Source organism: Myroides indicus, assembly GCF_004364575.1.
Classification (GTDB): domain Bacteria; phylum Bacteroidota; class Bacteroidia; order Flavobacteriales; family Flavobacteriaceae; genus Flavobacterium; species Flavobacterium indicum_A.
The window spans coordinates 57,672-99,466 of sequence record NZ_SOAG01000009.1 but is presented as its reverse complement, the minus strand read 5'-3'; the positions used below and the strand labels follow the sequence as shown (position 1 = coordinate 99,466).

General features: G+C 35.8%; 54 protein-coding genes (1 of these 54 only partly in view). 8 read left to right on the top strand and 46 right to left on the bottom strand.

Annotated features, from left to right (window positions below; translation table 11 throughout):
- Nucleotides 1-338: 338 nt before the first annotated feature.
- From C8P70_RS05465 to rpsL, 44 genes are all read right to left on the bottom strand, one after another.
- Nucleotides 339-881, bottom strand: coding sequence for a hypothetical protein (locus C8P70_RS05465; protein WP_133712328.1), 543 nt, complete (start codon nt 879-881; stop codon nt 339-341).
- 34 nt (nt 882-915) lie between these two features.
- Entirely contained in the window at nt 916-1,923 is a 1,008-nt protein-coding gene (locus C8P70_RS05460; RefSeq protein ID WP_133712327.1) for an LLM class flavin-dependent oxidoreductase, read from the bottom strand.
- 33 nt (nt 1,924-1,956) lie between these two features.
- A complete protein-coding gene (locus C8P70_RS05455) occupies nt 1,957-2,616 on the bottom strand; it encodes a class I SAM-dependent methyltransferase (protein WP_133712326.1) in 660 nt (219 codons plus the stop codon).
- Nucleotides 2,617-2,840: 224 nt separating this feature from the next.
- On the bottom strand, nt 2,841-4,280 hold the full coding sequence (locus C8P70_RS05450) for an HmuY family protein (protein ID WP_243832665.1): 1,440 nt from the start codon (nt 4,278-4,280) through the stop codon (nt 2,841-2,843).
- Nucleotides 4,281-4,294: 14 nt separating this feature from the next.
- Entirely contained in the window at nt 4,295-6,415 is a 2,121-nt protein-coding gene (locus C8P70_RS05445) for a TonB-dependent receptor plug domain-containing protein (RefSeq protein ID WP_133712324.1), read from the bottom strand.
- Nucleotides 6,416-6,561: 146 nt separating this feature from the next.
- Nucleotides 6,562-7,500, bottom strand: coding sequence for a citrulline utilization hydrolase CtlX (ctlX, locus tag C8P70_RS05440; protein WP_133712323.1), 939 nt, complete (start codon nt 7,498-7,500; stop codon nt 6,562-6,564).
- An 18-nt stretch (nt 7,501-7,518) separates the two neighbouring features.
- Nucleotides 7,519-8,433 carry a dimethylarginine dimethylaminohydrolase family protein gene (locus C8P70_RS05435; protein WP_133712322.1) on the bottom strand — a complete coding sequence of 305 codons (915 nt, stop codon included), beginning with the start codon at nt 8,431-8,433 and terminating at the stop codon, nt 7,519-7,521.
- Between the two features lie 98 nt (nt 8,434-8,531).
- The gene (locus C8P70_RS05430; protein ID WP_133712321.1) at nt 8,532-9,821 is read right to left on the bottom strand and encodes a citrate synthase; all 1,290 of its coding nucleotides are present in this window, start codon (nt 9,819-9,821) and stop codon (nt 8,532-8,534) included.
- A gap of 284 nt (nt 9,822-10,105) precedes the next feature.
- Entirely contained in the window at nt 10,106-11,395 is a 1,290-nt protein-coding gene (gene eno, locus C8P70_RS05425) for a phosphopyruvate hydratase (protein WP_133712320.1), read from the bottom strand.
- 132 nt (nt 11,396-11,527) lie between these two features.
- The gene (locus C8P70_RS05420) at nt 11,528-12,292 is read right to left on the bottom strand and encodes a hypothetical protein (RefSeq protein ID WP_133712319.1); all 765 of its coding nucleotides are present in this window, start codon (nt 12,290-12,292) and stop codon (nt 11,528-11,530) included.
- Between the two features lie 40 nt (nt 12,293-12,332).
- On the bottom strand, nt 12,333-12,575 hold the full coding sequence (locus tag C8P70_RS05415; protein ID WP_133712318.1) for a hypothetical protein: 243 nt from the start codon (nt 12,573-12,575) through the stop codon (nt 12,333-12,335).
- A 365-nt stretch (nt 12,576-12,940) separates the two neighbouring features.
- Complete coding sequence (carA, locus tag C8P70_RS05410; protein WP_133712317.1) at nt 12,941-14,059, bottom strand: glutamine-hydrolyzing carbamoyl-phosphate synthase small subunit; 1,119 nt, start codon at nt 14,057-14,059, stop codon at nt 12,941-12,943.
- Between the two features lie 112 nt (nt 14,060-14,171).
- Complete coding sequence (gene rplQ / locus C8P70_RS05405) at nt 14,172-14,669, bottom strand: 50S ribosomal protein L17 (RefSeq protein ID WP_133712316.1); 498 nt, start codon at nt 14,667-14,669, stop codon at nt 14,172-14,174.
- Between the two features lie 59 nt (nt 14,670-14,728).
- A complete protein-coding gene (locus C8P70_RS05400; RefSeq protein ID WP_133712315.1) occupies nt 14,729-15,721 on the bottom strand; it encodes a DNA-directed RNA polymerase subunit alpha in 993 nt (330 codons plus the stop codon).
- A 25-nt stretch (nt 15,722-15,746) separates the two neighbouring features.
- Entirely contained in the window at nt 15,747-16,352 is a 606-nt protein-coding gene (gene rpsD, locus C8P70_RS05395; RefSeq protein ID WP_133712314.1) for a 30S ribosomal protein S4, read from the bottom strand.
- 86 nt (nt 16,353-16,438) lie between these two features.
- A complete protein-coding gene (gene rpsK / locus C8P70_RS05390) occupies nt 16,439-16,822 on the bottom strand; it encodes a 30S ribosomal protein S11 (protein WP_133712313.1) in 384 nt (127 codons plus the stop codon).
- A 12-nt stretch (nt 16,823-16,834) separates the two neighbouring features.
- The gene (gene rpsM, locus C8P70_RS05385; protein WP_133712312.1) at nt 16,835-17,209 is read right to left on the bottom strand and encodes a 30S ribosomal protein S13; all 375 of its coding nucleotides are present in this window, start codon (nt 17,207-17,209) and stop codon (nt 16,835-16,837) included.
- A gap of 2 nt (nt 17,210-17,211) precedes the next feature.
- Nucleotides 17,212-17,328 carry a type B 50S ribosomal protein L36 gene (ykgO, locus tag C8P70_RS05380; protein ID WP_002987490.1) on the bottom strand — a complete coding sequence of 39 codons (117 nt, stop codon included), beginning with the start codon at nt 17,326-17,328 and terminating at the stop codon, nt 17,212-17,214.
- A 13-nt stretch (nt 17,329-17,341) separates the two neighbouring features.
- Nucleotides 17,342-17,557 carry a translation initiation factor IF-1 gene (gene infA / locus C8P70_RS05375; protein ID WP_133712311.1) on the bottom strand — a complete coding sequence of 72 codons (216 nt, stop codon included), beginning with the start codon at nt 17,555-17,557 and terminating at the stop codon, nt 17,342-17,344.
- Nucleotides 17,558-17,562: 5 nt separating this feature from the next.
- Entirely contained in the window at nt 17,563-18,909 is a 1,347-nt protein-coding gene (gene secY / locus C8P70_RS05370; protein WP_133712310.1) for a preprotein translocase subunit SecY, read from the bottom strand.
- 16 nt (nt 18,910-18,925) lie between these two features.
- Nucleotides 18,926-19,378 carry a 50S ribosomal protein L15 gene (rplO, locus tag C8P70_RS05365; RefSeq protein WP_133712309.1) on the bottom strand — a complete coding sequence of 151 codons (453 nt, stop codon included), beginning with the start codon at nt 19,376-19,378 and terminating at the stop codon, nt 18,926-18,928.
- Between the two features lie 11 nt (nt 19,379-19,389).
- Nucleotides 19,390-19,572, bottom strand: coding sequence for a 50S ribosomal protein L30 (rpmD, locus tag C8P70_RS05360; RefSeq protein WP_133712308.1), 183 nt, complete (start codon nt 19,570-19,572; stop codon nt 19,390-19,392).
- Nucleotides 19,573-19,584: 12 nt separating this feature from the next.
- A complete protein-coding gene (rpsE, locus tag C8P70_RS05355) occupies nt 19,585-20,109 on the bottom strand; it encodes a 30S ribosomal protein S5 (RefSeq protein ID WP_133712307.1) in 525 nt (174 codons plus the stop codon).
- A gap of 6 nt (nt 20,110-20,115) precedes the next feature.
- On the bottom strand, nt 20,116-20,466 hold the full coding sequence (gene rplR, locus C8P70_RS05350) for a 50S ribosomal protein L18 (RefSeq protein ID WP_133712306.1): 351 nt from the start codon (nt 20,464-20,466) through the stop codon (nt 20,116-20,118).
- Between the two features lie 11 nt (nt 20,467-20,477).
- Nucleotides 20,478-21,020, bottom strand: a complete 543-nt coding sequence (rplF, locus tag C8P70_RS05345; protein ID WP_133712305.1) for a 50S ribosomal protein L6 — start codon at nt 21,018-21,020, stop codon at nt 20,478-20,480.
- Nucleotides 21,021-21,037: 17 nt separating this feature from the next.
- Nucleotides 21,038-21,436: a 30S ribosomal protein S8 gene (rpsH, locus tag C8P70_RS05340; protein ID WP_133712304.1), complete on the bottom strand. Its 399-nt coding sequence runs from the start codon at nt 21,434-21,436 to the stop codon at nt 21,038-21,040.
- Nucleotides 21,437-21,457: 21 nt separating this feature from the next.
- Nucleotides 21,458-21,727, bottom strand: a complete 270-nt coding sequence (gene rpsN, locus C8P70_RS05335; protein WP_133712303.1) for a 30S ribosomal protein S14 — start codon at nt 21,725-21,727, stop codon at nt 21,458-21,460.
- Between the two features lie 2 nt (nt 21,728-21,729).
- The gene (rplE, locus tag C8P70_RS05330) at nt 21,730-22,281 is read right to left on the bottom strand and encodes a 50S ribosomal protein L5 (protein ID WP_133712302.1); all 552 of its coding nucleotides are present in this window, start codon (nt 22,279-22,281) and stop codon (nt 21,730-21,732) included.
- A 2-nt stretch (nt 22,282-22,283) separates the two neighbouring features.
- Complete coding sequence (gene rplX, locus C8P70_RS05325) at nt 22,284-22,598, bottom strand: 50S ribosomal protein L24 (protein WP_133712301.1); 315 nt, start codon at nt 22,596-22,598, stop codon at nt 22,284-22,286.
- A gap of 12 nt (nt 22,599-22,610) precedes the next feature.
- On the bottom strand, nt 22,611-22,979 hold the full coding sequence (gene rplN, locus C8P70_RS05320) for a 50S ribosomal protein L14 (RefSeq protein WP_133712300.1): 369 nt from the start codon (nt 22,977-22,979) through the stop codon (nt 22,611-22,613).
- 2 nt (nt 22,980-22,981) lie between these two features.
- A complete protein-coding gene (gene rpsQ / locus C8P70_RS05315; protein WP_133712299.1) occupies nt 22,982-23,239 on the bottom strand; it encodes a 30S ribosomal protein S17 in 258 nt (85 codons plus the stop codon).
- A gap of 16 nt (nt 23,240-23,255) precedes the next feature.
- A complete protein-coding gene (gene rpmC, locus C8P70_RS05310; RefSeq protein WP_133712298.1) occupies nt 23,256-23,447 on the bottom strand; it encodes a 50S ribosomal protein L29 in 192 nt (63 codons plus the stop codon).
- Between the two features lie 13 nt (nt 23,448-23,460).
- Nucleotides 23,461-23,880: a 50S ribosomal protein L16 gene (gene rplP / locus C8P70_RS05305; RefSeq protein ID WP_133712297.1), complete on the bottom strand. Its 420-nt coding sequence runs from the start codon at nt 23,878-23,880 to the stop codon at nt 23,461-23,463.
- 20 nt (nt 23,881-23,900) lie between these two features.
- Nucleotides 23,901-24,623: a 30S ribosomal protein S3 gene (rpsC, locus tag C8P70_RS05300; RefSeq protein WP_133712296.1), complete on the bottom strand. Its 723-nt coding sequence runs from the start codon at nt 24,621-24,623 to the stop codon at nt 23,901-23,903.
- 8 nt (nt 24,624-24,631) lie between these two features.
- A complete protein-coding gene (gene rplV / locus C8P70_RS05295; protein WP_133712295.1) occupies nt 24,632-25,042 on the bottom strand; it encodes a 50S ribosomal protein L22 in 411 nt (136 codons plus the stop codon).
- A 9-nt stretch (nt 25,043-25,051) separates the two neighbouring features.
- Nucleotides 25,052-25,330 carry a 30S ribosomal protein S19 gene (gene rpsS, locus C8P70_RS05290; RefSeq protein ID WP_133712294.1) on the bottom strand — a complete coding sequence of 93 codons (279 nt, stop codon included), beginning with the start codon at nt 25,328-25,330 and terminating at the stop codon, nt 25,052-25,054.
- An 11-nt stretch (nt 25,331-25,341) separates the two neighbouring features.
- On the bottom strand, nt 25,342-26,166 hold the full coding sequence (gene rplB, locus C8P70_RS05285; RefSeq protein ID WP_133712293.1) for a 50S ribosomal protein L2: 825 nt from the start codon (nt 26,164-26,166) through the stop codon (nt 25,342-25,344).
- A gap of 6 nt (nt 26,167-26,172) precedes the next feature.
- Nucleotides 26,173-26,463, bottom strand: a complete 291-nt coding sequence (gene rplW, locus C8P70_RS05280; protein ID WP_133712292.1) for a 50S ribosomal protein L23 — start codon at nt 26,461-26,463, stop codon at nt 26,173-26,175.
- 7 nt (nt 26,464-26,470) lie between these two features.
- Nucleotides 26,471-27,100: a 50S ribosomal protein L4 gene (rplD, locus tag C8P70_RS05275; protein WP_133712291.1), complete on the bottom strand. Its 630-nt coding sequence runs from the start codon at nt 27,098-27,100 to the stop codon at nt 26,471-26,473.
- Complete coding sequence (gene rplC, locus C8P70_RS05270) at nt 27,100-27,717, bottom strand: 50S ribosomal protein L3 (protein ID WP_133712290.1); 618 nt, start codon at nt 27,715-27,717, stop codon at nt 27,100-27,102. Before rplC ends, rplD begins: the two co-directional genes overlap by 1 nt.
- A gap of 103 nt (nt 27,718-27,820) precedes the next feature.
- The gene (gene rpsJ / locus C8P70_RS05265; protein ID WP_006259497.1) at nt 27,821-28,126 is read right to left on the bottom strand and encodes a 30S ribosomal protein S10; all 306 of its coding nucleotides are present in this window, start codon (nt 28,124-28,126) and stop codon (nt 27,821-27,823) included.
- A gap of 12 nt (nt 28,127-28,138) precedes the next feature.
- Nucleotides 28,139-30,274, bottom strand: a complete 2,136-nt coding sequence (fusA, locus tag C8P70_RS05260) for an elongation factor G (RefSeq protein WP_133712289.1) — start codon at nt 30,272-30,274, stop codon at nt 28,139-28,141.
- A 21-nt stretch (nt 30,275-30,295) separates the two neighbouring features.
- Nucleotides 30,296-30,772, bottom strand: coding sequence for a 30S ribosomal protein S7 (gene rpsG, locus C8P70_RS05255; RefSeq protein WP_133712288.1), 477 nt, complete (start codon nt 30,770-30,772; stop codon nt 30,296-30,298).
- A 28-nt stretch (nt 30,773-30,800) separates the two neighbouring features.
- Nucleotides 30,801-31,184 carry a 30S ribosomal protein S12 gene (gene rpsL, locus C8P70_RS05250; protein ID WP_125018803.1) on the bottom strand — a complete coding sequence of 128 codons (384 nt, stop codon included), beginning with the start codon at nt 31,182-31,184 and terminating at the stop codon, nt 30,801-30,803.
- A gap of 258 nt (nt 31,185-31,442) precedes the next feature.
- On the opposite strand from rpsL, the gene C8P70_RS05245 reads away from it, so the two are divergent.
- Nucleotides 31,443-33,026, top strand: a complete 1,584-nt coding sequence (locus tag C8P70_RS05245) for a BamA/TamA family outer membrane protein (protein WP_166666174.1) — start codon at nt 31,443-31,445, stop codon at nt 33,024-33,026.
- Between the two features lie 24 nt (nt 33,027-33,050).
- The gene (gene rlmB / locus C8P70_RS05240; RefSeq protein WP_133712286.1) at nt 33,051-33,785 is read left to right on the top strand and encodes a 23S rRNA (guanosine(2251)-2'-O)-methyltransferase RlmB; all 735 of its coding nucleotides are present in this window, start codon (nt 33,051-33,053) and stop codon (nt 33,783-33,785) included.
- Nucleotides 33,786-33,827: 42 nt separating this feature from the next.
- Here rlmB and C8P70_RS05235 read toward each other — a convergent pair whose 3' ends face one another.
- Nucleotides 33,828-34,592: a LuxR C-terminal-related transcriptional regulator gene (locus C8P70_RS05235; protein ID WP_133712285.1), complete on the bottom strand. Its 765-nt coding sequence runs from the start codon at nt 34,590-34,592 to the stop codon at nt 33,828-33,830.
- A 151-nt stretch (nt 34,593-34,743) separates the two neighbouring features.
- Between C8P70_RS05235 and C8P70_RS05230 the strand changes: the two genes are divergently transcribed.
- From C8P70_RS05230 to C8P70_RS05220, 3 genes are all read left to right on the top strand, one after another.
- Nucleotides 34,744-36,624, top strand: a complete 1,881-nt coding sequence (locus C8P70_RS05230; protein ID WP_133712284.1) for an FISUMP domain-containing protein — start codon at nt 34,744-34,746, stop codon at nt 36,622-36,624.
- A 113-nt stretch (nt 36,625-36,737) separates the two neighbouring features.
- Nucleotides 36,738-38,297 carry a SprB repeat-containing protein gene (locus tag C8P70_RS05225; protein WP_133712283.1) on the top strand — a complete coding sequence of 520 codons (1,560 nt, stop codon included), beginning with the start codon at nt 36,738-36,740 and terminating at the stop codon, nt 38,295-38,297.
- A 161-nt stretch (nt 38,298-38,458) separates the two neighbouring features.
- Entirely contained in the window at nt 38,459-39,211 is a 753-nt protein-coding gene (locus C8P70_RS05220) for a hypothetical protein (RefSeq protein WP_133712282.1), read from the top strand.
- A 162-nt stretch (nt 39,212-39,373) separates the two neighbouring features.
- On the opposite strand, the gene C8P70_RS05215 is transcribed toward C8P70_RS05220, so the two are convergent.
- Nucleotides 39,374-40,147, bottom strand: coding sequence for a rhomboid family intramembrane serine protease (locus C8P70_RS05215; RefSeq protein ID WP_133712281.1), 774 nt, complete (start codon nt 40,145-40,147; stop codon nt 39,374-39,376).
- Nucleotides 40,148-40,453: 306 nt separating this feature from the next.
- On the opposite strand from C8P70_RS05215, the gene C8P70_RS05210 reads away from it, so the two are divergent.
- From C8P70_RS05210 to C8P70_RS14220, 3 genes are all read left to right on the top strand, one after another.
- Complete coding sequence (locus C8P70_RS05210) at nt 40,454-41,239, top strand: hypothetical protein (RefSeq protein ID WP_133712280.1); 786 nt, start codon at nt 40,454-40,456, stop codon at nt 41,237-41,239.
- Between the two features lie 2 nt (nt 41,240-41,241).
- Nucleotides 41,242-41,595 (top strand): hypothetical protein, encoded by a 354-nt coding sequence (locus tag C8P70_RS05205; RefSeq protein WP_133712279.1) that lies wholly within the window; start codon nt 41,242-41,244, stop codon nt 41,593-41,595.
- 134 nt (nt 41,596-41,729) lie between these two features.
- Nucleotides 41,730-41,795, top strand: the 5' end (the start) of a protein-coding gene (locus C8P70_RS14220; protein WP_133712278.1) for an SdpI family protein. 81 nt of this gene lie beyond the right edge of the window; 66 of the gene's 147 nt are visible here — the first part of the coding sequence; its start codon is at nt 41,730-41,732; the stop codon falls past the right edge of the window.

Below are 41,795 nucleotides of genomic sequence, written 5' to 3'. Positions count from 1 at the left end.
TTCAAACTCTAAAACTCTGTCTTTAAAAACAGCATCTTTGTATCTGAAAGCGGATGCAAAAGTAGTATTCTTTTTTTAAATTGCAAATCTTTTTTTAAAAAAATATTTGCAGCCTTTTTTATCCTGAAACCATCCCGCCAAAACGGGAAGCCAAAGTTAATTCCTTTTTCATTCTTCAAACAAGCTTTTCGGATTGTTTTTTTAAAGAAAAATCTTACAAAGAACGTTTTCTCATTTGCGTGGGCAAAACTAATCCCTTTTTTGCCTTTGTGAAAGCTTTTGCAAACCTTTTTTTATTTTATTTCGCAAAATACTGTGATCCAAAACATTAATTCCTGCTAATATTCACAAAAGGTGGAAATTATATGACGAATAGACGAATGGTGGTCGCGTTTGTGACGCAATAAAGTCCAAATGAAAAGCTGGTAATAATAATCTGTGCCTTCTAAAATAACGTAATTATAATACATATTTACACCTGATATTTTTACAACAAATTCTGCATCTTTCGCATTTAATCCATTTATGACACTATTTTTGACATCAAAATCCTTTAATTCTTCCGTATGATTTTCTAACCTTTCATAACATAGAGAGGAATATTTCTCTAAACTCATGACGTTATTTTCTTTGCTTAAGGAATCCTTATTAAGAGAGTTAAGCAATTTATCTTTTTTTTCTTCAAGGACTACCACATATAATTCTTGAACCGCATTGCTATACTGGAGAATAGCATCTTCATTCAATCCTTTTGTCTTTTTTAGATGATAGGGAAGTTCTACTGAGAACCTATTTTCAACAGAAACTTTTTCTGTTTCATACTTGTTTTTACAGCTCATCATAATACAAAAAACGAGTAAAAGAAAAAAGCAAAATCGCATGTTCTTTATTTTTATCAATACCATACATAAAAGTTTAATTATTTACTTTTTGCATTAATCTTGCAAATTTAGCCATACTCTTAACTCTTTCTTCATAATCGTAAACGGGGGTAGTAATCATCAGTTCATCTACTTCCAAAATATCTGAAAAACGCTGCACTTCGTGCAATAGTTCTTCTTCTGTTCCGATAAAAGAACATGCTGTTTTTTGATAAACCATTGCTTCTTCCTGAACAGACCATAATCCGTTTATGGAATGAATTGGTTTTTGCATGGGTTTTCTATCATTTCGGATAATTCCTAAAAACATTCTGTAAAATGACGTCGCCAAATATTCGGCATCATATTGTGTATCTGCCATAATTACATTGATACACGGCATAAAATAGGATTTCTCAAGCTGAACTGAGGGTTTGAAATTATTTTTGTAAATCCGTCCTGCCATTTGAAGTTGCTCTGGAGCAAAGTGACTTGCAAATGCGTAGGGCAACCCTAATTCGGCGGCTAAATAGGCGCTATCTGTGCTGGAGCCTAAAATCCACATTGGCACGTTCTGTCCTTCTCCGGGAAAAGCACGTACTTTAGCATTTTTATTCTCTAAGCTAAAAAAAGCTTTTAGCTCTTCTATCTGCTGGGGAAAATAATTAGCAGTTGTCAAATCATTTCTTCTCAAAGCCATTGCTGTCAGCTGGTCTGTTCCGGGAGCTCTACCTAACCCTAAATCAATACGGTTCGGATACAGCGCTTCCAAGGTTCCGAATTGTTCTGCAATAACTAAAGGAGGATGATTGGGCAGCATGATTCCGCCCGAACCAACTTTTATTGTTTGTGTGCCTCCTGCTACATAGCCTATTAAAACGGATGTTGCCGAACTTGCTATATGGGGCATATTATGATGTTCTGCCATCCAATACCTCGTATACCCTTCTTTTTCTGCACATTGGGCTGTATAGAGAACATTTTTCAATGTTTCAGCAGTAGTTTTTTCTTCGCCTATTATAGCAAGATCAAGAAAGGAATAAGGTATATTTTGTTTTTTCATTTCTATTTTTTTACTGCATAAATGTAATCAAAACTATTTAAATCCTTTTAATACAATAAACGGGCGTACTACATTTTCTCCTAATTTATTGGGCGTATTTTCAATATACTGCCATTGTTCTACACTGCTGTATCCTATATTCTTCATAATGCGGATAAGCCAATCTGTACGATGAAAGTGAAATACTTCCGGTTTGGCAAAGGGCTGCTTTAAAACAAAATCTTCTTTGATATACGATAAAGCTAAACTTCCTCCTGTTTGAAGTATGCGGTAGATTTCTTGTAAATATTTATGCGGTTCTTCCCAAAAGTAAACGGTATTCACGGAAAAGCAATGCTTAAAACTATTGTTTTTTAACTGCAAGGAACTACTATTGTCCGATAGTTTTAAACTTATATTTTCACGCTGTATCAAATCTTGATTGAGTTTAGTCGCGAAATCAATCATTAAGGGCGAGATTTCTAACCCACAATAATGTATATTTTTTGCTTTTTGAAACAAATAAGGGAAGTGTTTTCCACTGCCAAATCCCAATTCCAATATATTGTCGCAATCTTCTATCTGCAAGCGATCAATAGTTTTGAAAATCATTTTGCAGTTGGATTCAAACATAATTTCTGCCACCTGCTCTCCCTTCTCACCTTCAGGACATCTCAACTGACAGGCTAATTCCTCGTAATCATTTTGTTCCATTTTACCTTTTTACCAAAGATACACTATTTAGAACAATTCTAAATATAATTTCATCTTAAAATGCTAAGGGTTATAAAACGAAAAACCCCAAACACAACAAATTTGGGGTTTTTCTAACAAAAATAAACTAACAACTCAATAAACAACAAATACAAAGTACTATTTGCAATTTGATTGAATTTTAATATAGAGCAACAACTTCTATATTTCTTTTAAATATCGTATTATCTCAACAAGCTATATTCAAATTTTGGATGGCCGCGTTCTCCGTTTTCACTCATAAGACTCAACATTCTCATTTTATAAAAGTTCCCTTTGGAATCCTGAATCACATAAAAGACATTGGAAAACAAAACCTTATCATTAGCCACATCTCTCCATGTTCCGCCGATAACGCGCAAATCATCTTCTAATAAATTCTGTTGAACATCTTGTTTATTAAATTCTTTATAAGCGCTCTTACTATCCTTATCTCCTACGGCTATGCGATAGGCTTTTACTCCTCCGTAACGATTTATTACTATAAAGTCGGAAAAACCATAAGACCCCATATCCTGACCATTTTGATCTACTGTATTGGTAAAAACCGTAAAATTTAAATCCCATTTTTTTTGAGAAGGTTCTACCTCTACAACTTTATCATTTAAGATACTAAAGAACGTAAAATTAAAACCAGTGCTTTTGGTAATCAAAACTTCTTTATGAGCTGTATCAGAAAGATTAGCATATTGCAGCAAATAATTTTCTCCTCTTTTTAAAATTCTTATTTTTTTCCAACCTCTACTTTGCCCTGTAATGTTTACAGTTCCGGCAGCTGCATTAGGGCTGCCTGGTTCAAAACCTAAATTTAATAAATACACTTTATTATCTGCATCATTCTCTCTAATAGTTCCAATAGCAGTTCTATCTAATTCTCCCGAAGGAAAATCGATATACTGTACGTTTGAGGCTTCAAAAGTCCCTATTTTTACTTTATTTTTTAATTCCTCCACATCACTTTCCTTTACTTTATCAATATCTGTAAAGTCCAGTTTTCCTGCTGCCATATAAACAGCTCCATTAATTTTAACTTTAAAATCGTTGCCCGAATAAAAAGCCAAATCCCATGAATCTCTTTTTACGGTATACGTTGCTTTTCCTCCTAAATCAACATATACTTGATTAGGCTGAGACGCTCCTCCTATTTCGGGTGTAATTACTCCTCCTAAGGAAGCGTCAAAACTAATCAACATAATGTTATATCCCTGAACATTAGTAGGTTTTGCTTTATAATTTACTTTATTGATAGTAAACTGAACTGTTTTATCTGTACGATCAAATGGAAAAATAAGGTTTTCAAAAGTGAAATTTATTCCTTTATCCCCTTTTTGAAAAGGCAAAGTCAATACTAAGTTTTCCGATGTCGGCAGTGTTTGATAATCTTCACCGTACTTAGCATTTTTTTCAAATAATTTAATTTCTACACTTCCTTCTTCTACAGCCATTTCTGAAAAAACAAGCTCTATTTTTTTATCATCGGTAATTTGCTCATAACTAACTGACTGTTCTTTAAAAGCTACAATAAAATTCATTTCATCATTATTCCCGTTTTTAGAATCTTTTTCACAGGCAGTAAAAGCGCCTAAAAAAACAAACAAAATCGTTAATTGTACAATCTTTTTCATCTCTATATTTTCTTCTAAAAATCTAATTTATATTGCAGTTTTAAAAATACGCTTCGTCCATAGGCTAATTCGGTTACTGCGCTTGCTCCGCTATGTGCACCTCCGGAATTAATACTGGATTTTATGTCCTTGACATCAAATAAGTTTCTAAATCCAAGAGTAGCCCACAATTTTTTATCTAAAAATGGTTGACGTACTGTTAGATCCATCCACGAATAACTATCTTGTTTTCCTTTGTAATAGTATTCTCCAAACATATCAGTAGCCACTACATATTTATATTCTTCTCCGTTATACTTATAAAATAACGATACGATTGTGTTCCAATTTGGAACTGTATAGCTCACATTGGCATTCACTTCCGGCGTGTACAAAAATTTATCTGTATCGGTTGGTGCACCAAACATTTGTTGCGCATATCCTGAGAAAGTAAAACCTATTCCCGCAGACAAATTTTTCCATGACACCTGATTAAGGAAAGTTACTCCCATATTTCTGTAGCGATCAACGTTTTCATATCTGAATTTAGTTCCGTTATCAATAAGCTGGATAACATCTATTTTGTCTTGTACATTTAAATACCGACCTGTTAAACTATGCGACAACTCCAAATCTTCATTTAGTTCATAACTCTTTTTCAAATTGACAAATATTGTATTTCCTTTTTCAGGACTCAGGTTTGGATTTCCCTGCAAGTCATGGTTAACATCTACAAAATAAGTATACAGCTCATCATAATTAGGTAATCTTGGCGCTGTTCCATAAGTAGCTCTCAATTCAATATTTTCGGGCAAAACATATTTTAGCGTAAGGCTATAGGCATGCTGGTTACTAAAAATATTAGAAGTCATTAATCTATACCCTGGGCGCAACATCATTTTAGGAAATACAGCAATTTCTGATGAAGCATAAAAATCATAACTGCTCAAGGTTTTTTTAATCGGATCTTCTCCAAAGGCTTCTTCCATCATTGAATATCCTTTGTTGGACGTTATTTCATAACCCAGCTGAAATTTTACTTTGTCGCTTTTAACAAAATCGCTGAAAGTACCTCTTGAATATAATATATCTCTACTTTCGTTTTTAAAATTCTCCTCATCAAACTTTTCATCATATTTTATCCTGTAGCGATAGGATTCTTGTTCTCTTTCTTGTTTTTGATAAGAAAAAGACAAATCAAAGCGAAACCAGTCTCTCCAATTTCCGGAGGTATTTAAAACATTTACATAACGTTTTGTGTTGATAATACGATCTTTAGCTGTTGGGTTTACAGTTTCGAAAACAGGATCTTCCAACATATCAAAAATGTGGTTATAATCCTTCATCCGTTCGTCAAAATATTCGAACTTATAATATACGCGATATGATCCTTTGTGAAAATTGAGCAACGCTTTAAAGTTATTTTGATTTTTAGGCATCCATTCATGCCCTCTCAAATCTTCGTCCCCGTAATAAGTAAAGCCCTTTCTTTCGTTATACCATCCTTTAAAATCATTATGCGTATAACTTACATTTGCATATATATTATCGTTTATATTATGTCCTAATGAAATTCCCTGAATGTGTTTTCCTTTATTTTTTAAATCATATTCTAATCCTGCTGACTCTTCCTGAACAAATACATTCATATTCCAATCATGCATATTGTTCTTCTTAGTAATGATATTTATAATTCCCGAAACTGCATTGGCACCATAATCTACTCCCATGGCTCCTTCTACAATCTCGATTTGAGCAATATCGTCTAAGTTAATTTGGGTTAAATCAGTATTATTTCCAAAGCCTTCATCACTAATCATCGGTACGTTATCTATTAAAATAGTAAAGTACTGCGCATCAAGTCCAAACATTTTCACTCCTGATTTACCGGTTTTTGTATTAGGCATAATAGTGATATTCAACACTTGATTGAGTGCATCAGCTAACGTAATTGCTCCCAGATTTTCAATCTTAGCCCGATTAATCACTGTTACATTATGAACAGCTTTATCTATAGCTTGCGGATTATATTGTCCTGAAATTACAATTTCTTCTAACTTTTGATTTGAAGATGCAATTGTATCTTGAACCTGAGCTTTGGCTGCGATTGATCCTAAAACACAAAGCCCAAGAGCAAATATTTTATTACGTTGCATGTATATTGTTTTTCTGTTTTTTTATTTAGACAAATTCTTAATTGCAAAGATATAAATATTTATTATTTAAAATCAATTTAAATAACTTTTTTGAAATAAAAAAACGAAGCTATTTGCTTCGTTTTTATAATCTTTGGGTTTTTATTTTATTCTCCTTTAGGCAAGAAGACTTCTGCCATCATACAGCGTGCACTTCCACCTCCGCAAGCTTCAATGGTATCTAAACTACTGTGCAATATTTTACAGTGCTTTTCAATACTTTGCAACTGTTTATCAGTAAGACTATTATATGCTTGAGTGGACATAACCAAAAATCTTTCATCATCTTTACCTCTGACCTGCAACATATTACCGGCAAAATTATTGACCTGTTCTTCTGTAATTGTAATTATTTCTTTTCCTGATTCTTTTAGGTGATTCAAGACAATTTTTCTCTCTTGTTTATCGTCTATACAGTCGGCGCAAATCACCGCAAACGTTTCTGCCAGGCACATCATCACATTCGTGTGATAAATATTTTTTCGCTCTCCATCTACTGTCTGAAATGCTTCAAAAATAACCGGGGTCATTTCAAACTCTTCACAAAACTCTATCACCAAACCTTCGTCTGCTCTGGGAGAAAGAGCACAATAGGCCTTTTCATTGGTTCTGTCCAAAAGCAAATTCCCTGTTCCCTCTAAAAATAAATTATCTTCTTCTGCGGAAGTATAGTCCCATATATCTGTTATTTCAAAACCTTTTTCTTCCAACAAATCCAAGATATCTTCTCTTCTCTCCAACCTTCTGTTTTCGGCAAACATTGGATATAAAACCACTTCTCCGCTTTCGTGAAAAGAAATCCAATTGTTTGGAAAAATACTATCCGGTGTGTCCGGATCCAAAGTATCGTCAATTACGATAACATTTACACCTATTGAAATTAATTTTTCAACAAAAGCATCAAATTCTTCCTGAGCTTTGGCATTTACTGTGCTCGGTGTCAGGTTATCCAGCACTTTTTGGTAATAGTTATTTACTGCTGTTTGTTCATTCATCCGAAATGCTACCGGACGAATCATCAATATATTATTTGTAGTTTGTTTCATTTTTATAGCAAATATTTATTAATCGCGTATTAATGGCAAAGTAGAACATCTCAACAACCCCTCCTGTTTTGCTATTTCTGCATACGGAATCTCTTCTACTGTAAAGCTGTTATCTCTAAGCCAGTTATTTAATCGGGTAAAATTTTTCTCAGACACTACTACATCCGGTGCAATCGAAAAAACATTTGAAAACATATGATACATTTCTTCACGCTCTATATGAAATAAATTTTCCACACCAAATAAATCTACCAGATATTGGTACTCTCTTTCGTCATAAAACCCTCCTTTATATATAATCGCTTTGTCGATTCCTACCGGCTGGAAACAGCAATCCAAATGCAGCGCATTGTCTCTTGGCTCTGTTTTAGATTTTACCAAGTCAAAGCTTTTTACGATTTTGTTAGGAAACAGCTCTTTGATAAAGTCAACACCCAGCTGATTAGTACGGGCTGTAATATAATTTGAGTAGTCTGGTCTTTTGTAGGTTCCTATAAAAATGTAATCATTCCAAAGCATTACATCCCCTCCTTCAAAATGGATTTCATCAGGAGCAGACACAATATTTTGAGGACTAATTTGATCTAACACATATTTTATAGCATCTAATTCCCGATCTCTGTCAGGCAAAATATTGGCTTTTATAAATTTGTCTTCAATCACAAAGCCTATATCACGAGTAAAAATTTGATTGTAGTCTTCAATAACTTCAGGTCTGAAAACCTGAACATCGTATTTTTTAAAAACATTGTTAAAGGCTTCCATTTCATTAACCATATCTTTCTCAATCGGATAAGTTCCTGCAATAATGTGTTCTAATGATTTAGGATCATAAGCCTCTTCTTTCGTTGGTGTAGGTCCGTTACTTTGGGCTGTACCAAGGACCACTGTCCGCAGACGCGATGTTTCATTTTTTACGTTTAACTTCAACATAAATAATCATTTTGCACAAATATAGCAAAAAGCCCCTCATAAATCGGTAAGAATAATCAGTAAAAAAGGCATTCAGTACTGAATGCCTTTTTTAAAATTTATTTTCTTTTGTCCATCGGAACAAAATCTCTCAATGGTTCTCCTATATATAATTGACGCGGTCTTCCAATCGGCTCCTTGTTTATTCTCATTTCTTTCCATTGGGCAATCCATCCCGGCAATCTTCCGATTGCAAACATTACTGTGAACATTTCAGTCGGAATCCCTAATGCGCGATAAATAATTCCCGAATAAAAATCTACATTCGGATACAAGTGTCTATCTACAAAATAAGGATCTTTCAATGCTGCAGCTTCTACTTTTTTAGCGATATCTAAAACCGGATCATCTACACCTAACTTTTCAAGTACTTCATCTGCGGCTTTTTTAATTATACGGGCTCTCGGATCAAAATTTTTGTAAACTCTGTGTCCGAATCCCATCAAACGGAAAGGATCATTTCTGTCTTTTGCTTTAGCAATAAACTTATCTACATCGCCTCCGTCGTTTTGAATTTCTTCTAACATTTCTAATACGGCCTGATTGGCTCCGCCATGTAACGGTCCCCAAAGTGCCGAAACACCCGCAGATATTGAAGCAAATAACCCTGCATGAGACGACCCTACCATTCTTACGGTAGAAGTAGAACAGTTTTGCTCGTGGTCAGCATGTAAAATAAACAACTTGTCAATTGCATTTTTTACAACCGGATCAATTTCATAAGGCTCCGTAGGCAAAGCAAACATCAGACGCAAAAAATTATCTACGTAGCTTTGTGTGTTATCGTAATAATTTAATGGATAGCCTTTCGCTTTTCGGTAGGTCCATGTAGCAATTACCAAGAACTTGCTCATAGTTTTGCAAACTGCATCATATAGCGATTTCGGGCATTCGGCATTTACCACTTTCGGATTAAATGCTGTAAGTGCACTAGTCAAAGAAGCTAAAACTCCCATCGGGTGAGCCATTTTTGGAAAACCATCAATGATGTTTTTCATTTCTTCATTAACCAAAGAGTGTTTTCGGATATCTTTTTCAAATTGTGCTAATTGTTCTTCTGTAGGAAGCTCGCCAAAAATTATGAGATAAGATACTTCCAAAAAGTTAGAATGAGAAGCTAAATCTTCAATAGCATAACCCCTATATCTTAAAATCCCCTGTTCTCCATCCAAAAAAGTTATAGCACTTTTGCATGAACCTGAATTTTTATATCCCGGATCTAAAGTAATTGCTCCGGTAAGTGCTCTTAGATTTAAAATATCAATTGCAACTTCATTTTCTGAGCCAACCAACACGGGCAGTTCGTGTCTCTGACCATCAATTTCTATATAAGCTGTTTTATCAGACATATTTATATTATTTATTTCTGTGTGTTTGTAATTATTTTTTAAAAAAGCGCATAAAAAACGATGTAGGAAAGGTAAGAATTATTATATATACCTACAAGTTAAATTCATCTCAAAATACAGAAATTTCACTTGATTTCACCGATTGCGAATTGGCAAATTTTTATTTTCAGAAGTTAATATCTAAAATCAAGCCGCTCATGAAAATTTCATCTTCCTACAGACAAAAATTATACAAAAACAAAAAGCCTAATTATCAAAATTAAGCTTTTTATTTTATATACTATCTATTGAATTTTAAATGCTTTTTCTTGAGGATAGTAAGCTGTTTCTCCCAGTTCTTCTTCAATTCTAAGCAATTGATTGTATTTTGCCATACGGTCTGAACGAGATGCTGATCCTGTTTTGATCTGCCCGCAGTTTAACGCCACTGCCAAATCAGCAATGGTACTGTCTTCTGTTTCCCCTGAACGATGTGACATTACAGAAGTATATCCGGCATTTTTTGCCATATTAACGGCAGCAATTGTTTCTGTCAGGGTACCTATCTGATTTACTTTAATTAAAATTGAATTGGCAGTATCTTCATTAATTCCTCTTTCCAGACGTTTTACATTGGTTACAAACAAATCATCACCCACCAACTGTACTTTATCACCTATTTTCTCTGTCAGATACTTCCATCCTTCCCAATCATCTTCATACATACCGTCTTCAATAGAAATAATCGGATATTTTGAAGTTAATTCTGCCAAATAATCTGCTTGTTCCTGAGATGTTCTTATTTTTCCCTGTGAACCTTCAAATTTAGTATAATCGTATTTTCCGTCCACGTAAAATTCAGAAGCTGCACAATCTAAAGCTATCATAATTTCATCTCCAAATCGGTATCCGGCATTCTCAACTGCTTGTTTAATTGAATCCAAAGCATCTTCAGTTCCTTTAAGTGTTGGCGCAAAGCCACCTTCATCTCCCACAGCTGTACTCAGTCCTCTTTCGTGTAATACTTTTTTAAGGTGATGAAAAATTTCGGTTCCCATCTGCATAGCATGCGTAAACGTGATTGCTTTTACCGGCATAATCATAAACTCCTGAAAGGCAATCGGAGCATCGGAATGTGAGCCTCCGTTAATGATGTTCATCATAGGCACAGGCAAAGTATTTGCCGATACCCCTCCTACATATCTGTACAAAGGCATTCCCAACTCGTTTGCTGCTGCTTTTGCTACTGCCAGAGACACTCCCAATATAGCATTTGCTCCTAAATTAGCTTTATTTGGGGTGCCGTCCAATTCAACCATCAACTGATCAATTGCATTTTGTTCAAAAACGCTTAGCCCTACAATGTTTTCTGCCAAAACTGTGTTTACATTATCCACAGCTCTCAAAACACCTTTTCCCATAAAGGCTTTTCCGCCATCTCTTAATTCAACAGCTTCATGTTCGCCGGTTGATGCTCCTGAAGGAACAGCCGCCCGTCCTAAGATACCGCTATCTGTTGTTACATCAACTTCTACGGTAGGATTTCCTCTTGAATCTAAAATCTGGCGTGCGTGAACGCTAACAATTGTACTCATAATTTTTTATTGTGTCGTTAAATTTAGTATAACGCAAAAATATTAAATATAATGTATTTCTTTCTTTTAATTTTAAAAAAATAAAAGCGGCTTATCATTCCGACAGCCGCTTTTATTTATATTTCAATTTTCTTAAGGTGTCATAAATTTTAATCCTATATAATCTACTGCGTCTATTGCCATTACTCCAACTTTCTTACCAACATTTGTCGTACTACCATAATGATTCCCACGCATAACATTAATAATTAACTCATCTCCTTCTCTAAAAACGTTACTTAAATCACTTCCTGAAATAACCACTGATGCATCAGAATTTTTCTTATTAAAAGTCTTCTGCCTATATGGATGTCCTGGTACAGCATCTGTATAGGAATATATATGAATCAAAACTACATCATTAGGGTTTCCATCGGTATTCCATGCAACTTCGAGATTAACAGAAGGCGTTACATTATTATTTTCAAATCCCGTTATGGAAACATCTAAACGATGAGTCATTTCAAAAGTAAAGTCGATACCACAAAAATCATTCCCTGAACATCTTGTGTTGTAAAGCCTTACTGTTTGTCCATACAATAACGCTACATCATTGTACATTTCCTGGTCTTCATCTATATAATAATTCTTCCCATAGTTTTCATTTAAAGAAATACTATTTAGAAACAAATTACCAATATTACCATATTGCTCAAAATCTGAAGCAATAACCAATTTTGATACATCTATATCATTCTCATATTGAGAAAAAGCTCGTGTATTCATAATGCTAACTACTGCATCGTAGTCGATATCTGCATCAAACATTCTCTCTATAAAACCATTTCCATCTCCTACTACTTTATTCTCATGATTTTCTGCTCTTTCACAAGAAATAAAAAAAAGTGAAGCTATCATTAAATTAAATAAACAAATTCTTTTCATTTCTAAATACTTTTTAATTACAACAAATACTATTTAACATCGACAATCCTCCAAAATTAATAGCTGAAGGAGGCGAACCTGTTGATGAAAAACTGTAGCTTGCAAAATATTCTTGCATACCTCCTATATTTGCACTACAGTTTGGAGCAAAAGGATTACAGTCTAAAGCTCGAACAAAAACTTTTACTTCAAAGGGACCACCAGATGGAGTCCCTACTCCCTCTATAACAAGGTTTCCCGGCGTACTAAATCCCATATTCGGTAAAAATTATCGCTATTTTTAACTATAATTAACAGTCATTTAGTTTTAGGCATCTAAACCAGTAACTATAACATTAACATTAACTCTAACAAATTCTTTATTATTCATTTTAGTGGTACTAAATAAAGGATTACCAACAATAATACTAGTTCCCTTTGGGGGCTTACCTGCACTATCATACTTACCCCTATTACAGGATATAAACAAAGGAATAATATTTAGAATAAAAATCAAATTTCTTACTCTAATTATCTTTCTTTAAGTCAGCACAATCAAACATACTAATAAACAACAGTAAACCAAAACATTATCTACACAAAAGCATTTTTCCCTTATATAAACAAAATAAAAAAAGAGCTTTAAGCTCTTTTATATTTTTGTATGTTTGCCACAAAGTCATCGAACAGATATCTTGAATCGTGTGGTCCGGGACTGGATTCGGGGTGATACTGAACGGAAAACACATCTTTATTTTTCATTTTCATACCGGCAACCGTTCCGTCGTTCAAGTGAACGTGCGACAATTCCAGTGTTAAATGATTGTCAAGCTCTTCTTTAATAATAGCAAATCCGTGATTTTGCGAAGTTATTTCTCCTTTTCCGCTATTTAAATTCATTACCGGATGATTTACTCCTCTGTGTCCGCTAAACATTTTATAAGTATGTACTCCCTGAGACAATCCGATTAATTGATGTCCTAAGCAGATTCCAAACACCGGTTTTCCTGAATCCAACACTTGTTCCACTACACCTACAATACCTAAATCTGCTAAAGCTTGTGGGTCTCCGGGACCGTTGGATAAGAATATTCCATCGGGATTAAAACTCATCAAATCTTCAAAAGAAGCATTATAAGGGAATACTTTTACATAACAGTCTCTCTCTGCCAAACAGCGAAGTATATTTGTTTTTATACCTAAATCCAGTGCTGAAACCTTATAGGTTGCATTTTCATTTCCAAAATAATAAGCTTCCTTGGTAGATACTTTTGAAGAAAGCTCCAACCCCTCCATTGACGGAACGGTTTCTAATTTTTCTTTTAGATCCTCTACAGATGTACCGTCTGTTGAAATAATTGCATTCATTGCCCCGTTATCTCTGATATAAGCAGTTAAGGCACGCGTATCAACATCTGAAATAGCGATTAGGTTTTGCTTTTCAAAATATTCCAGCAAATTTGAGGATGATTTAGGTCTTGAGTGATAAAAACTAAAATTTTTACATACCAATCCGGCTATTTTTATTCCGTCAGAGTCAACTTCTTCCTCATTAACTCCGTAATTACCTATATGAGCAGTAGTAGACAGCATAATCTGTCCAAAGTAAGACGGGTCTGTAAAAACCTCTTGATATCCCGTCATTCCTGTATTGAAACAGATTTCTCCATAAGCTGTTCCTCTTATGCCAACAGACCTACCATAAAAAACAGTACCATCATTAAGTACCAAAACGGCTTGCTCTCTTTTATTATATTCCATTTTTAGTTGTATTGTAATGCAAAAGTAATTCAAAAAAAACATAAAAAAAGGACATTCTAAAAAAAGAATGTCCTTTTATTATCAGATATCAACAAAGATAACGCTGCAAATACTATTCATTAGTTTCAGCTTCGTTAGGTGTTGTTTCAGTTGTTTCAGCTGTATTAGCAACTTCTTCTGTAGTAGTGGCTTTTTTTCTACCTCTACGAGTAGTGGCTTTTTTACTGTCTTTTTTAGCAACGTTATAAATTTCATTGAAATCTACAAATTCAATCATTGCCATATCAGCATTATCTCCCAAACGGTTACCCAATTTTATAATACGAGTATATCCTCCCGGGCGATCTCCTACTTTTTGAGATACTTCTCTAAATAATTCAGTAACAGCCTCTTTTTGTCTTAAATAAGAAAAAACAACACGACGATTGTGTGTATCGTCTGTTTTAGATTTTGTTACCAGCGGCTCTATATATTGTTTCAAAGCTTTTGCTTTGGCAACAGTAGTATTTATACGCTTGTGCTCTATTAAAGAACAAGCCATATTTGCCAACATAGAATCTCTATGTCCTTTTTTTCTGCCTAAGTGGTTTATTTTTTTTCCGTGTCTCATGACCTTTTATTTAGCTTCATCTTGCTTCAATCCTCTTTGGAGAGCAAATTATGAAGTCATTATTCTTTATCTAATTTGTATTTTGATAGATCCATACCGAAGTTTAATCCTTTAACAGCCACGAGTTCTTCCAACTCTGAAAGTGATTTTTTACCGAAGTTTCTAAACTTCATCAAATCATTTTTGTTAAACGTAACTAAATCTCCCAATGTTTCTACTTCAGCCGCTTTCAAACAATTTAATGCTCGAACTGAAAGATCTAAATCTACCAATTTAGTTTTAAGAAGCTGTCTCATATGCAATGATTCCTCATCATATGATTCAGTTTGAGCTATTTCATCAGCCTCCAAAGTAATTCTCTCATCAGAAAACAGCATAAAATGATGAATCAATGTTTTTGCTGCTTCAGTTAGAGCATCTTTAGGATGAATAGAGCCATCTGTGATAATATCAAACACCAACTTTTCGTAGTCGGTTTTTTGTTCAACACGATAGTTCTCTATAGCATACTTAACGTTCTTAACTGGAGTATAAATTGAATCTGTAAAGATAGTACCTATTGGTGCGTTGGGTTTTCTATTTTCTTCTGCAGCTACATATCCTCTTCCTTTTTCAATGGTTAAGTCTATATTGATAGATACTTTACTGTCTAAATTACAGATTACCAATTCTGGGTTTAAAACTTGGAAACTTGTGATGAATTTTTGAAAATCACCAGCAAGCATCTGTTCTTTTCCAGAGAAAGAGATACTTACATTTTCGCTGTCAACGTCATCAATCTGACGTTTAAAACGAACTTGTTTTAGGTTTAGGATGATTTCAGTTACATCCTCCACTACACCTGCGATAGTAGAAAATTCATGATCCACACCTTCGATACGAACTGAAGTAATAGCATATCCTTCTAATGAAGAAAGAAGAACTCTTCTTAATGCATTACCAATAGTCAATCCATATCCCGGTTCTAAAGGTCTGAATTCGAACTTACCTTTAAAATCGGTCGAATCAATCATGATAACTTTATCGGGCTTTTGAAAATTAAATATTGCCATATTTGTTTCGACTGAATGTCAGTTATTATTTGTTGTACAACTCTACGATTAACTGTTCTTTGATGTTTTCTGGAACTTGTAGTCTTTGAGGCACAGCTACAAACGTACCTTCCATTGTTTCAGGATTCCAGGTAATCCACTCATAAACAGCGCTGGAATTAGATAGCGAACGTTCAATAGTTTCTAGAGTTTTAGATTTTTCACGAACTGCAACTTTATCACCAGGTTTCAATTGGTAAGAAGGAATGTTTACTAACTCTCCGTTTACAGTAATATGTCTGTGAGAAACGATTTGACGAGCTGCTCTACGAGAAGGAGCAATTCCCATTCTATACACTACGTTATCTAATCTAGACTCACATAATTGAATCAATACTTCACCTGTAACCCCGCGTGCAGCAGAAGCTTTTTTATACAGGTTTCTGAATTGTTTTTCAAGAATTCCGTAAGTGTATTTCGCTTTTTGTTTCTCCATCAACTGGACAGCGTACTCAGATTTTTTACCTCTCTTTTTAGCTAATCCGTGTTGTCCCGGAGGGTAATTTCTTTTTTCAAAAGATTTGTCATCTCCGAAAATTGGTTCGCCGAATTTACGTGCGATTTTTGTTTGTGGACCAGTATATCTTGCCATTTTAAAAAAATTAAAAAAAGGTAGGGATTATGAATTCAGGTCACTTTCCTCCGATAATCTGTTCCTACCTTCGGTTATACTATAAATTAAACTCTTCTTCTTTTTGGAGGACGACATCCATTGTGCGGCATTGGAGTAATATCGATAATCTCAGTTACTTCAATTCCGCCGTTATGTAAAGATCTGATAGCAGATTCTCTTCCGTTTCCAGGTCCTTTTACATAAACTTTTACTTTTTTAAGTCCTGCCTCAAGTGCAACTTTACCACAATCTTCTGCGGCCATCTGAGCAGCATAAGGGGTGTTCTTTTTAGAACCTCTGAATCCCATTTTACCTGCGGATGACCAAGAAATCACTTCACCTTTTTTATTAGTCAATGAAATGATGATATTGTTAAACGTCGCATTAATATGAGCCTCACCTGTTGCTTCAACAAGTACTTTACGTTTTTTTGTATTCGCTTTAGCCATATTACTACTTTATTATTTAGTTGCTTTTTTCTTGTTAGCAACAGTTTTTCTTTTACCTTTTCTTGTTCTGGAGTTATTTTTGGTTCTTTGACCTCTTAACGGAAGACCAGATCTGTGACGGATTCCTCTGTAACATCCGATGTCCATTAAACGTTTGATGTTCAACGAAACCTCCGAACGCAATTCTCCTTCTATTTTGTAATGACCTACAGCTTCACGGATTGCTCCGATTTCATCGTCATTCCAATCTTGAACTTTTTTATCTTCGCTAACATTAGCTTTTTCAAGAATTTCTTTAGCTCTGCTTGCTCCTACTCCGAAAATGTAAGTTAAAGCAATAACTCCTCTTTTGTGTTTAGGTATGTCTACCCCTGCGATTCTTGCCATAATTATCCTTGTCTTTGTTTAAATCTAGGATTCTTTTTATTAATAACGTAAAGTCTACCTTTTCTACGTACTATAATGCACTCGGCACTTCTTTTTTTAACTGATGCTCTTACTTTCATTTTAATAGCCTCTTTAATATCTATAAGTAATTCTTGCTTTAGTCAGGTCGTACGGACTCATTTCCAATTTTACTCTGTCTCCAGGTAATAATTTTATGTAATGCATTCGCATTTTTCCTGAAATATGAGCGATAACGACATGTCCATTTTCTAATTCAACCCGAAACATCGCATTTGACAATGCTTCAATAATTGATCCGTCTTGTTCTATTGCTGATTGTTTTGCCATAAAAATTAAGCTGTTGCTCTTCTATTTTTACCACTTGTCATCATACCATCGTACTGTTTATTTAACAAATACGCATTGACTTGCTGAATAGTGTCAATTACTACACTCACCATAATCAACAGGGATGTTCCGCCATAAAACATAGCCCAACCTTGCTGAACTCCTAACAAACTTACAATTATTGCCGGGAACACAGCGATAAGAGCAAGGTAAAGAGACCCAGGAAAAGTTATCAATGACATAATTTTATCTAAGTAATCCGCAGTATCCGATCCTGGTTTAATTCCAGGAATGAATCCGCCACTTCTCTTCAAATCGTCTGCCATTTTATTCGTAGGTACTGTAATTGCGGTGTAAAAGTACGTAAAAATTATGATTAATGCAGCAAAAAGTAAATTATACTCCCATCCGAATACATTGTGAAACGTTGAACTAATGCTTTGTGCGGTATCAGAAGTTGATAATCCTGCCACTGCTGCCGGCACAAACATGATTGCCTGTGCAAAAATAATCGGCATAACACCAGATGCGTTCAATTTTAATGGAATCCACTGGCGATTACCGCCTAACATAGATTGATCATAAGATCCGGATGCGCTTCTTCTAGCATACTGAACCGGAATTTTTCTAACTGCAAGAGTCAGATAAATACAAGCTACAATAATCAGCAACCATATGATTACTTCTATCACAATCAACATCGGACCTCCGTTGTTTTCTGTAATTCTGGATTGGAATTCCTGAATAAAAGACATTGGAAATCTTGCGATAATACCAACCATAATTAACAGTGATATTCCATTCCCTATTCCTTTATCAGTAATCTTCTCACCCAGCCACATTGCAAAAACAGTTCCGGTAACTAATATAATTACTGAAGAAAACAAGAATGAGAAAGAATTGAAACCTAACAAAAATGCATCTGAAGGCAGTTGCACATACAAGTTGTAAATATAACTTGGTCCCTGTAACAAGGTAATTCCGATAGTTAACCATCTTGTAATCTGGTTCATTTTCTTTCTACCACTTTCTCCATCATTTTGCAGCTTCTGAAGATATGGAACCGCTATTCCCATCAACTGAACCACAATGGAAGCAGAAATATAAGGCATAATACCTAATGCAAATACAGATGCCTGTGCAAATGCACCCCCTGTAAAAACATTAATCAACCAACCAATACCTTGGTCAGTTTGCTCTGTTAACGCTTGCAATTTTGTTGCATCAATACCCGGTAGGGTTACTTGTGTACCAAAACGATACACAAGTAATAATCCTAAAGTGATTAAAATTTTATTTTTTAATTCTTCTATTTTCCAAATATTGGCTAATGTCTCAAAAAACTTCTTCATCTTGTTCACTAAGATTTTATAACGTTACAACTTCTCCTCCAGCTGCCTCGATAGCCGATTTAGCGGATGCTGAAAATTTGTGTGCAGAAACTTTCAATTTTGCTTTAAGTTCTCCACGTCCTAAAATCTTTACCAAACTATTTTTAGAAGCTAATCCAAGATCAACTAAAAGAGCAAAATCTACTGTATCCTGAACTACTCCATTATCTACCAAAGTTTGTAAGTGATCTAAGTTGATAACGTCGTACTCTACTCTATTGATATTTTTGAAACCAAATTTAGGAACACGTCTTTGAAGTGGCATTTGACCTCCTTCAAATCCAATCTTCTTAGAATATCCAGAACGTGATTTAGCACCTTTATGTCCTCTTGTAGAAGTTCCTCCTTTTCCAGAACCTTCACCACGACCAACACGTTTGTTTTGGTTGTGTACTGAACCGTTTGCTGGTTGTAAATTACTTAAATTCATTCTTTACAATATTATTTAATTTCTTCTACAGAAACTAAGTGTTGAACTTTATTTATCATTCCTAAAATAGATTCAGACGTTTCGTGTTCAACTACCTGCCCTATTTTACGAAGTCCTAAAGCCTCTAATGTTCTCTTTTGTGTTTGAGGACATTTGATTTGGCTTTTTACTTGTTTTACTCTAATTTTTGACATAACTCTTTCAAATTAACCTTTAAATACTTTTTCTAAAGAAATCCCTCTTTGTTTTGCAACTGTAGAAGCACTTCTCATTTGTAATAAAGCATCGAAAGTCGCTTTCACCACGTTGTGCGGATTAGAAGAACCTTGAGATTTAGACAATAAATCTGTAATTCCAACCGACTCAACAACTGCTCTGACAGAACCTCCAGCAATTACTCCGGTACCCAAGGATGCAGGCATCAACAATACTCTTGCTCCGGCAAATTTTCCTTTTTGTTCATGAGGAATTGTATGTCCGTTTAATGGAATTCTTACCAGATTTTTCTTTGCATCTTCAACAGCTTTCGCTATTGCTTCAGAAACATCTTTAGATTTACCCAAACCATGACCCACTACACCATTTTCGTCACCTACAACAACTACGGCAGAAAAACCAAATGCTCTTCCTCCTTTAGTTACTTTAGTAACACGGTTTACACTAACCAAACGGTCTTTTAATTCAAGACCACTTGGTTTTACAAATTCTACATTTTTATAATTTTGATACATAACTAATTAGAATTTTAATCCAGCTTCTCTAGCACCTTCTGCTAATGATTTAACACGTCCGTGATATAAATACCCGCCTCTGTCAAAAGATACAGTATCTATACCTGCTTTTAAAGCCTTCTCTGCAATTAGTTTCCCAACCGATGCAGCAGTTTCAATATTGGTTCCTCTTGTTATCCCAGCTTCTCTTGAAGATACAGCTGCCAGAGTTACTCCATTTACGTCATCTATGATTTGTGCATAGATTTCTTTATTACTTCTAAATACAGAAAGTCGAGGTCTAGCAGCAGTTCCGCTTACTGTTTTTCTGACTCTGAATTTAATACGTTGTCTTCTTTCAGATTTTGTTAATGACATAGTCTTAATTTTTAAGCTGATTTACCTGCTTTTCTTCTTAACTCTTCACCTACAAACTTGATACCTTTTCCTTTGTAAGGTTCAGGTTTACGGAAAGAACGGATTTTAGCCGCTACTTGTCCTACAAGTTGTTTATCATGCGAAGTTAACTTCACAAGAGGGTTTTTCCCTTTTTCTGACACAGTTTCAACTTTCACCTCAGGTGCAATTTCCATCATAATGTTATGAGAGAAACCTAACGCTAAGTCTAACTTTTGTCCTTGATTTGAAGCACGATATCCCACTCCGACCAATTCCAAAGTAACTGTAAATCCTTCAGAAACTCCGATTATCATATTGTTAATCAAACTGCGGTATAGACCGTGTTTTGATCTTACATCTTTATCTTCGTTAGGACGCTCCACAACAACATGCCCTTCTTCAACTTTAACAGAAACACTGTCAATTTGTTGAGCAAGTTCGCCTAATTTTCCTTTAACAACAACTTCTCCTTCTTTAACGTCAACCGTTACGCCTGCAGGAATTGCTATTGGACTTTTTCCTATTCTTGACATTTCTAAGTCTTTTTAAATTAGTATACGTAACAAACTACTTCTCCACCTACGTTTAATTGTTTTGCTTTTTTTCCAGTCATCAATCCTTTTGATGTAGAAACTATAGCAATTCCCAAACCATTTAAGATTCTAGGAAGATCGGCTGCAGAAGCGTATTTACGCAAACCTGGTTTACTAATTCTCTGGATATCTCTAATAACAGACTCTTTAGTGTCTTTATCGTATTTTAAAGCTATTTTGATAGTACCTTGTATAGTACTATCGTCAAATTTATAGCTTAAGATATATCCTTGATCGAATAAAATTTTTGTGATTTCTTTTTTAAAGTTAGACGCTGGTATTTCAACCACTTTGTGGTTTGCTCTTACCGCATTTCTAATTCTTGTAAGATAATCTGCTATTGGATCTGTATACATGTTTTTACCTTTAAATCTTAATTACCAACTTGCCTTTTTAACTCCAGGTATCAATCCTTGGTTAGCCATCTCACGGAAAGTAACACGGGAAATACCGAACTGACGCATATACCCTCTTGGTCTTCCTGTCAATTTACATCTGTTGTGCAAACGAACTGGAGAAGCATTTTTAGGTAATTTTTGTAACCCCTCGTAGTCACCAGCTTCTAAAAGAGCTTTTCTTTTAGCAGCATATTTTTCTACTAATGCTTGTCTTTTTACCTCACGGGCTTTCATTGATTCTTTAGCCATACTTAATTCTTTTTAAAAGGTAATCCTAATTCTGCCAATAAAGATTTCGCTTCTTTGTCTGTCTTTGCAGATGTTACAAAAGTGATATCGAAACCAGCAATTTTGTTTACTTTATCAATATTGATTTCAGGGAAAATAATTTGCTCAGTTACACCCAAGTTATAATTTCCTCTTCCGTCAAAACCGTCAGATTTAATTCCTGAGAAATCTCTTACACGTGGTAAAGCTGAAGTTACTAAACGGTCTAAGAACTCATACATTCTTTCTCCGCGCAAAGTTACTTTCGCTCCGATTGGCATTCCTTTTCTCAATTTAAAAGACGCAACGTCTTTTTTAGAAATAGTAGCAACTGCCTTTTGTCCTGTAATTTTTGTCAATTCCTCTACTGCGTAATCAACTAATTTTTTATCAGAAACAGCGGCACCTACACCACGGCTCACCACAATTTTCTCAAGTTTTGGAACCTGCATAACGTTTTTGTACGCAAATTCTTCTTTAAGAGCAGAAACTACTCTGCTTTTATACTCTTCTTTAAGTCTTGGTATATAAGCCATAACTACAATACTTGATTTGATTTTTTAGAAACTCTTACTTTTTTTCCATTTTCAATTCTGTACCCCACCTTTGTAGTTTCTTTTGTTTTAGAATCAATAAGGGCTAAATTTGAAATGTGGATTGGAGCTTCTTTCTTAACAATTCCACCTTGAGGGTTAGAAGCACTTGGCTTCACGTGTTTTGAAATAATGTTCACCCCTTCAACAATAGCTTTGTTTTTTTCACGTAATACACGTACTACTTTCCCTTCTGATCCTTTGTGATCTCCAGCAATTACTCGTACAATGTCTCCTGTTTTTATCTTTAGCTTAATCATGTTTTGAAAGAATTACAACACCTCTGGTGCTAATGATACAATTTTCATGAACTGTTTTTCACGAAGCTCTCTTGCTACCGGTCCAAAAACACGAGTTCCTCTCATTTCACCTGCAGCGTTCAACAATACGCAAGCGTTATCGTCGAAACGGATGTAAGATCCATCAGCTCTTCTCACTTCTTTTTTGGTACGAACAACAACTGCGGTTGAAACAGTTCCTTTTTTAACACTTCCGTTTGGAGTTGCTTCTTTAATAGAAACTACAATTTTATCTCCTACAGAGGCATAACGACGCTTCGTTCCTCCTAAAACACGGATTGTCAAAACTTCTTTTGCCCCCGTGTTATCTGCTACTTTAAGTCTAGATTCCTGTTGTACCATAATTATTTCGCTCTTTCAATGATTTCAACTAATCTCCAACACTTTGATTTAGACAATGGACGTGTTTCCATTATTCTAACTTTATCTCCGATGTTGCAGTCGTTTGTTTCGTCGTGTGCAACATATTTTTTAGTTTTCAACACGAACTTTCCGTATAATGGGTGTTTTATTTTTTTTACTTCTGACACAACAATAGATTTCTCCATTTTATTGCTAGTAACTACACCTATTCTCTCTTTTCTTAATTTTCTATTTTCCATCTTTGGCAGAATACAATTATTGTAAGTCTCTCTTGCTTAGTTCAGTTTTTACTCTTGCAATTGTTCTTCTCACTTTTCTGATTTGAATTGGATTCTCAATTGGAGAAATTGCATGAGTTCCTTTTAAACTTGCATATGTGTCTGTCAACTGTTTTAGCTGATCTTGTAATTCGGCTACAGATAGTTTTACTATTTCTGATTGTTTCATGATAAAATTTAGATTATGCTTCGAAATCTCTAGCAATTACAAACTTAGTTCTTACCGGAAGCTTTTGAGCTGCTAGGCGCAAAGCTTCTTTCGCTACAGAAATTGGCACTCCACCAACTTCAAACATAATTCTTCCTGGTTTTACCACAGCAACCCAGTACTCTACTGCTCCTTTTCCTTTACCCATACGCACTTCGAGAGGCTTTTTAGTTATTGGTTTGTCCGGAAAAATTTTAATCCACAATTGTCCTTCACGTTTCATAAAACGAGTAGCTGCAATACGTGCAGCCTCGATTTGACGTGAAGTAATAAATGCAGAATCCATCGATTTAATTCCAAACATACCATTTGAAAGTTCATGCCCTCTTTGGGAAATCCCTTTCATTTTACCTTTCTGTACCTTACGGTATTTTGTTCTTTTAGGCTGTAACATTTTTTCTTCTGTTTAAAAAATTACTTTCTTTTGCGAGGATTCGGTTTACCTTGCGGTCTAGACCCTGATGATTTGGATTGTTTTTTATCCATACCAGCTAACGGAGAAAGGTCTCTTTTCCCGTAAACTTCACCTTTCATGATCCACACTTTGATTCCCATTCTACCATAAGTAGTATGCGCTTCAGCAAGTGCATAATCAATATCAGCTCTGAAAGTTGACAAAGGAATTCTTCCTTCTTTGAAAGTTTCTGAACGCGCCATTTCAGCACCGTTCAAACGACCAGAAATCATCACTTTAATTCCTTCCGCATTCATTCTCATAGCAGCTGCGATAGCCATACGGATTGCTCTACGGTAAGAAATTCTGCTTTCAATTTGACGCGCAATACTTGCAGCCACTAAAAACGCATCAAGTTCCGGACGCTTAATTTCAAAGATATTGATTTGAATTTCCTTATCAGTAATCTTTTTCAATTCCTCCTTCAACTTGTCTACCTCTTGTCCGCCTTTCCCGATAATAATACCCGGTCTGGCAGTAGTGATAGTAACGGTTACAAGTTTCAAAGTTCTTTCAATGATTACCTTTGATACACTAGCTTTTGATAAACGAGCATGGATATACTTTCTGATTTTAAAATCCTCTGCGATTTTATCACCGTAGTCATTTCCACCATACCAGTTTGAGTCCCATCCTCTGATAATACCAAGACGATTCCCGATTGGATTAGTTTTTTGTCCCATACTGCTTATTAATTGCTTTGTGTGTTATTATTAGATCCTAATACGATTGTTACGTGATTAGAACGTTTTCTTATTCTGTGTGCTCTTCCTTGAGGAGCTGGACGAAGTCTTTTCAACATCATTCCACCATCTACACGGATCTCTTTCACAATTAGCTCAGCTTCTTCCAAATTAGCTTCGCTGTTTTTTGCTTGCCAGTTTGCAATTGCAGACAAAAGCAATTTCTCAAGGTTACGAGAAGCTTCTTTTGTACTGAACTTTAATATATTTAGAGCTTTTTCTACTTTCTGTCCTCTTACTAAATCCGCTACCAAGCGCATTTTTCTTGGAGAAGTAGGGCAATTGTTTAGCTTAGCAAAAGCAATGTGCTTGTTTGCTTCTTTAATTTGCTCAGCTCTTTCTCTTTTACGAACTCCCATAGCTTCTTATTATTTTTTACCTTTATTCTTTGCACCCGCGTGACCTCTAAAAGATCTTGTTGGTGAAAATTCCCCTAATTTATGTCCTACCATGTTCTCTGTTACATATACAGGAACAAACTGACGACCATTATGAACTGCAATAGTTTGTCCAACAAAATCCGGAGTAATCATTGAAGCTCTTGACCAAGTTTTGATAACAGCTTTATTTCCAGATTCTACATTTGCTTGAACTTTTTTCTCTAATTTATAGTGAACATAAGGTCCTTTTTTTAACGAACGTGCCATGTCTTACTCTTTTATTTCTTTCTACGTTCAACGATATACTTATTACTAGCCTTAACCTTAGAACGAGTTCTGTAACCTTTAGCAGGCAACCCTTTTCTTGAACGTGGGTGTCCTCCTGAAGCGCGTCCTTCTCCACCTCCCATCGGGTGATCTACAGGGTTCATCGCTACCGGTCTTGTTCTAGGTCTTCTTCCTAACCATCTAGATCTACCTGCTTTACCAGAAACGATTAACTGGTGATCGTGATTAGATACTGCTCCGATAGTAGCCATACATGTCAACAAAATCAAACGCACTTCTCCAGAAGGCATCTTGATAGTAGCATATTTACCATCTCTCGCAACTAACTGAGCAAAAGTTCCTGCCGAACGTGCAATCACAGCTCCTTGACCTGGACGCAATTCAATACAAGAAATAACAGTTCCTAAAGGAATTTTACTTAAAGGCATTGCATTACCAATTTCCGGCGATGCATCTGGTCCTGAAGTTACAGTTTGCCCAACTTTCATTCCTGCTTGAGCGATAACGTATGTTTTTGCTCCATCCGCATAAGCAAGCAAAGAAATAAATGCCGAACGGTTCGGATCATACTCGATTGTTTTAACCACAGCAGGAACACCTGCTTTAGTTCTTTTAAAATCGACAATACGATATCTTTGTTTATGACCACCACCCATATAGCGCATGGTCATTTTTCCTTGACTATTTCTACCTCCAGATTTTTTTTTCGGTGCCAATAAACTGCGCTCCGGCTTATCAGTTGTAATAGCGTCAAAACTATTCACAACTCTAAAACGCTGACCTGGGGTAATAGGTTTTAATTTTCTAACTGACATTATTTATTAGATATTTGAATAAAAGTCTATATTATCTCCTTCTTTCAATTGAACTATCGCTTTTTTATAAGCATTAGTTTTAGCGTTAATCATTCCGCTTTTTGTATACTTAACAGAACGTTTTGCCGCACAGTTCATAGTATTTACACTAACAACACTCACACCATAAGCTGCCTCAACAGCATTTTTAATCTGAATTTTGTTTGCTTTTCCATCAACTACGAAACCAAAACGACCTAAAGATTCGCTATCTTTAGTTATTTTTTCTGTAATTATAGGCTTAATTAAAACACTCATCTTCCTATTATTTACTTAAATTTTCTACAATTCCGGCTACAGACCCCTCTGTTAAGACTAAACTTGATGCATTTAAAATCGAATAAGTGCTTAATTCAGAATTAGTTACAACAGAAGCCTTCCCTAAATTGCGTGATGACAAATATACATTTTTATTTAATTCACCAAACACAAATAGAGATTTTTTATTTTCCAACCCTAAAGAATTCAAAACGTTAATGAATTTTTTAGTACTTGGCGCTTCAAAATTAAAATCTTCAACTATGATTAAATTTGACTCTTTTGCTTTAATTGAGAAAGCAGATTTTCTCGCCAAACGTTTCAAACTTTTATTTAGTTTAAGAGAATAAGTTCTTGGTCTTGGTCCGAAAACTGTTCCTCCACCTCTAAACAAAGGATTTTTAATACTTCCTGCGCGAGCAGTACCAGTTCCCTTTTGTTTTTTAATTTTCCGAGTACTTCCTGCAATTTCTGCTCTTTCTTTAGTCTTGTGTGTACCCTGTCTTTGGTTTGCCAAATATTGCTTAACATCAAGATATACTGCATGATTATTTGGTTCTATACCGAATACTGCGTCAGAAAGTTCAACTTTTCTACCAGTATCTTTACCTGTGATATCTAAAACTTTTACTTCCATTACTTCTGAATGATTACATAAGAGTTTTTGTGTCCTGGAATAGCTCCCTTAACAACAAGTAGATTTTTATCAGCAACTACTTTTAAAACTCTAAGGTTTTGTACTGTTACATTTTCTCCTCCGGTTCTTCCTGCCATGCGCATTCCTTTGAATACTCTTGACGGATAAGAAGAAGCTCCGACAGATCCTGGTGCTCTTAAACGATTTTTTTGACCGTGAGTAACTTGTCCTACACCACCAAAACCATGACGTTTAACAACCCCCTGGAATCCTTTTCCTTTAGATACACCTTGTACATCCACAAACTCACCTTCTTCAAAAAGATCCACAGTGATCACATCACCTAATTTATATTCTTGCTCCCACTCTTTGATCTCAATGACTTTTTTCTTTGCAGATGTTCCCGCTTTTTTAAAGTGACCTACCTCAGCTTTAATAGCGTGTTTCTCTGTCTTGTCATCGAAACCAAGTTGTAACGCTTCATACCCGTCAACCTCATTGGTTCTGACTTGGGTAACGACACACGGACCAACTTCGATTACTGTACAAGGAATATTTTTCCCGTTTTCGTCGAAAATGCTTGTCATGCCGATTTTTTTACCAATTAACCCAGACATAAATATTTAATTATTAATTATTGTTTTATTTCAATTCAAAAAAACAACTAAGTATTAAGGAAAACCTTAATACTTAACTGCTATATATTCTATATAAAGTTTATCACACTTTGATTTCAACTTCAACACCGCTTGGCAACTCCAATTTCATAAGAGCGTCAATTGTTTTTGAAGAAGAAGAATAAATATCCAATAATCTTTTGTATGAACTCAACTCAAACTGCTCTCTTGCTTTTTTATTCACGTGCGGTGAACGAAGAACAGTGAATATTTTTTTATGCGTTGGCAACGGAATCGGACCAGTTACCACAGCTCCTGTACTTTTTACAGTTTTTACGATTTTCTCTGCTGATTTATCAACCAACATATGATCGTAAGATTTTAATTTTATTCTGATTTTTTGACTCATTTTTCTCTAAGATTAAGCGTTTCCTTTTGCTTTTGCAATTACTTCTTCTGAAATATTTGAAGGTGTTTCTGCGTAGTGAGAAAACTCCATTGTTGAAGTAGCACGTCCTGAAGATAAAGTACGCAATGTTGTTACGTAACCAAACATTTCAGAAAGCGGTACAGAAGCTTTTACTACTTTTGATCCGGCTCTGTCGTCCATTGCATTGATTTGTCCGCGGCGACGGTTCAAATCCCCTACAATATCTCCCATGTTTTCTTCCGGAGTCAATACTTCTAATTTCATAATCGGCTCTAAGATTACAGCTCCCGCAGCTTTAGCCGCTGCTTTATAACCCATTTTTGCAGCCAATTCAAAAGACAACGCATCAGAATCCACTGCGTGGTAAGATCCGTCAACCAATGTAATCTTCATTGAATCCATCTCAAAACCAGCCAAAGGACCTTGTTTCATTGCTTCTCTAAATCCTTTTTCAACTGCAGGGATATATTCTTTAGGAACGTTACCACCTTTAACTTCGTTAACAAACTGAAGTCCTACGAATGGTTTTCCGTCAACCTCATCAGCCGGTGCAATTTTGAAAACAATATCAGCAAATTTACCACGACCTCCGGATTGTTTTTTATAAACTTCTCTGTGATCTGCTGCACGAGTTAAAGCTTCTTTGTATTCAACTTGCGGTTCACCTTGGTTAACCTCAACTTTAAACTCACGACGCATACGGTCAACAATTACATCTAAGTGTAACTCACCCATTCCCGAAATAATTGTTTGTCCGGTAGCGTGATCTGTTTTCACTGTAAATGTTGGATCTTCTTCAGACAATTTAGCCAAAGCCATACCCATTTTATCAACGTCAGCTTTTGTTTTAGGTTCAATAGCCACCCCGATAACCGGATCTGGGAAAACCATACTTTCCAATACAATTGGATTTTTCTCATCACAAAGAGTATCTCCTGTTTTGATATCTTTAAATCCAACAGCTGCACCAATATCTCCAGCTTCAATATATTCTACCGGATTTTGCTTATTAGCGTGCATTTGGTAAATACGAGAGATACGCTCTTTGTTTCCTGAACGAGTATTCAACACATAAGAACCAGCGTCTAAATGTCCTGAATATGTTCTAAAGAAAGCCAAACGCCCTACATACGGGTCAGTAGCAATTTTAAATGCTAAAGCTGAGAACGGATCACTTACTGATGGTTTACGAGAGGTTGGCTCTTCTGTATCAGGATTCGTCCCTTCAATAGCTTCTTTATCCATTGGAGAAGGTAAGTAACGACAAACCGCATCCAACATAAACTGAACTCCTTTGTTTTTGAAAGACGATCCACAAGTCATCGGAATAATACTCATATCCAAAGTAGCTTTACGCAAAGCAACATGGATTTCGTCTTCCGTGATAGAATTTTCATCTTCCATATATTTTTCTAACAACTCCTCATCATAAGCCGCGATTTCCTCGATCAACTGACCTCTGTATTGTTTTACATCATCCGTCATTTCTTCGGGGATATCAACAATATCAAAAGTAGAACCATGGTTTTCATCATGCCATACGATGGCGCGGTTTTTCACCAAGTCTACAATACCTTTAAAATCCGCTTCATCACCGATCGGCAATACGATAGGCACAGCATTTGATTTCAACATATCTTTCACCTGTTGACAAACTGCTAAAAAGTTAGCTCCCTGACGATCCATTTTATTAACGAATCCCATACGAGGAACTTTATAATTATCTGCTAATCTCCAGTTAGTTTCAGACTGAGGCTCAACACCGTCAACTGCACTAAATAAAAACACCAATCCATCCAACACACGTAAAGAACGGTTCACCTCAACTGTAAAGTCAACGTGTCCCGGAGTATCAATAATATTAAAGTGGTACTCCATAGACTCAGCTATCTTCTCACCTTGCTTTGTTGGGAAATTCCAAGTACAAGTAGTTGCTGCTGACTGAATAGTAATACCTCTCTCCGCTTCTTGTTCCATCCAGTCCATCGTAGAAGATCCTTCGTGAGTTTCTCCCATTTTGTGGTTTTTACCTGTATAGAACAAAATACGCTCTGTAGTAGTTGTCTTACCAGCATCGATGTGAGCAGCGATACCAATGTTTCTTGTATATTTTAAATCTCTTGCCATTGTATATGTTTTCTGTATGGATTAAAATCTAAAGTGAGAGAATGCTTTATTAGCTTCAGCCATCTTATGAGTATCCATTCTCTTTTTCACTGCAGCTCCTTCTTCTTTAGCAGCAGCCAAGATTTCAGCAGCCAATTTAGCAGCCATAGATTTCTCATTTCTTCTTCTCGCATACAAAATCATCCATTTCATCGCCATAGAAATCTTTCTATCCGGACGAATTTGCATAGGAATCTGGAAGGTAGCTCCTCCTACACGACGAGATCTTACTTCAACGTGCGGCATAACATTTGTTAACGCATCTTTCCAAACCTCTAATGAAGATTTCTCTTCATCTTGTTTCTTTTCTTCTACAATTTCTAAAGCATCATAGAATACTCTAAAAGCCGTTGACTTCTTACCATCCCACATTAAGTTATTAACAAAACGAGTTACTAACTGATCATTAAATTTCGGATCTGGTAAAAGAGGTCTCTTTTTAGCCTGTCTTTTTCTCATGTCTTTTTCTTAAAAGTTTTTTAAACTATTACTTTTTTGCGTCTTTAGGTCGTTTTGCTCCGTATTTCGATCTTCTTTGAGTTCTACCGTTAACTCCGGCAGTATCCAAAGCTCCACGAACAATGTGATATCTCACACCAGGCAAATCTTTTACCCTTCCACCTCTAACTAATACTATCGAGTGTTCTTGTAGATTATGTCCTTCTCCGGGGATGTAAGCGTTTACCTCGTTACCATTTGTTAAACGTACCCTTGCAACTTTACGCATTGCAGAGTTAGGTTTTTTAGGTGTAGTAGTATAAACACGCGTACAAACTCCTCTTCGTTGAGGACAAGAATCTAAAGCAACCGATTTACTCTTCTTAGTCAATTGGGTTCTCCCTGTTCTTACTAATTGTTGAATTGTTGGCATAATGTTTATTAATAATTTCTTAATATATTTTCCGCACTATATACGGGGTTGCAAATGTAGAAAGTTTTTTTTATTTTACAAAATGCAAAACACTAATTTTCAATCTGATTATATTTTTTTTCAATCTCTTCTTCTAACTCATGCTTTTTCTTTTATTTTTACTATCAATTTGATAATTAAGCTTTGAAAAACATTTTAGCCCTGATTTGCTTTTTGTGCATTACCTGCAATTTTTTTGCACAGGAAATAGTCCTTACTTTGGAAATAAAATCTGACAACGCAAAAGAAAATGAGATTTTAGCCGGACTTGATTATCAAAAAGATCACGAAAACATAAACTCTATCACAGAAACTATTCATAAAATAGATCAAGAACTCTACCATGGCGGCTATCTCAATCTAAACCGGACAGAACAGAAAAACAAAACGCATTATACCTATATATATAACTTAAATACGCCAATAGCTGCTGCCGTCTTTAAAACATCCGCTTTAAATCAGAACATAAAAAAGATATTGCAAATTACCAACAATGAACTTATTCTTCCCTTTGCACAAACGCAATCAACCCTTCATCATTTTACGCAACTGCTAGAACGAGAAGGCTTAGGCACAAGTACCATACTCATGCAAAATCACACCATAGTAAATGACACCTTAATATGCAGCCTGGTTATACATACCGAGAAGAAAAGAACTTTAGACAAAATAGAAATTGTTTCCCAAAATAAAATACCCGTTTCCATTATAAAAAAAATTACACAAAAAAATATTGGCAAAGACTACAACGAAAATTTGATAAGCAAGATATCCTCAGAAGTACTTCAATTAGATTTTATAAAAGAAGCAAAACCTGCCGAAACCCTTTTTACAGAAGATACTACTGCTCTGTTTTTGTTTTTAAACAAAAAAAACACCAATCAATTTGACGGATATGTCGGTTTTAACAACGACGAAGACGGAAAGGTTATTTTAAACGGGTATCTTGACCTCCAGCTCAACAACATTTTAAACAGAGGAGAATCTCTTAATCTATATTGGAAAAACGACGGCAACAAGCAGACAGACTTTCACTTTAATGCAGAAATACCTTATATTTTTAACACGCCCTTAGCTGTAAGGGGAGCCTTGGATATCCAAAAACAAGACAGTACTTATCAAAACACCAAGCTCGAACTTCAACTAGGCTATTACTTTTCATACAACAATAAAGTATTTATCGGCTATCAAACCAATACTTCTGCTACAAATAGCACTTCGTTAGATATGCAGGGATATGACAGTAAATTCTACACCCTTGCCTATCACTATAAAAAAAACAGACCTTATGTCTTACTATTCCCTGTAAACTTAGCCGCATATATTAAAGTAGGAACCGGAAAAAGAACTTCTGAAGATTTAAACGACAACCAATCCTTTGCGGAGGTTGATCTCAAAAAAAATATCCAAATCAATTCCAAAAATTATTTATATCTGCGTTGGCAAAATTACGCGCTGTTCAGCGATTCTTTTTTTATCAACGAATTGCAGCGCTTTGGCGGAAACAATTCACTCCGCGGTTTTCAAGAAAACAGTTTATACGCAAGCAAGTTCAGTTTAATTAATACTGAATATCGTTTTTTGCTTTCTCAAAATCTATACATTCATTCCATTATAGATTATGCTTATCAGGAAAATGAAAAGCACAATCAAAAAAATCATTTGTATAGTCTAGGCTTTGGAATCGGGATGCTCACTTCCTCCGGCAAATTCAACTTGTCCTTTGCCAATGGCAAACAACCCAATGATAATTTTAAATTTGACAATACAACCATTCATATCAGTTTTTCAACCATTTTCTAAGCTTGCTTTTTATATATTTGCATCATGGAGCAAGACAATCAAATTTTTGGCATTCGCGCAATCCTCGAAGCCATAGAAGCAGGTAAAGATTTAGACAAAGTGTTTATTCAAAAAGAAGCTCAGGGAGAACTGATGAATGAGCTGATTAAGAATCTGAAAAAAAACAACATAAATTTTTCATACGTACCCATTGAAAAATTAAACCGATTGACTAAAAAAAATCATCAGGGAGCCGTTGCCAATATCTCCCCCGTTTCTTTTCTTGCCTTGGAAGAATTGATTGAATCTGTAATGGAGAAAAAAGAAAAGCCTCTTTTCCTTATTTTAGACCAAGTTTCAGATGCCCGGAATTTTGGCGCCATCATCCGTACTGCAGTCTGCTGTGGAGCAGATGGCATTATTATTTCTAAAAACGGAGCTGCTCCCGTAAACGGCGATACGGTAAAAACCTCTGCTGGCGCGGTTTTCAATATCCCTATCTGTAAGGTTGACCACATTAAAGACGCTGTATTTTACCTTCAATCGTCCGGTATCGTTACTTTAGGAGCAACAGAAAAAGCCGAAAAAGAAATTTACGATATGGATTTAAATCTCCCGCTTGCACTTATTATGGGCAGTGAAGACAGGGGCATCAATCCCTCTGTTTTAAAAATTATTGACGAAAAAGCAAAACTACCAATGTTCAGTACGATTGATTCCCTTAACGTTTCGGTTGCCTGTGGAGCATTTTTATACGAAGCTATAAGACAAAGAAGGTAAAAGTAGAATTAAAACAATAACTTTTGATTTAAAATTAAAAAATTATATCCATCCCTTTTCTAATCCTAATTTAGTAAGATGCAGTACAGAATTGGTTTTTGTTTTTCTTAAAATATTTTTACGATGAGAACTGACAGTATGTAAGCTAATATTTAAAATCTCAGCTATTTCAGCAGATTGACATCCCTCAACCAATAAACGAAAAACCTGTATTTCTCTTTTTGTAAGAATACTCTTATAAGGCACTAGCTCCTTTACTGGATGGATATCTATGTAGCAGGGCTCTCCATCCAACCCTATAATAGACAACACCATTTTATTAGTTTCTTTAAGTTCAGAAATATCAGTAAAAACAACAAATGTACGCAGCACAGCCCCTTCTTCATCACTTTGGATTACAGCTACCTGCTGTAACAATCTCTTCGTTTGTCCATTTTTACAGCGAATTCTAAAATCATAGCGAGTTTTATATTTAAACACTTTATCTGGCGGTAGATTTTTCCAAAACTCAGTAATAGTTGCTTCAAAATTCAGATAGGTTTGTAAATCATCAGGATGGATAATATCCAAAAAAATTTCTAACGTAAACTCCTCTGGGGTATAGCCTAATAACTTATAAATAGAGTCGTTAGTATACTCCATCTGCATTTCAGGCGGACTAAAAATAAAATAGCAATAATCTCCTACCTGAAATAAATCAAGCATTTTTTTATATATTTCTATTTCTACATGCAATTCTTCGGGTTTTTTGTAATGCCCTATTTCTTTCCATATGGCACCTGCTTTTTTGAGTGTCAATTTATCCATTTGTAAAGTGATTAACGAAGTTAGAGAGTCACAAAGTACAAAAAATCAAAAAAAACTCACAAAATTTAACTAAAATATCCCCTCCACAGGGGATTGTCTGCTTTTATATCAATAACTACTTTTGGAAAATGAAATCTTAAAAACGTTAATCATGAAACGATTTACACTCATTTTAATAGCCTTCATAATTGGATTGGGAATATATTCCTGCTCATCAGATGACGGTGGAAACAATCCCGATCCGTCAAAACCACAGGCTTCCGACTGGACTGTTTTTAAAAACCAGACCGGAAATCCAAACGCCAATGCCCTGCAGGCGCAATATCACAACCCAAGCGGAACGTTGAATATTTACGGAATGTTTGACCAAAACAACAATCCTTACCGGATTCACTCCCTCACTTACCAGAAAACAAACAACGACACACTAGTAAACATGGTTGTCGATCCGCTTTACAACCGGATTAAGGCTGTTTTCTTTACTGTAAACGGAACAAAACAGTCTGCAGTGGTTAAGTTTGACTATACCGACAGTAATACGGCAGGTGTTTCGTATTACAACTATGACTGGAGTGCAAAAACAGCCGAAATGCTGTATTCCTGCAATGTTGAAATACCTCCAGTGCAAGGTTTTGCCGCTTTTGCACCAAACAAAACCACTCTGAGCATCAACTGGGAAGCTTTGGGTGTGCTGGGTGCAAGCGTTGCCATAACCGAGGGGCTTATTCTGGCAACGGGAGGCGAAACAGTTATTATTGCTGCGTTGGGAACAGTTGCCGCTGCTCCGATTGTTGGCACCATAGCAACGGTAGGAATTACAGTAGGCGTAGTGGCAGCAGCACTGGCAGTGATAACGGGTGATGCCAACGCAGCAGAACCTGCAGATATACCCTATCCTGACGGAACACCTGCCCAAAACCCTGTGGGTGAAGAAGAAAACCCGGACAATAACCTGCCGGTTTCAGACTGTGTGGAAAACGCGTTGGTTTACAATGTTTTTATAGATATGGAAGGTACTATTGTGATAGAAACACCAAGCGGCGGCGGAACACCGCCGTACAGTTATTTTCTGGAAGGACAAGCAGGATTTACGGATATTGGTATTTATGCCAATGATTATCCCAACGGCGAATATACTGTAGCGGTAAAAGACAACGACGGATGCATAACAATAAAAAGTGTTGAACTCTCCAGAGATTGTGCAGGTTCTGATTTAGCCGTAACCGCAACGGCAACCGGCGATAGCGCCACAGCGGCAGCAACCGGAGGTGTACCACCGTACAGTTATGCGTGGAGCAACGGCACAACAGGTGCAACAGCAACCGGACTGGCAGACGGCGAATATACCGTAACCGTAACCGATGACAACGGATGTAATGCCACCGCAAGTGTGACGGTTGGAGAAGAAACGGTAACTGACATAGAAGGGAATGTTTATAAAGTAGTTACAATAGGTGATCAAAAATGGATGCAAAGCAACCTTAAAGTTAATTTCTACCGAAACGGAGATGCTATTCCGTATTTTAGTGATATGGCATCTTGGGTTCAAACTACTACAGGTGCTTGCTGCAATTATTCTTTTAGTTATTCTTATGACAACCTGTATGGCAAACTTTATAATATTTATGCTGTACAAGACCCTCGAGGGCTAGCGCCGGAAGGATGGCATATTCCTACCTACGAGGACTGGTATGAATTATTTACAACTTTAGGTGGTCTTGAAGTAGCCGGAGGTAAATTAAAAAGCACAACAGATGATTGGATAAGTGAAAATACAGACGCAACTAACGAAAGTGGTTTTACAGCTTTACCAAGTGGATGCCAGTTAACTTCAACTTTTGCGTTTCTTGGACAACATGCCTGTTTTGGATTCAATCAAGATATTTACAACGAAGGAACAGAGTTTGCAACGATAGGAATTCTCGAATTATTAAACTACCCCATTAACAATCAAAATAGTAGCACCATATCTACAAGATACGAATATCCTACGGCAGGCTTTTCAATTCGTTGCGTAAAAGATAAAAAATAAATATCCAAAAATATTTTTCATAAACTCATGATTAGTTAAAAATACCCTTTCGGGGATATTTTTATCCTGTCATTAAATCTTAAAAAATTAAACCACCTTTAAAAACGTTAATCATGAAACGATTTACACTCATTTTAATAGCCTTCATAATTGGATTGGGAATATATTCCTGCTCATCAGATGACGGTGGAAACAATCCTGACCCGTCAAAACCACAGGCTTCCGACTGGACTGTTTTTAAAAACCAGACCGGAAATCCAAGCGCCAATGCCCTGCAAGCGCAATATCACAACCCAAGCGGAACGTTGAATATTTACGGAACGTTTGACCAAAACAACAATCCTTACCGGATTCACACCCTCACTTACCAGAAAACAAACAACGACACATTGGTAAACATGGTTGTCGATCCGCTTTACAACCGGATTAAGGCTGTTTTCTTTACTGTAAACGGAACAAAACAGCCTGCAGTGGTTAAGTTTGACTATACCGACAGTAATACGGCAGGTGTTTCGTATTACAACTATGATTGGAGTGCAAAAACAGCCGAAATGCTGTATTCCTGCAATGTTGAAATACCTCCGGTGCAAGGTTTTGCCGCTTTTGCACCAAACAAAACCACTCTGAGTATCAACTGGGAAGCTTTGGGTGTGCTGGGTGCAAGCGTTGCCATAACCGAGGGGCTTATTCTGGCAACGGGAGGCGAAACAGTTATTATTGCTGCGTTGGGAACAGTTGCCGCTGCTCCGATTGTTGGCACCATAGCAACGGTAGGAATTACAGTAGGCGTAGTGGCAGCAGCACTGGCAGTGATAACGGGTGATGCCAACGCAGCAGAACCTGCAGATATACCCTATCCTGACGGAACACCTGCCCAAAACCCTGTGGGTGAAGAAGAAAACCCGGACAATAACCTGCCGGTTTCAGACTGTGTGGAAAACGCGTTGGTTTACAATGTTTTTATAGATATGGAAGGTACCATTGTGATAGAAACACCAAGCAGTGGCGGAACACCGCCGTACAGCTATTTTCTGGAAGGACAAGCAGGATTTACGGATATCGGTATTTATGCCAATGATTATCCCAACGGCGAATATACCGTAGCGGTAAAAGACAACGACGGATGCATAACAATAAAAAGTGTTGGACTCTCCAGAGATTGTGCAGGTTCTGATTTAGCCGTAACCGCAACGGCAACCGGCGACAGCGCCACAGCGGCAGCAACCGGAGGTGTACCACCGTACAGTTATGCGTGGAGCAACGGCGCAACAGGTGCAACAGCAACCGGACTGGCAGACGGCGAATATACCGTAACCGTAACCGATGACAACGGATGTAATGTCACGGCGAGTATAGTGATAACCCCATGCGAGAATGAAATCATAGGAACTTGGCTTGTTGAAATGTATAATACTTGTTATCCAAACGAAGACGGTACCCCTGCTTATTCTGGAAGTGCCAGTTTAATATTGTATTCAGGAGGTGAATCAACTTTTATATATGATGATGGAACAGAAGTAACAGGGACTTGGTCTGCATATAATAATTGTTCTTTTACTTATAATAATCTTAGTTGGTGTAGCGGTGCACTAACAGTTTATCCGCCATCATCAGCAAATTATGGACGATTGCATTCTTGTGGTTGTCTTTCGCTCAAACATATAAAGCAATAAATAGTTTGTCAAACTGCTGATAAAAGGGGTCGCAATTGTACTTGTAAACCATAATTTTTTCATAACCCCTTAATTAGTTAAAAATACTCTTTCGGGGGTATTTTTCTCCTATCATTAAGCTTTAAAATTAAACAACTTTAAAAATTAAATTCTTTAATATTATGCATAAATTTTATTTTATGGTGGTTCGGCTTATTCTGTTATGCCTTCCACTCTTGGTCTTGCAGGTAACAACCAATAGTTGTTCCGGTGATGATGCTGTACCAGTCCAGACGTCTGATGATGACGGAAACAATGACGGTGGGGATGATAATGACGACGGCAATGGGGGCGATAATAATGATAACGATGATGATGGGGATAATGACGATTCTCACATAGAATATCCTTATATCAGTGAAGTTGGGTTGTTTATATTTGATGGAGATGACCCTTTAACAGATAGTGAACCCGTTTTTTCTTTTTCTAATGATTTGAGTGTTATTCTAAATCCGGCAACAGCTTGCTATCTGACAATTGGAAAGGATGAGAAATATAAAAAGAAAGCATGGATGCTACATCTGAGCCCTACTCCTGCCAGTATAGACATTGCAACTGACAACTCCTGTTTTAATGAATCACTCGAAATTACAGCGGAGGATTTTGATACTACTTGGCAGTACAACAGGTGGAAAGTTGAACTTACTGCTCCCGGGGTGACCCTTCCTGAGTATAGCACAGAAAAATGGGATTATAGTCAAGGTTCTGTCAGTGTAAATCCTTCTAAAGACTTTTATACAGATCCACATTATGGAGTACTCCCTAAAAAGGTTTCATTCACCTTTAATAATGTAAGAATAGGATATAAAGATGAAAACGGTGTAAAAAAAGCACTTCGCGTTCACGGAATAGTAGAAGTAACAAAACATGATTAACAACAATGTAACCACTCCTTCTACTTTACAATTGCACGATAAGTTTTAAAAGCACGATACTTTAATTTCAACAGGGAATAGAATATTCTCAAATGTTTGGTGATTAGTTCAAGATGCTGCCTGATTTTAGGCAGCATCTTTGTATAGGGAGCGCTTTAAAACTTATACCATATCAAAACCACAGGTATTTTTTGTATAAATTACCGGCAGTGTAATGCGATAGGGATTTCTAATATCTCTTTTCCAGCGTTCTTCCAGTGTTTCTTTAGGGATAATAATATAGTTTCCGTTTTCGTCAAAACACTTGATAAAAGGATCTTGCTGCGGATCAAAATCAGGATGCTGCCAGTCGTACTTATATGTTTTTTGGGCAAATTCAGGTGCTTTTAAAAACAGTGTCAGCAACAATCCAGTAACAAAACCGCTTAAATGCCCTTCCCACGAAATACCGTCTTCCGTATCGGGAAACATATACCAAACCATACTTCCATACAGCACAACAATCACCAGTGAAAGAGCTACTAACCGAAAATGCCTGCTTTGTATCCCCTTAAAAAACATAAAGCTCACCAAAACATAAATCAATCCGCTGGCGCCAATGTGATAACTCGAACGAGCAATCAGCCACGTCCCCAGTCCCGAAAGCAAAATTCCCCATCCAATTACTTGCCAAACCTGCTTTTTATAAAAATATTGGAGCATCAACAACAAAACAAAAATAGCAATAGAATTATTGTAAAGGTGTCGCAGCCCTCCATGAATAAAAGGACTAAAAACAACGCCCCGCAAACCACTCAGCGTTCTCGGATAAACGCCATATTGATATAACTGTAAATAATCGCGCCAGTCCAGCCAATACACCAACCAGATAGCCATTAAAAAGAGTATTGGCAAAATCACGATATTAAATGAAACAGACGCCGTTTTATTCTCCATATTTTTTCCTCTCCGTTTTTTTAATCTGAAAATATAAAGATAAAAAATAGATTATTAAAAATACTTTATTATAAAAACAATGTTAATTTTTGTTTATTATACTTTTTTAACTATGTTTGTTCCAAGACACATTAAAAATCTAATTATGAACCACTTGAAAAACAGCTTAATAAATAAATGTATTGCTGTAGCATTATCAATATTTGGGTGTTATACCATATTTTAAAAAGTAAACGGTTCAAAAGGATTGACCATGCATTATAAAACTATATTGAAATACAAAAATAATTATTAAAATTAAGAACAATGAAAAAATTAAGCATCATCACATTTATGTTAGTGGGAACATTATTAGGCTGTTCTTCTAACGAAAATTCAGAAGAAATTAAGCCATCTAACAAAAGAGAAGTTAATTTATTTGATAGAGACGAAATGAATCATTATGGAAATCTACATAGTGAAGGTTTAACTTATATAATTAGAGAATTCGAAGATGAAATAAATATTAGAAGTTTTAAAGATTCAAATAATGAAATTGATACTGTTGCTTTACTAAATTTTGTAAAAATGAAAACAGTTAATTTTTTAAGTGATAAAAAGATTAAATTCCAAGGAAATGAACATTCAGCTAGTAAAAGTCTTGCTGACTTAAACTTTATTGATTTACAATTCGTAAGAAATTTGCATGCTTTTGAGACTGATAGAAATAAATCACAATTTTTTAATGATAAAATTTCACAAATTAACAATTCATTAACTAAAGCCACATCATATGCAGATTTATATGACAGATTGAATATAATAGAAAATGATGCTAATAATAGCGCTATTTCAGAAATTGAATTAACGATAATACTAGTAACATCTGCGATAGCAAAGGACTCTTATAAATATTGGTATGAATCAGACAATTTTGAAAATGAACTTTACAGTTCGAGGGGTTGGTTTTCTCTAGCAGTTGCAGATGCTGCTGGAGGATATAAAGGAGCTATTTGGGGTGGTGTTGTAGCAGGACCACTTGGAGCAGGGGTCGTTGGCATAAATGCTGCAATAATTGCTTCTTCAGTTGCTTACTTATCAAGTCGGATCTAATAATGATGGCAAAGTTAACTATAAAAAGACAAAATACTTATCCAGATTTATTACGAAATTATCAAGTTATTATAAACAATAAAATTGTAGGGCAAGTCGCCAATAATTCTATCGTAGAATTTGATAATATCCCCTACAATGCAACTGTTCAGCTAAAAATTGATTGGTGTTACAGCAATATTGTACAACTAAATCAGTTGAATGAAAATAATGTAATCTTACTGGCAACTCCATCTTGCACTGGTTTCAAATTTATTTTCTTCTATCTTTTTTATATAACCTTTTTAAGAAAAAAATATATTGTACTAAAAAACATAACATGCTCTAACAATGCAGATATTCAAAAGCCGCTTTAGTATATCTGAAAGCCGCTTTTGAATATCTGCATTGTTATTAAAGGGCAAAATTATATATATTGCAAATAAAGGGTTTCAAACCATAAAATAATTTAAGTATTCTATTTGTAGCGGCTTGTTCAATTGGCACAGGGATGCTCTTTAAAAGAAACTTGCCTAAACACATCAACTATATTTATGGTTATCGTACCAAGAATGCG

What these genes read in the sequence shown, in the direction of transcription:
- C8P70_RS05465 (WP_133712328.1), bottom strand. Translation starts at nt 881, where the DNA reads ATGCGATTTTGCTTTTTTCTTTTACTCGTTTTTTGTATTATGATGAGC.
- C8P70_RS05460 (WP_133712327.1), bottom strand. Translation starts at nt 1,923, where the DNA reads ATGAAAAAACAAAATATACCTTATTCCTTTCTTGATCTTGCTATAATA.
- C8P70_RS05455 (WP_133712326.1), bottom strand. Translation starts at nt 2,616, where the DNA reads ATGGAACAAAATGATTACGAGGAATTAGCCTGTCAGTTGAGATGTCCT.
- C8P70_RS05450 (WP_243832665.1), bottom strand. Translation starts at nt 4,280, where the DNA reads ATGAAAAAGATTGTACAATTAACGATTTTGTTTGTTTTTTTAGGCGCT.
- C8P70_RS05445 (WP_133712324.1), bottom strand. Translation starts at nt 6,415, where the DNA reads ATGCAACGTAATAAAATATTTGCTCTTGGGCTTTGTGTTTTAGGATCA.
- ctlX (WP_133712323.1), bottom strand. Translation starts at nt 7,500, where the DNA reads ATGAAACAAACTACAAATAATATATTGATGATTCGTCCGGTAGCATTT.
- C8P70_RS05435 (WP_133712322.1), bottom strand. Translation starts at nt 8,433, where the DNA reads ATGTTGAAGTTAAACGTAAAAAATGAAACATCGCGTCTGCGGACAGTG.
- C8P70_RS05430 (WP_133712321.1), bottom strand. Translation starts at nt 9,821, where the DNA reads ATGTCTGATAAAACAGCTTATATAGAAATTGATGGTCAGAGACACGAA.
- eno (WP_133712320.1), bottom strand. Translation starts at nt 11,395, where the DNA reads ATGAGTACAATTGTTAGCGTTCACGCACGCCAGATTTTAGATTCAAGA.
- C8P70_RS05420 (WP_133712319.1), bottom strand. Translation starts at nt 12,292, where the DNA reads ATGATAGCTTCACTTTTTTTTATTTCTTGTGAAAGAGCAGAAAATCAT.
- C8P70_RS05415 (WP_133712318.1), bottom strand. Translation starts at nt 12,575, where the DNA reads ATGGGATTTAGTACGCCGGGAAACCTTGTTATAGAGGGAGTAGGGACT.
- carA (WP_133712317.1), bottom strand. Translation starts at nt 14,059, where the DNA reads ATGGAATATAATAAAAGAGAGCAAGCCGTTTTGGTACTTAATGATGGT.
- rplQ (WP_133712316.1), bottom strand. Translation starts at nt 14,669, where the DNA reads ATGAGACACGGAAAAAAAATAAACCACTTAGGCAGAAAAAAAGGACAT.
- C8P70_RS05400 (WP_133712315.1), bottom strand. Translation starts at nt 15,721, where the DNA reads ATGGCAATATTTAATTTTCAAAAGCCCGATAAAGTTATCATGATTGAT.
- rpsD (WP_133712314.1), bottom strand. Translation starts at nt 16,352, where the DNA reads ATGGCAAGATATACTGGTCCACAAACAAAAATCGCACGTAAATTCGGC.
- rpsK (WP_133712313.1), bottom strand. Translation starts at nt 16,822, where the DNA reads ATGGCTAAAGCGAATACAAAAAAACGTAAAGTACTTGTTGAAGCAACA.
- rpsM (WP_133712312.1), bottom strand. Translation starts at nt 17,209, where the DNA reads ATGGCAAGAATCGCAGGGGTAGACATACCTAAACACAAAAGAGGAGTT.
- ykgO (WP_002987490.1), bottom strand. Translation starts at nt 17,328, where the DNA reads ATGAAAGTAAGAGCATCAGTTAAAAAAAGAAGTGCCGAGTGCATTATA.
- infA (WP_133712311.1), bottom strand. Translation starts at nt 17,557, where the DNA reads ATGGCAAAACAATCAGCAATAGAACAAGACGGATCAATTATTGAAGCA.
- secY (WP_133712310.1), bottom strand. Translation starts at nt 18,909, where the DNA reads ATGAAGAAGTTTTTTGAGACATTAGCCAATATTTGGAAAATAGAAGAA.
- rplO (WP_133712309.1), bottom strand. Translation starts at nt 19,378, where the DNA reads ATGAATTTAAGTAATTTACAACCAGCAAACGGTTCAGTACACAACCAA.
- rpmD (WP_133712308.1), bottom strand. Translation starts at nt 19,572, where the DNA reads ATGTCAAAAATTAGAGTAAAACAAGTAAAAAGCCAAATCAAATGTCCT.
- rpsE (WP_133712307.1), bottom strand. Translation starts at nt 20,109, where the DNA reads ATGTATCAAAATTATAAAAATGTAGAATTTGTAAAACCAAGTGGTCTT.
- rplR (WP_133712306.1), bottom strand. Translation starts at nt 20,466, where the DNA reads ATGTCATTAACAAAATCTGAAAGAAGACAACGTATTAAATTCAGAGTC.
- rplF (WP_133712305.1), bottom strand. Translation starts at nt 21,020, where the DNA reads ATGTCAAGAATAGGAAAAAGTCCAATAGCAATTCCTGCAGGCGTAACG.
- rpsH (WP_133712304.1), bottom strand. Translation starts at nt 21,436, where the DNA reads ATGTATACAGATCCAATAGCAGATTATCTTACAAGAATTAGAAATGCG.
- rpsN (WP_133712303.1), bottom strand. Translation starts at nt 21,727, where the DNA reads ATGGCTAAAGAATCAATGAAAGCCCGTGAGGTAAAAAGACAAGCATTA.
- rplE (WP_133712302.1), bottom strand. Translation starts at nt 22,281, where the DNA reads ATGGCTTATATACCAAGACTTAAAGAAGAGTATAAAAGCAGAGTAGTT.
- rplX (WP_133712301.1), bottom strand. Translation starts at nt 22,598, where the DNA reads ATGATTAAGCTAAAGATAAAAACAGGAGACATTGTACGAGTAATTGCT.
- rplN (WP_133712300.1), bottom strand. Translation starts at nt 22,979, where the DNA reads ATGGTACAACAGGAATCTAGACTTAAAGTAGCAGATAACACGGGGGCA.
- rpsQ (WP_133712299.1), bottom strand. Translation starts at nt 23,239, where the DNA reads ATGGAAAATAGAAAATTAAGAAAAGAGAGAATAGGTGTAGTTACTAGC.
- rpmC (WP_133712298.1), bottom strand. Translation starts at nt 23,447, where the DNA reads ATGAAACAATCAGAAATAGTAAAACTATCTGTAGCCGAATTACAAGAT.
- rplP (WP_133712297.1), bottom strand. Translation starts at nt 23,880, where the DNA reads ATGTTACAGCCTAAAAGAACAAAATACCGTAAGGTACAGAAAGGTAAA.
- rpsC (WP_133712296.1), bottom strand. Translation starts at nt 24,623, where the DNA reads ATGGGACAAAAAACTAATCCAATCGGGAATCGTCTTGGTATTATCAGA.
- rplV (WP_133712295.1), bottom strand. Translation starts at nt 25,042, where the DNA reads ATGGGAGTTCGTAAAAGAGAAAGAGCTGAGCAAATTAAAGAAGCAAAC.
- rpsS (WP_133712294.1), bottom strand. Translation starts at nt 25,330, where the DNA reads ATGGCACGTTCGTTAAAAAAAGGACCTTATGTTCACTATAAATTAGAG.
- rplB (WP_133712293.1), bottom strand. Translation starts at nt 26,166, where the DNA reads ATGTCAGTTAGAAAATTAAAACCTATTACCCCAGGTCAGCGTTTTAGA.
- rplW (WP_133712292.1), bottom strand. Translation starts at nt 26,463, where the DNA reads ATGAGTGTTTTAATTAAGCCTATAATTACAGAAAAAATAACTAAAGAT.
- rplD (WP_133712291.1), bottom strand. Translation starts at nt 27,100, where the DNA reads ATGGAAGTAAAAGTTTTAGATATCACAGGTAAAGATACTGGTAGAAAA.
- rplC (WP_133712290.1), bottom strand. Translation starts at nt 27,717, where the DNA reads ATGTCTGGGTTAATTGGTAAAAAAATCGGCATGACAAGCATTTTCGAC.
- rpsJ (WP_006259497.1), bottom strand. Translation starts at nt 28,126, where the DNA reads ATGAGTCAAAAAATCAGAATAAAATTAAAATCTTACGATCATATGTTG.
- fusA (WP_133712289.1), bottom strand. Translation starts at nt 30,274, where the DNA reads ATGGCAAGAGATTTAAAATATACAAGAAACATTGGTATCGCTGCTCAC.
- rpsG (WP_133712288.1), bottom strand. Translation starts at nt 30,772, where the DNA reads ATGAGAAAAAGACAGGCTAAAAAGAGACCTCTTTTACCAGATCCGAAA.
- rpsL (WP_125018803.1), bottom strand. Translation starts at nt 31,184, where the DNA reads ATGCCAACAATTCAACAATTAGTAAGAACAGGGAGAACCCAATTGACT.
- rlmB (WP_133712286.1), top strand. Translation starts at nt 33,051, where the DNA reads ATGGAGCAAGACAATCAAATTTTTGGCATTCGCGCAATCCTCGAAGCC.
- C8P70_RS05235 (WP_133712285.1), bottom strand. Translation starts at nt 34,592, where the DNA reads ATGGATAAATTGACACTCAAAAAAGCAGGTGCCATATGGAAAGAAATA.
- C8P70_RS05230 (WP_133712284.1), top strand. Translation starts at nt 34,744, where the DNA reads ATGAAACGATTTACACTCATTTTAATAGCCTTCATAATTGGATTGGGA.
- C8P70_RS05225 (WP_133712283.1), top strand. Translation starts at nt 36,738, where the DNA reads ATGAAACGATTTACACTCATTTTAATAGCCTTCATAATTGGATTGGGA.
- C8P70_RS05220 (WP_133712282.1), top strand. Translation starts at nt 38,459, where the DNA reads ATGCATAAATTTTATTTTATGGTGGTTCGGCTTATTCTGTTATGCCTT.
- C8P70_RS05215 (WP_133712281.1), bottom strand. Translation starts at nt 40,147, where the DNA reads ATGGAGAATAAAACGGCGTCTGTTTCATTTAATATCGTGATTTTGCCA.
- C8P70_RS05210 (WP_133712280.1), top strand. Translation starts at nt 40,454, where the DNA reads ATGAAAAAATTAAGCATCATCACATTTATGTTAGTGGGAACATTATTA.
- C8P70_RS05205 (WP_133712279.1), top strand. Translation starts at nt 41,242, where the DNA reads ATGATGGCAAAGTTAACTATAAAAAGACAAAATACTTATCCAGATTTA.